Genomic DNA, 40866 nt, shown 5'->3' with positions numbered 1-40866 from the left:
TCGCGTTCTTGATGCTCTGGCTCCGCCACGCGGAATTGTCAGACACGGCCTAGGGCACGTCCACGTATTATCTGACGCTCGACGACGAGGGGTACGCCCGCGTCCAGGTTGAGGCCTACGCCGACGGAACGGTGACTGCTTACGACACCGAGCACGCGGAGGACTCTTACGGCGGCCTGACCTACGCTCAGCTCGATCTCGACGAGTTCGCTCCGTACGAGATCGGTGAGCGGGAGTTCCACGAAGAACTGAGCCGTCTGCGCCCGATGAACCTGAGGGCCGACCAGAGGTGGCCACCCAGCCGATGAGGCGGTATCCAGCCGCTGCTCTGGGAGAGCGTCGAGATCGGTAAGCCGCGAGGCGGAGTGACGGCGGTTGTAGCCCTCTTCGGTCTCGTGATCGGCTTGCTCTCGCGGACGGCCGGAACCGATGCCGGAGACCAACCAGGTCTACGAGGGCAGGGCACAACGAGGGCACAGGAGGGCGTGAGACGGCCGGAAACATCGAGAACCGGCAAGAGGCTGACCCACTGGTCAGACGCCACCTCGTGACGCTGGCCCAGGTCTCAGCCGCCGCCCTTGCTGAAGTGCTGGTAGTCCTTGGTCCCGGACCAGTAGCCGCCCCACTCCCAGCCGAGCCGTTCGAAGGCCTTGACCACCTTGTCACCGGGGTTGATCACTCCGGGGGCGTCCAGCGGGCGCTTGACGAACCTGCGGGCGTTCTTGTGGGCGAACGAGCCGTTCGCGTAGACGTAGGGGTTCTCCCGGGGGTTGATGTCGATGGCCTTGCCGTAGGCGTGCCGGGACCAGCTGGTCGAGTCGGTCGCCGGGCGGCAGTTGAAGGCCGAGGTGTTGTCGGCCTCGATCGAGTCGAAGTCGTCGCCCTTGTAGACGTCGACGAGCTCCATCCGGTAGATCGGCCAGCGCCAGCCGTACAGGCGCTTGAAGACCGAGACGATGTCGCCGGCGACGTCCTCGTGCACGACCAGCTCGCCGGTGTGCGCCCGGTCGTCGAAGCCCCAGTAGGTCAGGGTGATCAGCCGCAGGTCCTTGACCGGGACGGGGCAGCCCTTGCGCCAGGAGTACGGCAGGAGCTCGCGCGAGACCCGGGAGACCCTCGCGGCGAACGGCGGGGGACCGGCCGGGGTCCTCGCCCGGGTGGGCGCGGGCGAGACCGGACCGGAGACCGGACCGGAGGGCGGGGCGGCCGGGGAGGGGGACCCGTCCGGAGGCGCGGATCCGTCCGGGGAGGGGGACGGCGACGCCTCCGGGGACGGGGAGGTCGGCGTGGCCGTGGGACGGGGGGCGGGCTCCGCGGGCGTCGTCGTCGCGGGCGCCGTGACGGGATCGCCGCCGCAGGCGCTCAGCGCCAGGCAGGCCGCGGTCGCCGCGACGGCCGCCTGGACGCGGGCCGCGGACGGTGTCACGAACGGAAAGCCTCTCACCTGCTGCACCCCACACCGGATGGAAACGACCGGTCCTCAGCGTATGCGACCGGTCACCTCAGGTGAGAAAACCGCGCCGTCCGCCCGTCCGCCGCGCCCGGCCCGCATCGGGGAGCGGGGGGAGAGGCGGCGCGGGCGCGGTGCCCGCGGGCGCCGCCGGATGCCCGGGCCGGAGACGATCTTTGGCCGGGCTTTTCCCGGAAGACTCGTCACTGTGTTCGACGCCGCGCTACAGTCTGGGGCACCGGATCGAACATCGGTTCGGTCGCCGTTCGCGGTGCTTCCCGGGACGCCGTCCCGGAGCGCCGTCCGCCCGGGCAGGAGGTGTGCGCCATGGCGATGCCGGTGACGTCCGCCGCGCCGCAGGCGGTGCGGGTTCCCGCCCCCAGGGCCGCCGACCGGCCGCGGGCGAAACGCCGTAGCACTTTCTACCGAACTCTAGGACGGCCCCTATATCCCGTCATAGAGTCCGAGACCGTGGACCCCGTGCGCAATCCCTACGCCCCCGGTGCCGGGCAGCGCCCTCCGGAGCTCGCCGGGCGCGACCGCGAACTGCAGCAGTTCGAGATCGTGCTGGAGCGGGTGGCCCGAGGCCGTCCCGAGCGCAGCATGGTCGTCACCGGGCTGCGCGGCGTCGGTAAGACCGTCCTGCTCAACACCTTCAAGTCGATGGCCATGCAGCGGCTCTGGGGCACCGGGAAGATCGAGGCCCGGCCCGACCGGTCGATCCGCCGCCCGGTGGCCGCCGCCCTGCACATGGCCGTGCGCGAGCTGGCCCCCCGGCACCGCGCGCCCGAGCGCATCGAGGAGTTCCTCGGAGTGCTCAAGGCCTTCGCCATGCGCGACACGTCCGCGGCCAAGGGGACCTCGCACTGGTCGCCCGCGATCGACGTGCCCGCCGCGCGCGGCCGGGCCGACTCCGGCGACCTGGAGATCGACCTCACCGAGCTGTTCGTCGACGCGGCCGCGGTCGCGACGGACCTGGGCGTCGGCATCGCCCTGTTCATCGACGAGATGCAGGACGTGCAGGCCGCCGACATCTCGGCGCTCTGCGCGGCCTGCCACGAGCTCTCCCAGAGCGGCGGCCCGCTGATCGTGGTCGGCGCGGGGCTGCCGCACCTGCCCGGCGTGCTGTCGGCCAGCAAGAGCTACTCCGAGCGGCTCTTCCGCTACGCCAGGATCGACCGGCTCGACCGGGAGGCGGCCGACCTGGCGCTGATCGTCCCGGCGCGGAGCGAGGGGGTGGAGTTCACCCGGGAGGCCCTGGACGCGCTCTACGAGGCGGCCGACGGCTACCCGTACTTCGTGCAGGCCTACGGGAAGGTCGCCTGGGACCTGGCGCTGCGCAGCCCGATCACCGCCGAGGACGTCCGGGTCTCGGCGCCGGAGGCCGAGGAGGAGCTGGCGGTCGGCTTCTTCGGCAGCCGTTACGAGCGGGCCACGCCGGCCGAGCGCGACTACATGCACGCCATCGCCTCGATCGGGGACGAGCCGGTGGCCACCGCCGAGGTGGCGGAGCTGCTCGGCCGCAAGCCGTCCAGTCTCTCCCCGGCGCGGGACAGCCTCATCAAGAAGGGGCTGATCTACAGCGCCGAGCGCGGCCTGATCGCGTTCACCGTCCCGCACTTCGGCAAGTTCCTGCGCTCCCAGCCGGTCTGATCCCGGTACGGCCGCTAGATTCCTATACGGCCGTCTAGCCAGGAGGCTAGATAGCCGTATAGACGTCAATGCTCATGGGTCGCGAGGACCTGGAAGCCACCGCTGTCCCCGGAGGAGGAGTCGGCCGCGCGGACCGGCTCCGCTCCGGTCACCGCGCCGTCCGGACCGACCAGCGCCACCCGGACGGCGGGCTTGCGGCCGGCCAGATAGACCGCGAAGACCACGTCGACCGGCTCACCCGCCGGGCTCCGGCCGGGATAGACGAAGAACCGCCAGCACAGCTCCCGCCAGCTGTCGACCGGCTCCGCCGCCGACAGCCACTCCCGGTGCGAGCGCCAGACCGCACTGGCGCGGAGCCGGGCGGCGGCCGTCGCGGCGTCCAGGGGGCGCTCCTCGCACGGCGCGCGGTGCCGGAGCCGGGCGGCGGTCTCCTCGATCTCCGGTGAGAGCGCGGCGATCAGCAGCAGGCCGGCGGCCGCCGCCAGGCCCTCGGTCCAGGACGGCCCGGACAGCACCGACCATCCGGACGCGGGGACGGTCCACGCCGCGCCGGCGGCCATGGCCGTCAGCACCACCGTGCGGGCGAACGAGCGCGCGCCCACCGGGGCCGAGCTGACCTCGCCGAAGCAGCCGCAGCCCACGTCGGGACGGCGGCGGCGCAGCTCCCACAGCACGTAGGTGGAGACCGAGAAGAACATGACCGTGCCCCACCGGAAGACCGGAAGGCCGGTGACGGCCAGCCCGCCCGCCAGCACCGCCTCCCCCGCCGCGCAGCAGAGCATCACCGGGGCGCGCCACCGCTCGGGCACCAGCACCGCCGGGCCCATCCCGCTCATCCCGCCCGGCTCCGCGCCGGTCCGGGCGATCCTGATCTTGGCCGCCGTGCCGAGGGCGAGCAGCGCGATCAGCACCGGGATCTGGGCCGCGGCGATCGTCTGCGCCATCTGCGTCGTCTCCGTGCTCACCTGCGTCACCCCAACGTGATCCGGACGTTGAAACAGCCCTTGGTCAGCTCCCCGCCGAGCTCCACGAAGGAGGCCGGGGACAGCTCCGCGATCCGGCCGCGCGGCGAGGTGCCGCACTCCAGGCACCGGTCGCAGAAGCGGCCGGCCAGACAGCCGCACGCCGCGATCGGCACGACCGACGAGCGCCCGGCGCACACGTTGCGCACGTCGAGCGCCGAGCCCATCGCCAGGTACGGCAGGCGCGCGCACGACCTCCCCACCTCGTCGCAGTCCGCGTCGGAGGACTCCAGCATCGGATAGGCGGCCCCCCGCTCGCCGAAGCCGAAGCCGTCGGACCAGACCGCGGTGCCCGAGACGTGCGCCTGGGCGCCGCCGTAGGCCAGGGGCGGCTCGGGCACGGCCGTCCACCGGTAGGGCGGCTGAGAGGTCGCGGGCAGCCGGGCGTGGGCCACGCCGTCCTCGACGACGCCGATGGCGTCGAACAGGTAGCCGGGTTCGAGCTTCGGATGCCGGACCTGGAGCCGTCCCGAGACGGCGTAGGGGATGACGACGGTCCGCGGGCCCCGGTGCGGCCCGCAGTAGAGCCGGAGCGTGCGGTCCCGCCTGCCGCCTCCCAGCTCCTGAACGACCCCGGTGATCCGGGTCGCGTCCGCCCAGATCCGGTCGGCGACCTTGCCCGACTTCAGCGTCCTGACGAGCACGTTGGCGCCCTTCGGCAGATCGGCCGGGGCGACGGCGTCACCGCGCCAGGCGGTCGCCCAGGGGGCGATGACGAGCCGTTCCTCCTGGCCCTCCGGGGTCTCGATGATGATCAGGTGAGGGCTGACGTCCAGGACCGTCCCGGCGACGGCGCGCAGGGGCTCGCCCTCGCCGGGGACGGGGCCGGGGGCGCGGAGGGGGCGGCCGAGCGCGGCCGCGGCCAGCATGCGGCGGCGATCGGCGCTCCGCTGGGGCATCGTGCTTCTCCTGTTCTCGGCGGGACGCCTCCCAGCGTCACATGCCGGCGGGCCGTCCCGCCGGTCGCTCCCCCGATAATCCCGTCAGCTATCCGACCAGGTATCAGAATTCCCATCCCTGGTGGAACGCCTGTCACCCATCTGTGGGCAAACCGGTGCGTAGTGCGCCCCCAGTGACTGGTGGGGAAGTTGGTGCGATCTTTGCGGGCGACAGGAGGAAACCTGGATTCCGGTTCAGCCGGATCATGGGCTCCGGCTGCGATTCTGACCACGGAAGGCCCTTGACCACAGGCGGGTGATCGCGGTGACCGGCGGGACCCACGACGAGTTCCGGGAGTATGTCGTTTCCCGCGGAGCGGCGCTGCTGCGCGCCGCCCGCCAGGTCACCGGCGACCCGAACGACGCCGAGGACCTGCTGCAGACCGCGCTGGCCAAGACGTACCTCGCCTGGGAGCGCATCGAGGACCGGGCGGCCCTGGACGGCTACGTGCGGCGGGCGATGGTCAACATCAACATCTCCTGGTGGCGCAGGCGCAGGCTGGAGGAGTACCCCTCCGGGGAACTTCCCGAGCCGGTCGCCCAGCACGCCCACCGGCACCTGCCCGAGCAGGTGGAGCGGGCCCTGGACGGACTGCCCGCCAGGATGCGGGCCGCGATCGTGCTGCGCTACTACGAGGACATGACCGAGCAGGAGGTCGCCAACGCCCTGGGCGTCAGCGTCGGCACGGTCAAGAGCACGGTGTCACGCGGGATGGCCAAGCTCCGCGGGGCGCTCGCCGTACCGGACCGGCGGCTCGAACCGCAGGCGTGAACGGGCGGGGAGCGCTGGGGCGTCCCGGAGCGGGGCTCTGGAGCGTCCCGAAGCGAGGGGCTGGAGCGTTCCGAAGGGAGACCTGAGAGCGACGGGGCTATCCGTCGGAGGTCTTCCCGGAGTGCGGCTCCGCCGGCGCCCGCTCGCAGTCCCGCTCGGCGGCCCCGGGCCGGACGCCCGCGGTGGCGCACGGCCGTACGGCGTCGCGGACGATCCGCAGGGCGTCGAGGAGGGCCGCGAGCCCGTCGGGGCTGAGCAGCCCGGTGAACCAGGTCTCGATGTCCGTCAGGTGCTGCGGGAGCACGGCGCCGAGCCGGTCGAGACCCGTCTCGGTGATCACCGCGTACGAGGTCCGGCGGTCGGTGGCGCACGCCTGCCGTACGACCAGGCCCTCGCGCTCCAGCCGGTCCACGACTCTCGTCACGCCGCTGGTGGACAGGGAGGTCTGCGCGGCCAGGTCGCTCATGCGCAGGCGCCGCCCCGGTGAGCGGGCCAGCCGGATCAGGGTCTCGAAGTCGATCTCCGAGAGTCCCGCCGCGGTGAGCGTGGGGAGCGTCTTGGCCGACAGGCCGGTGGAGACCTCGGCGAGGAGGCCCATCGCGGTCAGCCGGGGGTCGTCGAACGGGAGCACGTGCACACTGTATCCGACGATAGTTGACGCGAGGAATATTCCTCGTGTAGGAATATGTTCACGCAAATGTCCGTGCAGCAAGCATCCCCTCGGGAGAACACGATGGCCACTCGCAGCTGGGACAACCTCCAGATCCCCGCCCCCGGCACCTACACCCTCGACACCGCCCACACGCACATCGGCTTCGTCGTCAAGCACATGATGGTGAGCAAGGTCCGCGGCAGCTTCGGGGAGTTCTCCGGCTCCGTGACGATCGCCGAGAACCCGCTGGAGTCCTCCGCCGAGCTCACGATCAAGACCCAGAGCATCGACACCGGCGTGGCGGACCGCGACGGCCACCTGCGCAGCGACGACTTCCTCGCCGTCGAGAAGTTCCCGGAGCTGACCTTCCGCAGCACCCGCGTCGCCGGCCACTCCGGTGACGAGTTCACCCTGGTCGGCGACCTCACCATCCGCGACGTCACCAGGCCGGTCGAGCTCACCGTCGAGTACGGCGGCGCCGGCACCAACCCGTGGGGCCAGGAGGTGTGGGGCTTCACCATCACCGCCGAGATCGACCGTGAGGAGTTCGGTCTCACCTGGAACCAGGCCCTGGAGACCGGCGGCGTGCTCGTCGGCAAGAAGGTGAAGATCGAGATCGAGGGCGAGGCCAACCCCGCCGCTTGATCCAGGTGGCCGCGGGCGATCTCCGCGTGCATGGAGGGCTCCTCTCCCGGGTAAGGGAGGGGAGCCCTTCTCTCTGTTTCCCTCTCCGGCGAGTCCGATGGATGAGACGATGCGTCTCATCAGAAGAGAATCCACAAGGGTCCCCCTCTCCTCACCTGGTTTTCCACGACTCTGTCCACAGGTGTGGATGAAGTTATCCACAGACGGTGGACAACATGGCCGAGGGCGCCGGATGCCGTGCGCGGGGAGAAAGCGGGCCGGTGGGGACGGCGAGGGTGCCGCGGGACTACGGGGCGGCGGATCCGGCGGGCGGCGGGCCGACGCGGTGCGGGCATGGTGCGAGAAGACCCGCCCGGCCGGGCGGGCGACGCGCAGAACAATCGCTTTGCCGCCTTGCCCGATCGCCGGTACTCTGTGCTGAGCCACACGGCTACCAGGAGGCTTCGCCTAGTCAGGTCTATGGCGCCGCACTGCTAATGCGGTTTGGGTTTACCGCCCATCCGGGGTTCAAATCCCCGAGCCTCCGCAGGTCAGAGGCCCTCTTCCCCGGTCGGGGAGGAGGGCCTTTTTGATCTCTGCAGGGCTCCGGGTCGCAACCGGGGTATGGCGGGGCTCAGGGCTCATCCCGCTGCGTCATGGTCTTCGCGCGGCCTTGAACGAGGAGACGACGCCCGTCGACCGGGAAGACCGGAGGCCTTGACGCCACATCGAACGAGTCGGCTTACGCGGCGACCAGCGCGTCGGCCCTCAAAGCCGAGCGGATTCCCTGATCCGGCCGATGCCGATCTCTGGGAAAGCCTCAACGACCTGCGGTGATCCTTTCCCGGACCTGTTCCAGTTCGCGGGATGACGCCCGCGGAGAACTCCACGTCGAACGCAGGCGTCGTCGTGCCGGCGCGGGATCACATGCACGTGGAAGTGGAAGACGTCCTGACCGGCGGCCTCGCCCCCGTCGACCCCGGGCGGATCCGCCGTGTGCCGGCACACCTGGCCCTCCCCGGTCGGCCGGTCGTGCGTGTCCTGGCACGGTCGCACCGCCGCAGGCTCCACCGGCGCCCTGCCCGTATCGGTCACCACCGGCGACGGCATCGCTCACACGACGGGGTGCCGTAGCACTACACCGCGGCGCGCATCACCGCCATCGCCTCCGTCAGGCGCTCCAGCTCCTCCAGCATGCCCTCGGCGGAGGAGCGCAGGCGCTCGTCGGCGGACAGCCGCCCGTCGGCGGTCATCGACTGGCGGTGGAAGACGGTCACCGCGTTGCCCGCGGGGACCATGCGCAGCTTGACCAGCACCGGCTTGAGCATCTCGACGGCGCGCAGGCCGCCGGACAGGCCGCCGTAGCTGACCAGCCCGACCGGCTTGTACGCCCACTCCCGGTGCAGGAAGTCCAGGGCGTTCTTCAGCGGGGCGTTGAAGCCGTGGTTGTACTCCGGCATCACGAACACCAGGGCATCGGCGGCGTCGATGGTGGCGCTCCAGTCCTTGGTGTGCTGGTGGACGTAGCGGCCGGTGGTGGCGTCCTCGGGCTCGTCGAGGAACGGCAGGCCCACCTCGGCCAGGTCGACCAGCTCCACGTGGAAGCGGCCGTGTTCGACGGCGCGTGCGGCCACCCAGTCGCCGATCACCCGGCCGATGCGGGTGGGGCGGGTGCTGGCAACGATGATCTTCAGGGCGGGCACGGGATCTCCTCCGCAACAGGTTTACGTGTAAACGAGAAGATGTCACGCCTTCGTTTACATGTCAACCAGTGCTAGCCTGTGCGGTATGCCCGATCCGAGATGGCTCGACGAGCGAGAGTTCCGGGCCTGGCTCGGCTACCGCCGGATGCGCCTGCTCCTCGACGCCCAGATCGCCCGTGACCTGCAGAGCGACTCCGGGCTGTCGGAGGCCGACTACGACGTCCTGTCCGCGCTGTCCTCGCGGGAGAGCCGACGCTGGCGGCTGCAGGAGCTGGCGGACCGCATGTTGTGGTCGAAGAGCCGGTTGTCGCGCCACGTGAGCCGCATGGAGGAACGCGGCCTCGTGGCTAAAGAGGAATGCGCCGACGACGGACGCGGCGCCGTCATCGCGCTGACCGACGGCGGCATGAACGCGATCGTCGAGGCGGCCCCCGGCCACGTCGAGTCCGTACGGTCCCACCTGATCGACCTGCTGACCGAGGAGCAGATCGAGGTGCTGGGCGACATCGCCGAGACGGTCCTGGCGCACCTGGGAGCCGAGATCCGGTGAGCGCTGCGCGGCCGCGTCACGGTGCCGCCGGAGTGCGGGCTGATGGCCCGCTGCGCGGCTGTGTCACGGTGCCGCCGGAGCTCGCGCTGACGACCCGCCGCGCCGGGTCACCGGCCTGCCGCACCCCGGCGCCCGCTTCACCGTGATCCTGCCCACCGGGCCGGGAGCGGGGACGACCGTTCAGCCGACCACCGGCCGACCGGCGAGGTAGACGGCGACGGGCGCCCCTAGCACGGTGATGTCGCGGGTCGGATCGCCGCCGACCGCCAGCAGGTCCGCGTCGTAGCCGGGTCGTATGCGGCCCTTGCGGTCCCCCGCGCCGCAGGCGTCGGCGGCGGCCGAGGTCGCCGCGGCCAGAGCGGACGTCGCCGGCAGGCCGGATCTGACGTACTCGTCAAGGGTGGCGGGCAGCAGTCCGTGCGGCTTGGCGGGGCCGATGCCGCCGTCCGAACCGGCGACCAGGCGCACCCCGCCCCGGTGAAGGCGGGCGACGACCTCCTGCAGGACGGCCTCGGTGATGCCGGCGCGCTCGGCCATCGCCACGACCTGCGGCGGCACCACGACACCCGGGTCGGACCCCAGGGTCGGGCAGACCGCGATCCCGGACCCGGCCAGCTCGGCGAGCAGCGTGTCGTCGAGCCGCACGCCGTCGGGAGTGAGACACGTGCAGTGCTCGATGCCGTCGACGCCCGCGTCCAGCGCCTGCCGTACCGCCGCGAGCGCATGGGCGTGCGCGGTGATCCGCAGGCCGAGGGCGTGCGCCTCGGCGACCGCCGCTCTCAGCTCGTCATCGGTGAACTGCGGGCTCATCGTGTCGGTGCCGGGCGTCAGCACGCCGCCACTCGCCATGATCTTCACGATGTCGGCGCCCCGGTCGGCCCGCTGCCGTACGGCGTCGCGCAGCCCGCTCGCGCCTCGGGCCTCGCCCCCCAGCGACCAGCAGTGCCCGCCCACACTGGTGATCGGCGCACCCGCCGCCACGACGGTCGGCAGGCCGGGCCTGCCCCTCGACCGCCAGGCCAGCACGGCGCCGTGGTGGTCGCCCAGGTCGCGTACGGTGGTGACGCCCGCGGCCAGGTGGGTCTCCAGCGACGCCTCGATGGCGCCCTCCAGCTGTTCTTCCGCGCACCCGGTGAGCCGGTCGAGCGCGCCCGGGCCGGCGTCGGCGCACAGGTGCACGTGCGTGTCGATCAGGCCGGGCAGCAACGTGCCGTCCGACAGGTCCCGCGTCGGCCATCCGTCGGGTACGGCCGCGCCCGCCTGCACGCCGACGATGCGGCCGTCCTCCACCAGCACCACGGTGGTCCCGTCGAGCAGCCGCTCTCCGTCGAACACCCGTGCCGCTCGAATCGCGAGAGAAGTCATCGAATCACCATAGGTAGGGATTAAAGGCGATCCAAGGATTCACCCCTACAGGATCAGGGGCGCGCCGGTAATTCGATTCAGCGGATTCGGTGGATTTGTTACGGTGCCTGGATGCCCTCTCAGCGCACTCTGCTGCCGCGGTCGGCACCGGCCGCCTCGGGGATGTCGTCCCGTTCGATCGCCGCGCTGCTGGACCGGCTCGAAGCGCGGTCCATCGAGTGCCACTCGATCATGGTCGTACACCGCGGTCACGTCGTCGCCGAAGGCTGGTGGGCGCCGTACTCGGCCGAACGCCCGCACCTGCTCTACTCGCTGACCAAGTCGTTCACCTCGGTCGCCGTGGGGCTCGCGATCGCCGACGGGCTGCTCTCGCTGGACGACCGGGTGGTGGACGTGCTGCCCGACCACGTTCCGGCCGACGTCTCGGAGCAGGGACGCCGCCTCACCGTCCACCACCTGCTGTCCATGACGACGGGACACCGCACGGACAGCCTCGACGAGGCCTGGCGCCTGGAACCGGGAGACCTGGTGAAGGGTTTCCTGCGCGTGCCGTTCCCCGAGCCGGAGGGGACCCGGCACGCCTACGACAATCCGACCACCTTCGTCCTGGCCCGGATGGTGGAACGGGTCACGGGCCGCGGCCTGCCGGAACTGCTCGACGAGCGCCTCTTCGCGCCGATGGGCGTCGACCACGCCGAATGGGACCGGGTGGCGAGCGGTGCCGCCTTCGCGTTCCACGGGCTGCACCTGACGACCGAGGCCGTCGCCGCCTTCGGCGAACTGCTGCTGCGCGGAGGACTGTGGGGCGGGCGGCGGCTCGTCCCGCGCGAATGGGTGGAGCTCGCGACCCGGCGGCACATCGACACCCTGCCGTTCGAGGACGGATCGGAGAACGCCGACTACCTTCGCGGGTACGGCTACCAGTTCTGGATGTCGCGTCACGGTTACCACGGTGACGGCTCCTTCGGCCAGCTGTGCGTGGTCGTCCCGTCGCACGATCTCGTGGTCGCCCTGACCGGCGCCCATACGCAGGCGCAGGAGGTGCTCGACGCGATATGGGAGTGCCTGCTGCCCGGCACGGACCACGCGGGAAGCACCCGGGACGACGAGATCCTCGCCGAGCGGCTGCGGCGGCTGGCGTTCGCGCCGGTGCCGGGTTCGGCCGCCCCGGGCCGTTCCGTCCGGGTGCGGCTCGACGCCTCCGCCGAGGGCTCGGCCCTGCCGGACGGGACCACGGTGACCGTCGATCCGGTGGACGGCGGATGGATCCTGCGGTTCGGGTCGTTCCTCGACGTCGAGGCCGGCCACGGCGAATGGCGGGAGGGTTCGCCGCTCGGCCGCCCCGTCGTCGCGGCTGGCGCCTGGCAGGGCGACACGTTCGTCGCCGAGCTCTACGTCATCACCACCCCGCACCGGGTCCGGCTGGTGGTCGACGCCGGAGCGGGGACGGCGGTGGCGGTGTGGAACCTCGTGCCCCGGACCGGTCCCGATCTGGTGGTGCATCTGCGGTCGCCGCTGATGACACGGCCCGACGTCGCGTAGGTGGTGCCGGCCTCCGTCCCGGCCTCACGGCGCCTGCGGCCGCGAGAAGGTGTTCCGGGGACCCACCGATCCGGGATTCGCCGGTCGTGGAGGCACCGGTCTGGGAGGCGCCGGTCAGGGTGTAGGTGTGACCGCGGGTGACCGCGATGAGGCCGCCGTCCTCCCTGGTGGCGGCGACCAGGCCGGGAGGTCTGGGGGTGAAGCCCGGCACCGCGCTCAGCCCGTCGGTCTCGGCGATGGCGATGAGGCGGATCCGGCACGCGCACGGTGAGCTGCACCCCCCGGTCGGGGATGCCGCGGAAGCGGATCTCCGAGGGCCAGGTGCCGGTTCGCGTGCCGGTGACGGGCACGCTCACCGGCCCGGATCGGCCGGCCGACGCGGTGACGCGGACCATCGGCCGGTCGAGCCTGAGCGTCACCGAGCGCGCGCCCTTCCCGGCGGTCACGTGCAGTCTCAGGGTGTCCTCGTCGCGGGCCAGGAGGGCGACGCGCGGACCGTCGGCGTCGATCGCCGGTGCGGGACCGGTCCGCAGCGTGCCCCGGGCGTACCCGGCGGGCAGCGCGGAGGCGTCGTGGCCGGACACGTACCGTCCGGTCCACGGCGCCGGGTCCGGGTCGGCGCTGACCCAGTGGGCGGTGCGGGTGTCGGCGTCCATGACGTACGCCAGATGCGTGCGCCTCGGCCGGTCGGCGTCGAAGTCGTCCACCACGAGACCGGTGGCGACCAGCGCCGCCGCCAGGAGGACGGCGGTCGCGGGTACGGCGAGCGCCGCGGGCACCGCGAGCACGGCGGACCGCCTCGGCCGGGTGGCGGGATCGGGCAGGGGACGGGCGAGGGCAGGCAGGGGACGGGCGGGATCGGGCAGGAACGATTCCGCCATCGGCACCACGGTCAGCCCGAACAGGGCCAGCACCAGCGCGCCCGCCCCGCCGAGCGCCAGCCCCATCCCGTCGAAGACGTCCCCGGCCAGGGACGGCAGCAGCATGGCGCCGGTGAGCGGCCCCAGCATCGCCACGACCGTCCGCGCCCAGGCGGGCGTACGGAGCAGGGCCGCGGCCGACCAGCCCAGCGCACCCGCCAGCGCCGGCAGCGCGAACAGGAAGGACGCGCCGGGGGCGACCTGGGCGCACAGCACGCTCAGCCCGGCGAGCCAGGTCAGCGCCCCGACCGCCGGCGCCGCCGGGCCGAGCCCGCGCCGCAGCACCAGGTACCAGCCGAGGACCGCCGCCGCGCACAGGACCGCGATCGCCGCCTGGTACGGCCCCGGGCGGTGCAGCAGCCCGCCCATCGAGTCGTAGGCGGGCCGCCAGGCCACCAGCAGTTCCCACAGTCCCTGCGCCGAGGCGGCCGACAGCACCAGCGGAACCGCGGCCGAGGCCGCCGCCGCGAGCAGCCCGGGCAGGCTCAGCAGCCGCCTGACGCGGGCCAGCACCGCCAGGCCCGCCACCGCGACGACGGCCAGCAGCGCCAGCGGCCACACGAGCCGGTCCGAATACACGATCATGGTGCCGAGCGCCCGGAAGTAGACGGCGTCATGGTCGGAGGCGGTCGTCCGCAGGTCCGCGTCCCCGAGGGCGCGCGCCAGCGCCAGCATGTTGGTGCCGTGGTGCTGCAGGCTGCCCCGGTCGAGGTTGGCGATGGAGTCGCTCGCGGTGTGGTACAGCGAGGAACGCTCGATGTAGGCGAAGTTCATGCCGGTGAAGCCGGCCCTGGTCAGCGGGGTGAAGTCGGTGTTGTTGGGCAGCAGCCGGTACAGCTCGACCATGGCGGAGTGCCCTCGCGGAGCGGGGACGGCGCCGGCGAAGGTCTCGACCAGGCGGGCGTTGCCCGCGGAGGTCTCGAACAGCAGCGAGGGGCCGCTGACCCCGCGGGCCTCCCAGTTCAGCAGCACGCCCCCGGCCCTGCCCAGCGGGTGGCCGCGGACGAAGGCCTCGGCGCCGAGCACGCCGTCCTCCTCGCCGTCCGACATGAGCAGCACGATGTCGTTGCGGAGGCGGGGACCGGCGCGCAGCGCCCGGACGGTCTCGATCATCGCGGCGACCGCGGCGCCGTCGTCGGAGGCACCCGGTCCCATGGCGGCGGAGTCGTAGTGCGCGGCGATGAGCACGGTGCCGGTCGAGGCCGTGCCCGGCAACCGGCCCACGATGTTGTCGACCCGGCCGAACGTCGCCAGTCCCGCCGCGGACCGGGCGCCGACGGAGCGCTGGATCTCGACCTGGAGCCCGGCCGCGCGCAACCGCCCGGCCAGGTAGTCCCTGGCGCGGCGGCTCGCGGGGCTGCCGACGGGCCGCGGTTCGGTGGCGAAGCGCTCCAGGTGGACCAGCGCGCGCCCGGCGCTGAACCGCTCGGCGGGAGCGGCGGCCGGCAGCGGTTGCATGGTGCTGTCGGCCATGGCGGACGACATGATCACAGCGGCCAGCGCGAGCAGGGCCGCCAGCCCGGCCGGCAGCCGCCGCGGGACGTCGAACAACTTTCCGATCATGACCAGGGACGGTAGGCGGGGCCGCTCGCCCGGCGGAATGAGGCGCCTGCCCGCCCGCCGCTGTGGTTTTCCGCAGCCCGGAACGGCCACGCTCCTCATTCCGGGCATACCATGATCGTCCATAGCCTTCGGGGCATGACGGATTGGCTGATCGAACTGATGGAGATGCTCGGAGCGCCGGGTGCGGGGCTGGCGATCGCACTGGAGAACCTCTTCCCGCCCCTCCCGAGCGAGGTGATCCTCCCCCTGGCCGGCTTCACCTCCGCCAAGGGCGAGATGAACCTGCTGGGCGTGCTGGCCTGGACCACGGCGGGCTCCGTCGTGGGCGCGCTGGCGCTGTACCGGGCGGGAGCCCTGCTCGGCCGCGAGCGCACGCTGGCCCTGGCCGCCAGGATCCCGCTGCTGAAGGTCTCCGACATCACCAGGACCGAGGCGTGGTTCCTCAAGCACGGCCGCAAGACCGTGTTCTTCGGACGCATGACCCCGATCTTCCGCAGCCTCATCTCGGTCCCGGCCGGAGTGGAGCGCATGCCGCTGGGCGTCTTCACGCTGCTGACCACGGCCGGCAGCCTCATCTGGAACACGGTCTTCGTGCTGGCGGGTTACGTCCTGGCCGAGAACTGGTCGCTGGTCGAGACCTACGTGGGGATGGGCACCAACACGGTGATCGGCCTGGTGCTGCTGGCCGTGCTCGTCTTCGTGGGCGCCAGGCTGGGGGAACGGCACAAGGGGCGGCATGCGCTCCGCGGCTAGCACCGCAACCGGCTCCGCGGCTGACCCCCCGGCTGACCCCCTGGCCGACTCCGCGACCGGTTCCGCGACCGGTTCCGTGGCCAAAGGGCTGCACCTGCTGGGGGCGGTGACCCTCGGGACCGCCACTGCCCTGCTCGACCTGGTCTTCCTCCTGCCGGCGCTGCCGTTCACCCGCCGCGGCGCCGTCCGGGAGGCGGCCCGGCGGCTGGCCGTACTGGAGGCCCGCCGCCTGCGGCTCGACCCGGCCGTCCTGGGACTCGACGCGGTCCGCGCCGACGGGCGGGAGCTGTGCTACCTGGCGGCCAGGGCGCCGGTGGGCCTCCTCGGCGGCCTGGTCACCGCCTTGCTGGGCGTCGGCGGCGGGGTGGCCGGAGCCCTGGCCTGGTCGTGGGGAAGGGGGCGGCCGTTCGACGGCATGCTGCCGACCGCGCCGCTGCTGGCCTACGCCGCCCTGGGAGGGACGGTGCTGCTGTTCTTGAACCTGTCGGGCCTGGTGGGCGTGCACGCGCTGGAGCGGCGGCTGGCGCAGCGCATGCTCGGTCCCGACCCCACCGAGGCGCTGCGGCGCCGCATCACCGAGCTGGCCGAGAGCCGCGCGGGGGTGCTGCTGGCCGTCGACGCCGAACGGCGCCGGATCGAACGGGACCTGCACGACGGGCTGCAGCAGCGGCTGGTGGCGCTGTCCATGCTGGCCGGGCGGGCCCGCCGGGGGCGGCCCGAACTGCTCACCCAGATACACGAGCAGGCGCAGCAGGCGCTGGGCGAACTGCGCGAGGTGGCCTGGCGGGTCTACCCGTCGGGGCTGGACGCGCTCGGGCTCGCCGACGCGCTGGCCGGTGTGGCCGAGCGTGCCGACATCCCGGTCAAGGTCGTGTGCGAGCTGCCCGCGCGCCCGCCGGCGGCGGTGGAGACGGTGTCGTACTTCGTGGTCAGCGAGGCGGTGACCAACGCGGTCAAGCACGCCCGCGCGACCGCTGTCACCGTCGAGGTCCGCGAGCATGGCAGCATGGTCGTCGTGCGCGTGCGGGACGACGGTGCGGGCGGAGCGGATCCGGCGGGCGGCGGCCTGTCCGGGCTGGCGCGGCGGGTGGCCGCGCTGGACGGCCGCTTCACCGTGGACAGTCCCGCCGGCGGACCCACCACGATCACGGCGGAGCTGCCGTGCGCGTGATCCTGGCCGAGGACTCCACCCTGCTCCGCGAGGGCCTCGTGCGGCTGCTGGAGGAGGAGGGCCACGAGGTGCTCGCCGCCGTCGGCGACGGTCAGGCGCTGCTCGGGGCGGTCGCGGCGCAGGAGCCCGACGCGGTCGTCGTGGACGTGCGGATGCCGCCCACGCACACCGACGAGGGACTGCGCGCCGCCCTGGAGATCAGACGCCTGCGGCCGCACGTGAAGGTGCTGGTGCTGTCGCAGTACGTGGAGAAGAAGTACGCCACCGAGCTGATGAGCGGGGACATCGACGGCGTCGGCTACCTGCTCAAGGACCGGGTGGCGCAGGTCGGCGACTTCCTGGACGCGCTGGAGCGGGTGGGCGCCGGGGGCACGGCCTTCGACCCGGAGGTGGTGCGGCAGCTCCTGGCCCGCACCAGCCACGCCGACCCCCTGGCCCGGCTGACCGCCCGGGAGCGCGAGGTGCTGGAGCTGATGGCGCAGGGCCTGACCAACGCCTCGATCGCCCAGACGTTGCACGTGTCGCAGAGTGCGGTGGAAAAGCACGTCAACGCGCTGTTCGACAAGCTGTCGCTGTCCCACACCGCCGGCTACAGCCGCAGGGTGCTGGCCGTCCTGCGCTACCTCGGCTCCTGAGGCCGTACGGCTCCCGCGCGGTCCGCGGAGGCGCCGCCCGCCCGGCGCGCCGGACCGCGTGGCCGGCGGATCGCGATGCCGGTGAAGGACGGGTGGGCGCGGGTGCCTCGCGCGCCCTGCCCGGGACGGGAGGGCCGCTGCGCGACCGGCCCCGTCAGGCGCCGCTCCGCGGGACGGCTCCCTCCTGTGCGGTGGTCCCCTCCTGCGCGGCGGGCCGCTTCCGCCGGCGGGACAGCCACTTCCGCTCGACCTCCGCCTCCAGGTCCACCCCGTGGTGGCGGGCCAGCAGCAGGACGTGCGAGAGGACGTCGGCGAGTTCGGCGCGGAAGCACGCCTCCAGTTCGTCCGGCGAGTGCCCCTTGTCCCGGGCCTGCCCGGCGCGCATGAGGAACGCCTGGGTCAGTTCGCCGGCCTCCTCCTGGAGCTTCAGGAGGAACCAGGTGCCGTCCCGGGTGATGCCGTGCCTGCGGGCATAGGCGTCCGACACGGCCTCGACCTCGTCCATGAGCCACCGCACGTCCATGGCCGGGAGTGTAGGCGGGCGCGGCGGCCGCGTCCGGCAGTCGCGCCGCTCGCCCCGTCCGCCCGGCCGTACGGAGCGCTCAGCCGTGCAGGGCGGAGCGGCGCACCCGGCTCATGCCGGGGACCGGGAGCATGCCGAAGCGCTCGTAGTACGGCTGGAGCGGCGCCTCGCAGAGCAGGTCGACCGAGTAGAGGTGGTCGGTTCCCTCCAGGATCCGCCGCATCAGCTCGCTGCCGATGCCCCGGCCCTGGTATTCGGGCAGGACCTCCAGCCAGGGGATGTAGGCGGTCAGGACCCCGTCACTGATCATGTTGACGAAGCCGACGACGCGGTCCGTCCCGTCGTCGATCGCGACGACCGCGCGGTGGCTGCCGCGCAGGACCGCCAGGTGCTGCTCGGGGGAGGCCGGGCGGGGCCAGCCGACGAAGAAGCCCCGCAACCGGTCCGCGCTGAGTGTGCCGACGGCGTCGGTGTAGTGGATCACACCTGCATTCTGGCAATGCCCGGGGCGTTCCGGAGCGTCCGGAGGCTCCACGAGCGTCCCCGGGCGCTCCGGAGCGTCCCAGTGCGCCCGGAGGTTCCACGAGCGTCCCCGCGAGCCCGGCGGAAGGCGCCCACGGAGTCCGCGGTGCACGCCGTAGCCGCCGTACGGCGCGCACCGGCGCGGCTCACGCGCCGCCGAGGTCCTTGAAGGTCTCGGTGACCTGGCGGAGCAGCGGGCCGTGCTGGTCGCCCCGGGTCTCCAGGGTCCAGGTGAGGATCTGGTGGAAGTCCTGCGCGCCCTCCACGAACGTCACCCAGTAGACGATCTTGACGCCCTGGGTGGAGGCGTGCAGCTCGTACTGGCGGGCCGGGGCGCCGTTGACGAACAGCGACTGGGGCCGGCCGAGGACGGGGTTGTCCAGCTTCGTCTGCATCTGCTCGGTGATGAGCTTGGCGTAACCGTCGAGGTCGAAGTCGAAGTTCGCCTGGGCCTCGCTGATCACCATCAGGTACTGCTCGTTCCTCGTGTTGCCCTGCTGGACCGTGGCGCCGTCCAGCAGCTGCAGCCTGGTCCAGTCACGCGGAACGGTGATCTCGCTCTTGCCGTCGGTGGCCTTGACGAGCCGGCCGTCGGTGAGCGGAGCGGATGACTCCTGCGGGGCCGAGGTCTCCGCGGGCGCCGACGAGGTCTCCGTGGGCTCCGACGAGGGCTCGGTGGAGGCCGGGGCCGAGGAAGCGCCGGACGTCCGGTCCGAGGAGGCGGTCTTGCTGCCGGAGGAGTCGCCGATCAGGGCGAGCACCGCCACGAGGGCGACGACGACCACGGTGGCCGCCCCCGCGATCCACGGCCAGACGGGCTTGCGCTTGGGCGGCCCGGCCGGCGGGGGGTACCAGCCGCCGGGAGCCGTCTGCTGGCCCTGCGGGTTGTACGGCTGGCCGTACGGCGGCTGCTGGCCGTACGGCGGCTGGGGCTGGCCGTAGGGCGGCTGCTGCCCCTGACCGGCTCCGTAGGGCGGCTGCTGCTGGCCCTGGCCTCCTCCGTAGGGCGGCTGCTGGGGCTGGCCCTGCGCGCCGTACGAGGGCTGCTGCCAGGAACCGGCGGGGGGCTGCCCGGGCCCGGCGGGGGGCTGCTGGCCTTGGGGATCTTGGGGAGATGGTGGAGGCCACATGAGCGTCAGCGTTCCCTTTGTCAGTTTCTGGAGCTTCCTTTGAGGATAAGCGCCCGCTGGCATCGGGATGGTCGCGATAACGGCACAACCGGCCCGCCACCGCGGGCCGGGCCCGCCGGCGGCTCCGGGGAACCGCCGGCGGCGGCGTCTCAGCGGTACACGCGCGGGTCGGCCTGGAGCGGGCGCGCCAGCCGCACGGTGATGAACTCGTTGTCGTCGGGCCTGCCCGGGTTGCGGCCGGAGGAGAACGGGAAGTTGTTGTCGTCCAGGACGCCCAGGGTCCGGTCGTCGAGGATCACGACGTCCTCGATCGTCTGGAACGGGAACCGGAAGGTCTCCCCGAACCCGCCCAGGCGGCGCGGGTTCGCCAGGTCGAGCAGGTCGGCGACCAGGGTCTTGCCGAGGTCCTTCCTCCGCAGGTCGATCAGGTAGATCTTCTTGGTCTTCGCCGCGTCGCCCTGGAGGTTGTCGCGCTCGATGACCAGGAACCGGTTCCGGTCCACCGCGATCATGTCGCCGATCGCGTTGTCGGCGCCGTCCAGCGTGTAGGTCCAGCGCTTGCCGGTGTAGACCCGCCGGCGCAGGTCGAACTCGTTGATCCGCAGGGTCCCGGCCGGGTCGCCGGAGACGGTGCCCTCCAGCATCGGGTAGAGCCGGCGGCCGTCGACCGAGCGGGCCATGCCCTCGAAGCCCTTGCTCCGGCCGAGGGTGGGCTCGGCGCCCTCCAGGAACGGGTTCTCCGGCGCCTTCACGTCCGGCAGCGGGACCGGTGCCTCCAGCAGCCTGCCGGAGGGCGAGACGTGCAGCAGGAACGGGCCGAACTCGTCGCCGATCCAGTAGGTGCCGTCAAAGGCCCGCACGATCGACTCCACGTCGAAGTCGGCGCCCGTCAGCTTCCGGTCCGCGCGGGTCAGCGGCCAGGTCACGTGGCCGTCCGGGTCGCTCAGGTCGAACCCGCCCAGCACCCGGACCGTGCCCCGGCGGAAGTCCGGCTTGATCCGGTGCACGCGGAGCAGGAAGTCGGCGCTGTTGGCCTTGCCGCCGTAGCCGTTGTCGGACAGCACGTCGAAGGTGCCGTCGCCCCGGCGCACGATGCCGCTGAACCCCTGCACGGGCTGCCCGGCGAACGGCGGGGTGACGCCGTTGACCGGCTCCGTGCCGAGCTGGGAGCCGGACGGCTCGCTGCCCGGCACGAACGTCAGCGCGGGCAGTGAGGCGAAGCCGGTCAGCGTGGCCCGGCCGAAGTCCCCGTGACCCCCGTGACCGCCGTGACCGCGGGCCGCGGCGTCGGTGCCGGGGTCGGCCGTGGCCGGGGTGGTGAGGGCGAGGGAGAGCACGGCTGCGCCGACCGCGGTGGCAAGACGTCGTTTCATGGCGGGAACGCTAGGAGCCGGGGATGAAGCGCCGGACAACGCCGGATGTCCGTTCGCAAGCCGTACCCGAATGTCGTGCAACAGAACGGGACCCCGGTACGTCCCTGGTTCTGTGGAGTTCGCAGATTTCGTCGCCGCGCGGGGACGCGCGTTGTACCGGTACGGCTACGTCCTCACCGGCAACGCCGAGGACGCGGCCGACCTGACGCAGGAGGCGCTGATGCGTCTGGGGAAGGCGTGGTCCCGGGTTCGCAGGCGGGACGACCCGGAGGGGTACGTGCGCACGACGATGGCGCGCCTGCACATCAGCACCTGGCGGAGGCTGCGCCGGGAGCGTCTGGTCGCGCAGGTGCCCGAGACGGCCTACACCGACGGCGGTCTCGACGGCGACGAGGGCCTGTGGCACGAGGTGGGGGCTCTGCCGCCCAAGCAGCGGGCGGTCCTGGTCCTGCGCTACTACGAGGGCCTCCCGGACGAGGAGATCGCCGATCTGCTCGGCATCTCGCGGGGCACGGTGCGCAGCCAGGCCGCCCGCGCGCTCGACAAGCTCAGGGTGCGCAGGGCGGATCCGGGCGCGGCGCGGTCCCGGGCGGAGGATGCGGCCCAGGGCGCGGCCGGGGTGGATTCGGTGAACGGCATGGGGACGGGGCGGGTGCGATGAACGACAGGAACGAGGCGGACCTCGTCCGGGTTCTGGCCAGGGCGGCGGAGACGGCGCCCGAACCGGCGGCGGACCTGCTGGAGACGGTCCGGAGGCGCCGTGCGCGGCGCGTGCGCAGGAGCGTCCGGTCGGCTCTGGCGGTCGCCGCGGTGATCGCGGTCACCGCGGGCGGCGCGGCGGTGATGAGGGGGGCCCTCTCCGGCGGGGGCGGAGAGGGCCCGGTCCTCGGCGACGCCCCGGTGACGGCCGTTCCGGAGAGGACGGAGCGCTCCAGCCGCGCCCCCGAACCCGTCCGGGTGGGGATACGGCCGGCCGCGGAGGTCTGGCCGCAGGCGGTGTCGACGATCCCGGCCAAGGCGCCGGACGGCTGGAGCTACCGCCCGGTCACCGCGCTGAGCGCCACGGAGCTGCTGCTGACGGCCCTGCCGTCCTTCGAGAAAGCGGGCCGGCTGGAGGTCTACGACACCGCGAGCGGGAGTCGTACGGTGCTGACCGACATGCCCGGCCCGCCCGGGGTGAAGGGCTACTTCCCGCAGAGCGTGGAGGTCGGGGCCGAGAACATCGTGTGGTACGGCATGAGCCCCAACGACGGCGCCGGCTGGGCCGACTTCTGGGTCGTGCCCCGGTCGGGCGGTACGGCACGGCGGATCGGCGAGGTCACCGGCGCCCCGGCCGAGGTGGACGCCATCGGGGTCACCGCCGACTCCGTCGTCTGGTCGGTGCGCGCGGGCGGGGTCTACCGCATGCCGCTGGGCGGCGGGACCCCGGAGCGGATCGAGGGCACCGACGGGCTGCACCTGCTGTCCTGGCCGTGGGCCGCCGACGTCGGCGAACGGGACTTCCAGAAGACGCAGGGCAGGCTGGTCAACCTGGAGACGGGTCAGGTCACCGAGGTGAGGGCCCCGGAGGGGGCGACCACGTTCCGGTGCGGCCCGCAATGGTGCTTCGGCGGAGGGGACAGCGAGGCCGACAGGGCCGTCGTGGAGCGGGTGGACGGCTCGCGGCGCGGCGTCCTGCCCGGTCTGCACGCCCGGGGCGGGCACCTCCTGCTCGCCCGGGACGTCGGGCTCTTCGCCGTCTCCGGCGTGGTGGGCCGGGACGAGCGGGGGGAGGAGGTCGAGGACCCGGCCGCTCCGGTGGCCGCGCTGTACGACCCGGCCACCGGGGCCCTGGCCGGGATCGGGAATCGCGACGGGCGAGGGAACGGCGGCTACGGGCTGGGGGTCTCCTCCTCGCCCAGCGCGGTCGTCTACTGGGACGCGGGCATCAGGACCGTGGAGAGGTGCGAGACGGGGAGCGGCAAGGCGGTCCCGCGGCCCTCGGGCACGGCGGGGCGGACCGACGAGAGCGTCCTGTGCGGGGCGGTCGAACAGGGCGGAGGGAAGGAACTCACAGTCGTGAACCTTCTCGCGATCCCCGGAACCGAATAAAGTTCCAGACATGAGGATCTTCTCGAACATCCAGGAACTCAAGGCCGCCGTCGGCGAGCACCTCGGCCACACCGGGTGGCGGACCGTGACCCAGGAGCAGGTGGACCTGTTCGCCGACGCCACCGGTGACCACCAGTGGATCCACGTCGACACCGAGGCCGCGGCCAAGGGCCCGTTCGGCGGGACCATCGCCCACGGCTACCTGAGCCTGTCGCTGCTGCCGTCGTTCATGATGGAGCTGTTCCGGGTGGAGGGCCTGGCCATGGGCATCAACTACGGGCTCGACAAGGTCCGCTTCCCCACTCCGGTCCCGGTCGGCGCGCGGGTGCGGGGCGGGGCCGAGCTCGTCGACCTCAAGGGCACGCCCTCGGGCTACCTGTCGAAGATGAAGATGACGGTCGAGGTCGAGGGGCAGGCGAAGCCCGCCTGCGTCGCCGAGACGCTCTCCCTGTACGTGCCGGCGGGGAACGCCTGAGACTCCTCCCGGCGACCGGCGACCGGCGACCGGCGACCGGCGACCGGCGACCGGCGACCGGCGGTGGGCGGCGGTGGGCGGCCGGTGATCCGGCGGCCCGTCGGCGCAGGGGACGACGGTCCGTTTCAGGACTCCTCGGCGAGCTCCTGGGCGAGGATCGCGGCCTGGACGCGGCTGCGGAGACCCAGCTTGTTCAGCACCCGGCTGACGTGGGTCTTCGTGGTCGCCTCCGCCATGTCCAGCTCGCGGGCGATCTCCGCGTTCGACATCCCCCGCCCGATGCACGCCAGGACCTCCCGCTCGCGCGGCGTCAGGCCCGCCACCTCCCGGGCGTCGCGCCGCGGCACGGACGACCGGAACGCCGAGATCAGCCGCCGGGTGACCGCGGGCGAGATGAGGCCCTCGCCCCGGGCCACCACCCGGACGGCCTCGACCAGCGCGTCGGCGTCGGTGTTCTTCAGCAGGAACCCGGCCGCTCCGGCGCGCAGCGCCCCGAAGACGTACTCGTCCACGTCGAAGGTGGTCAGGATCAGCACGTCGGTGATCCCGCTCAGCTCGCGGGTGGCCGAGATCCCGTCCAGCCTCGGCATCCGGATGTCCATCAGCACCACGTCCGGCCGGGCCGCCAGCGCCATGGCCACCGCCTCTTCGCCGTCCGAGGCTTCGCCGACGACCTCGATGTCGTCGTGGCCGCCGAGGATCAGGGCGATCCCGGCGCGCACCGCCGCATGGTCGTCGGCGATCAGGACGCGGATGGTCACGACTCCTCCTCGGTGGGGAGCACGGCGGGATGCCGCACGGACGAGGTACCCGGCTCCTCGGTGGGCAGTACGGCGTGCACCCGCCAACCGGCGCCGGCGTGCGGCCCGGCGTCCACCCGGCCGCCGACGAGCGCGGCACGCTCCCCCATGCCGATGAGGCCCGCCCCCGCCCCGGGCAGGCCGGGCGCGGTCCCGTCGGCCGGGTTGTCCACGGTGAGCACGACCTCGCCGGGCCGGTAGGAGATCACGGCCTCGGCCGTCCTGCCGCCGTGCTTGAGGGCGTTGGTCAGAGCCTCCTGGAGGATCCGGTAACCGGCGAGGTCCACCGGGGCGGGCAGCTCCCGGGGTGCGCCGTCGACGCGGAGCCGTACCTCCAGGCCCGACTCGCGGGCCCGCTCCACCAGCCGGTCGGCCTCGGCCAGCCGGAGCCGGGTCGCCTCGACCTCCTCGCCCTCCTGCCGGAGCAGCCCGATCATGGAGCGCATCTCGGCCATCCCCTGGACGCTGTTCTCCCGGACGGACTCCAGCACCTGCCGCACGACCCGCCCCTCCAGGTCCTTGCGGGAGAGCACGGCCGTGGACTGGATGGCGATCGCGCTGAAGTGGTTGGCGATCACGTCGTGCAACTCCCGGGCCATCCGGGCCCGCTCGGCCTGCACGGCCGTCTTCCGGTCCAGTTCCGCCAGCCGCGCGACCTGCTCGGCCCGGAGCCGCTCGGCCGCCGCCTGGTCCTCGTGCTGCCTGATGATCATCGCGGTGCTGACGGGGGTGAACCCGACGAGACCGATCTGGATGAGCGCGACGGCGAAGAGCGCCAGATCCCGGGCGATGAACCCGGCCGCCGCCCCGCCGACGACGGCGATGACCGAGGTGATGACGAGCATCGGCCGGCCCAGCCGGCGCGGGCCGTACCGGACCGCCGCGTAGAGGTTGTCGGTGACGATCAGCACGGTACCCAGGGACGGGCCCACGGCCAGGTCCGCGGCGAACGCCGCCACCCCGAGCCCGAGCGCGAGCAGCGGGCGGATCCGCCGTACGGCGACGCCCGCGCAGGCGAGCAGGAGCGGCCCGGCGAGCAGGTGCGCGGGAACCCCGCGCTGCACGTAGGATCCGGCGGCGAGCAGGACCGCACCGACGGCGAAGCACAGCACGGCCGCCAGCGCGTCATCCCGTCTCATGGATCCCATCCCACCACCTCCGGGACGGTCGCTCCGCCGCCCCCCGGTACGGCCTGGCCGTACATCCAAGGATGTACGCGGGTTCGTCAGCGGTGACGATGCCGGGCACGGACCGGCCGGGTGATCCTGGAACCATGGTTCTGGCAGTGATCGTCGCCTGTGAGATCGGTTTCTGGGTCCTCCTCGCCCTCGGGCTGGCCGTGCGCTACCTGTGGGGCGGGAAGCGGCTGAGCACCGTCCTGCTCCTGGGCGTGCCGCTGCTCGACGTGGTCCTGCTGGTCACCGCCGTGATCGACATGCGGGGCGGGGCGCAGGCGAGCTGGCAGCACGGCCTGGCCGCCGCCTACCTCGCTTACTCCGTCGTCTTCGGCCACCGGACCCTGAAGTGGGCCGACGCGAAGTTCGCCCACAGGTTCGCCGGAGGTCCGCAGCCGTGGCGCCCCCCGGCGGGCGGCATGGCCCGGGCCCGCTACGAGTGGGGCCTGTGGATCAGGATCGTCCTCGCCTACGGCATCGCGTGCGCCGTGCTGTACGGCCTGATCCTGATGGTGGACGACCCCTCCCGGACGGCGGCCCTGACCGAGTTCATGGCCGGGGCGTCGAAGATCCCGCTCATCGCCCTGATCTGGCCGCTGAGCTACACGCTGTTCCCGAAGAAGGCCGGGCCCGAGGACTCCGCCCGCTCCGGCCGCTCCGGCCGGGAGCTCCGGGACGCCGACTCCCGGGTGTGACGCCGGGACCTCCCGGGTGCGATCCCCGGAGGACTCCGGATGTGATCCCAGGCCCGGAGTGTGATCTCAGGGGCCGTCGGATGTGATCGCAGAACGCCGGGCCCGCACGCGCTGCGGGTCCGGCGTCCTGTCCTTCTCTCCGTTCTCCTCCGGTCTCCACCGTGTGCGCGGCCTCCCGGTCCTCGTCGCCGCTCCGGTACGGGTGTCCACGGCTCAGTTCCCCCGGGCGTACGCCAGGATCGCGAAGACCAGACCGGCCAGGGAGATCAGCGCGGCGAGCGAGGGGAGCGGCCAGCGGCCCCTCTCCAGCGCCCGGATGCGCCCCTCGTGGTCGCTGACGTCCTCGATGACGGAAGCCACTTTCGCGTCGACGTGCTCGATCTTGGCCGTCTGCCGGTGGACCTTGCCGCCCACGGACTTGAGCTCGTCGTAGAGCTCGCGGACTCCGATCATCATCGGACCAAGGGGATCGGTTCGCATCGGGACTCCTTGGGGCAGGTTGGGACAGTTACAATGGATTATCTGTCGTTAGTTGTCTTGTGTTACCGGTTTTCTCTGTATTGTTTCCTTTGACCTGCCATTACCTGTCCTGTATGAAGAAGGTGTGTCATCCATGAGTGAGCGTGAGACGCCACGCGGGCGTCTGACGCGTCTGATGACCGAGCGGCGGGACGAGCTCGGGCTGTACTGGAACGACGTGGCCGAGCGGGCAGGGCTCACGAAGGAAGGGCTGCGGACGGTCAGGGCCGGGGTCGGCACGATGCGGCCGCCGACCAAGCGCGGCATCGAGACGGCGCTCCAGTGGGTGCGGGGCAGCGTGGACCGGGTCCTCGACGGCGGAGACCCCGTCCCCCTGGAGTCCGCGGGCACGGCTCCGTCTCCGGCCGGTCCGTCCGCGCTGGGATCCGCCGCGGCCGCTCCGGCCTCCGCGGCCGCCGGCACGGTGCGCGAGGCCGCCGGTGCGGGCGTCGACGCCGAGGCGCTCCGCGCGTACCTCGACATCTTCCGCGAGACCGGCCGCCGGACCGGGCGGACCCTCGGGGACATGCTCGTCGCGGGCGGATACGCCTCTCCTCAGGACCTCGCGCTCACCCTCCGCCGCCCCGACCCCGTGGTCGAGGAGCTCGAAGGCGACCCCGGACTGCCCGACGAGGTCAAGCAGCGGATCCTGGAGGGCTACCGCGCGCTGCGCCGGGAGATCGCCGAATCCCTGCGCAGACCGGACTGACCCGCTCGGCCGTGCGGATACGCCGTCCGGAGCGCGGTCGTGCTCCCGTCGCCTCGTGCGGAGCGGTGATCAATTATTGGCTCAAGCACCCTCATGGGGTCTGGTAGAGTTCTCTCTGTCGCCGGTCACCTCGGTGAGCGGGACGGCAAGCGGCCGTAGCTCAATGGATAGAGCATCTGACTACGGATCAGAAGGTTAGGGGTTCGAGTCCTCTCGGCCGCGCCACATGAAGGCCCAGATCATCAGCTGATGACCTGGGCTTTCTTGCGTTCCGGATCAGTCGCCGGTGTCCGGCTGTGTCCGGTCGTCGTCCGTTGACTCTGGTTGATCGTGCCGAATGCGTGCCGAAGTCCGGCGATGGTGAGGCTGTCTCTGGATCGATGATCATGATTCCGCCTCGCCCGAAGCTGCGGTTTGCGCAGCGAGTCGGCCGACTGAAGATCGGGGTTACCTGACGGCTGACATGCCCGTTTAGGCTGACCTCCGCTTCGCTTTCCCTGCGGGTGCGCTCTAGACCAGGGATGCGTTAAGATTACTTGGAAGCATGTGTAGGCGTCGCTGGTAGAGAGCTGACATCTCTCCACCAAACAACGCCTGCACAACAGACTCGGCCTACGATGGGGCCGATCCCGACTCTTTAAGCACCCCTACATTATCACATCCATTTAGCGCATGTACTTAGCGCCGAAGGATGGCGTTAGGGCAGCTCGTCAAGGGCTTCGGCTCGGGATCTGCTCCATCAGGGCCTGACCCAATGATGGAGGTAACCACCATGTTCGATCACCTAGCAGACGGCTCGGAGGTGCTGAGGGCGCTGCTTCTCACGATGCTCTCCTCCGATCAGCACCCCGTAGTCCCGATCGTGCTGTCCCTGGCACTCCTGTGGGCCGCGCTCCGCGCACTCCGCCTCCTGATCGCTCGCATCCGGCGGTACATCAGTACCCTTCGACCCGAGCAGAGCCGGATCGAACTCCAGTGGCGGCGCCTGGGGATCAACTTCGGGACCCCGCCCGTGTAATCCCTGCGGAGAAACAGCGAGCTGGCAGCGCCCCGTCTCGGCGGGACGCTGCCAACGCGGATCAAGAGAACGGGCCAGGGAGCAGAAAAGCCACAGGGCACTCGCCTAGGGGACTTCGGTGTTGCCCCTTGGCCCTCTCTTGCTTCCTGGTCCGAGTACCTCACTGATCCGGCGCATGGAGACCTCGTCCTGACCGACGAGACACTTGGCGTAGGTGCGCAAGAGCACTTCCACGCTGTTGCCCGCCCACTCGGCCACCTGCTTCGGTGAGACGCCCGCGTTGAGCCAGGTGGACAAGCACGCGTGCCGGAGGTCGTAGACACGCTTGGCCAGTGGTGAGGTGTACTCCTCCGGGCTGAAGGCGGTGCGGCGTGCCTTGTCCCAGACGCGTCGGATGGTGCTGGTGGCCAGCACGCCACCGTGCGCGCCGTAGAAGATCCGTCCGTTCGGACCGGCGCCGAAGGTCTTGAGGTGCTCGCCCAGGATGGTCACGAGTTCGGGAGCGCACGGGACCGGGCGGCTCTCACCCTCGGGACGATGCTTCAGGCCGCGGTCGTCGCGCTGCTCGCCGGTGTCGGTCCACTCCCTGCCCGCGTCCGGGGTGGCTCTGCTGAAGTACAGCTCACCCCAGACGCCCGGAGCGTCCGGCAGGGTCAGGTTCTTCTCACGGAGGTTGACGGCCTCCTCGGGACGCAGGCCGGCGAAGTAGATAACGGCGAAGAACGGCATGAGCAGGGGGCCGCTCGGCTTCTGCTCTTGTACGGCTTGCAGCAGGGCGCGAGCCTGGTCCGGGTTGACGACGGATCGCCGGTCCACTTGTGAGGTGGTCTTGGCCGCCTTCCACTTCAGGTCGGGGATGGGATTCCTGCTCAGGAGCTTCATCTCCACGGCGTAGGCCATGGCATTGGACAGGATGGTCCGGTGCTTGCGGGAGGTGCTCGCGGCGGCCCGCTTGCCGTCGAGCCGGGACGTGGCAGCGTTGAGCAGCGCTCGCGCGGTGGCGGGCGTCATGAGCGCGGAAACCGGCAGGCTGTTGCGCATCACCCACGCCAGGACATCGGCCGTCCGCTCTGGGCAGTCCTTGCGTTCCTTGGTGTTGAACCCCCACCGGCGGAGCGCGGTCCGGATCTCCTTGGCGCTGTAGGGACCTGCCGTGTCGTTCAACATCGCGGGCGTGGCCAGGGCCAGCGCGTAGGCGATGCCGGCACGGTGCTTGGCGGAGGCGTCCTTCCACTTCATGTCCACATATGCACAGGCGAAGTCGTACCAGTTCATTTCCTGGCGGTCCGCGCGGCTCCACGAGACCGGCTCTCCAGTGAGTAGGCTGAACGCCTCGCCCTTTCGGGTAGCGGTCTGAATCTCGCTGCGGAAGGCGTCCGCCTGGGCGGCCTTTCGGAACGGCCTTTTCCAGGGCTTGTCCCCGGTCTTCCACCTCACGGTGTAGGTGGTGACCCGCGCACCCTTGTAGATCTCCGTCTTGTAGACGCGCACGTTGTAGGTGATGTCCTTCATCAGGCGGCGTCCTCCAGGCTGGTCAGCCAGCGGTCGTAGTCGGTGCGGCGGATGCGCAGGTCACCGTTGGGCAGCTTCAGGCAGCGCGGGGCGCGGCCCTTGGCGCGCCAGTCGTAGAAGGTGGATCGGGAGATGCCGAGTTCGGCGCAGAACTCGGCGACGGTCAGGGGCTTTCCGGCGGCGGTGGCCATGGGTGGGCGTGTCCTTCCGGGTTCCGTGATCGGTGGCAGAACGGCTCCGGCGGCGGGGCGTGAAGACGTGGGTTTCGAGCGCGTGGGGCCGATTTCGAGGGGGGTAGCCGTCCCAGCCGTCCCAGGCTCGTTTCCGCAGGTCAAGCCCGGGACGGCTTTTTCGGTGGGACGGCTCAAGCCGTCCCAGGGATCGGAGCCGTCCCGCTCTGACCTGCACTGATGACGCTGGGACGGTTGGGACGGCTACCCCTGGCGAACGGCAGCACGTCACCCTCCGGAGGGGGCTCGACGGTCGGGCAGTAGCGCGCCCAGGCGTCGAGGAAATCGGCCCGCTGGTAGCCCTTGGCCTGGGTGCCGTCGGGGAAGCGGATGTTGGCCGATCGGATCTCGTACTCGCGCAGGATCGCGCCCAGCTTCATCGCGGTCAGGCCGGCCGGTCCGTAGCTCGCCCAGGGCGCTTCCGGATCGGCCTTGAGCCGCTCCAGCAGGACGGCGGTGGGAAGGGCGGTGTCGGGGCCGAAGGCGGTGCGGCAGTCGGCCAGCAGCCGCACGCGGGTGGAGGTCTCGCCGTTGTCGTCGGCTTCGGCGGTCAGAGCCAGGACGGCGGCGCGGGCGCGGTCGGGCCAGTGCCCGCCGGCGTGGTCGGCGACCGCCACGAGGGGTTCCCAGGTGTCGGCGGCACGATCTTCCACCGGCATGGCGGGTTCGGCCTGCTCCAGGGTGGCCAGGTCGGCGCGCAGCCACGCGGCGAGGTCGTCGGCGAGCCGGCGCAGCGGCGGCCGGTCGCGGCGGTGCCGGTAGGGGGCGACGCTCTCACCGGGGCCGCGGCGGCGCATCCGGACGACCACGGCGCGGTCTTCGATGGTGTCGGGCATGGCGCCGATCCCGGCGAGCGCGGCCATGGCGAAGGTGGGGATGGACTCCACGCGGTTGGCGTTGGCGTCGTAGCGCTTGGCGGGCCGGTTGCGCTGGTGGCCGGCGTTGAGCAGTCCGCGCAGGTCCTCGTTGCCGTCGGCCTTGGGGCCGAAGATGGTGTCGGCCTCGTCCACGAGCATGGTCGGCGGGTCCTCGGTGATGGAGCGGTAGACCGCGGCCGGGGTGGAGTTGACGGTGATGAACGGGTTGTGACAGCACGCCTCCACCACATCGAGCAGGCGGGACTTGCCGCAGCGCTTCTCGGGGGCGCGGATCACCAGCCGGGGGGCGTGCGCCCAGGCGGGTTGGGCGTGGGTGGCGGCGATCCACAGCGTGACGGCCCAGGCGGCTTCGGGGGTCGGCAGGATCACGTACCGGGTGAGGGCGGCCAGCAGGGCGTCCAGCAGGGCCGCGCCGCGTCCGGCGGACGTGGTGGGCGGGTTCATGGCATCGGCTCCCATGGGGGTGGTTGAGGCGGTCATGCGGCGACCGTCCGGGGACGGCGGGCGCCGTTCTTGAGCCCGGAGGCGATGGTGAGGCGGGTCTCGGCGGGGCTCAGCCCGATGGCGACCCCTCCCTGTCCAAGCAAGGTGGTGACCTCGCTCTCATCGAGCGCGCCACCGGCGACGAGTTGGCCCAGGGCGGTGGCGGCCAGGTACAGGGTGCGGTTGCGCTCCCCGACCGGTGCGGCGGTCAGGCGCTCCAGTTCGCCGGTGATCGCGGCCCGCAGGAACGCGCCGCGCCGGTCAGAGGGCAGGGCCAGGCGCACCGGCTGGGGCGCCGGTCGGGGCGGGGGGACAAGCAGCTTGGACAGGAAGGGGGGCAGCGGGGCGGGGGTGGGCGCGTGGATCACCTCGTAGGTTCCGGTGCCGTCCGGGCGGTCCACGAAGCTGCCCGGACCGAGCACGTAGCCGCCGTGCGCGCGGGTGTCGATCAGCCAGCCCAGCCCGTTGCCCTTGTCGCTTTCGGTGTTGCGCAGTTCCACCCCGTCCGGCGCGGCGAAGTACAGATGCAGGCCGCCCCGGCGGGTCCGCACGGTGAACGTCTCGAAGGGGAAGGGCTGGCTGGCGCGTTCGCAGATGACGGCCAGCACGTCCGCGCCGTCGTTGACGCCCGGCAGGTCCCAGGAGGGCGGTGGGCGAAGCCCTTCCTTCTCGTCGTGCTTGGGGGTGTCGAGGTCGATCACGACCAGGTTGGACGGGCCGCAGGCGATGCCGATGTTGTACGGCACCCGCGCCCACCACGCGCGGATGGTGGCGGGGTCGGTGGTGGCGTTGGCCTCCCAGTCGGTGAAGCCGCGGGCGGGGGGCTTGTCGGCGACGGCGACGGGGAAGACGTGCCAGCCGCGGGCGGCGGCGGCCAGCGCGTAGCGCAGCTGGTCAGGAGCATTCATGTGGGCTCTCCTTTCAGAACAGGGCCTCGGGGACGGGCACCACACGGGCGCGGGCCCGGCGGCGGGCGGTCAGCAGGCCGGCGTGGCAGGCGTCGCACAGAGTCGTGAAGTCCTCCGCTGGGAGGGTGGCGGCCCGTTCGGGTCGGGTGTCGGTGCGCGGCACGATGTGCAGGGGCCGCTGCAGGGTGTGGGCGACGATGCAGGTGCCGCCGGTGGAGGCGTGGGGGCGCTCGCAGGCGACGGCGGTGCCGGTGCGGCACTGGCAGACGCCGGCCGCGCGAGCGATGAGGTCGGCGTGGCGGTCGCCGGTCATGCCGCCCGCCTTGCCTCGGAGGTGAGGGCGACGGCGACGGCGTGGCCGATGTGCAGGGTGTAGGCGGGCGGGATCGCCTCGGCCAGCTCGCGTCGGTCGTCGGTCCAGTCGATGCCCATCGCGGCCTGCCACTCGGCGACCGAGCCTTTGCCGCCGCCGTCGCCGTAGACGGCGACCATGTCGCCGTCGTGGAAGCGGCCGTGGCGCCAGCCGCGGACCCGGTGCCCGGCATGGCTCGGGTGGGCAGGTTGGGGGACGCTCAGACCGTGCAGCTCGAACTGCCGGTGGCGGAACACGCGCAGGGGCGGGAACATGAGCCCGCACAGCAGCAGGTCGCGGCGCATGCGGGCGCGTCCAATCGGGTTTTCGATGATCCAGGGGCGGCCGGTGGACAGCAGGGCCGCGCGGGTGGCGGCCAGCAGGCTGCGATGGTCAGCCCGGCCCTGGTTGGTGCCGGCGGTCAGAGTGCAGTCGGCCTGACAGGGCGGGCAGGCGCCGATGACGTCGAAGGCGCGGCCGTGCTCGCGCACGAAGGCCAGCGCGTCGCCCTGGTGGAAGGTGAACGGGTAGTTGGGTTGGGGGGCGATGTCGACGCCGGTGACCTCGAACCCGGCCAGGTGGTAGCCCATGGCGGCGCCGCCGGCGCAGCAGAACAGGTCCAGCAGACGCAGGCCGTTGGGCTCACGCTCGGGGAGGAATGGGCGGGCGGTGGAGGGGGTGTTCATGCGGCGTCCCTTTCGGTCTCGGCGAGGAAGGCGGCGGCCAGGGCGGTCTCCAGGCACGCCTTGTGGGTGGGGCGACCCTCGTCGGTGTGGAAGTGCGCGGTCTTCCCGCACGACCAGCACGGGTCCGGGCGCGGCCCGGTGTAGGCCAGGCAGTTGGTGCAGGTGCTCGGGTGCCGGGGCGGGGAGCCGGGGCCGGTGGTGACGCGGATCGTGCAGCACAGCACGCAGCCGGTGCGGTGGTGCAGGACGGGCCGCTTGGTCCAGTCCAGGGCGATGCGGCCGTTGATGAGCCGGTAGCGCTTGCCCTGGTAGGTGACGACCGGCTCGCCGGCGGGCGGGGTCACCGGGTGCCGTCCCGGTGGATGCGGCGGAAGTGGGTGTAGAGCTGCCAGCCGATGCGGGGGCGCATCCCAGTGCCGGAGCAGGCGCGGCAGGTGCGGTTCTTGCCGCCCGGGGCGCATCGGCGGCAGGTGCCCCACGGGGAGATCAGGCACCGGAACAGGTAGCAGAGGGTGACGATCGGTAGGCAGAGTCCTAGCAGGGCGATGGCGGATGCCATGAGGGCCTCCAGGGCCGTTTTCGGGGTTTTCGCAGGTGGCGCTCTAGGCGCTAGGTCGCTGGTAGATCAGCGAATGGGGGTCTAGGCGGGCCTCTAGGTCTAGAGGGGTGAGCCTCTAGACCTAGAGGCGGAACCGGGGTCAGGAACCGGTGCCGGACCTCTTCTTGTCGTTACGCTCGGTGATGGCGTTCAAGATGTCGTCGCGGACGATGCCGATCCGGTTGGCGCCCTTACCGCCGCCGGGCGGGGTGCCCCACACCTGTCCCGTGCGGATGCCGTACGGCTTGAGGGCGTTGGTGAGTTGAGCCGTCTTGGCCGGTCCCTCCTGCTCCGCCCACGGCCCGTAGACGTCGGGCCGCAGTTCGGCAAGCCGGTCCACGACGATCTCGTTCCACACCTTGGCCTCACCCGCGACCAGCACCGCGGCGACGTCGGCCAGCAGGTCATACGCCGGGCCGGTGGCCTCAGGCTGGGCTCCGGCGGCGTGGCCGGACAGCCTGCCCGCCGCGGTGCGCAGGGCATGCGCCCGGTCGGCGATGAGCTGCGTCTGCGGGGTGTCGAGGTAGGCGGCCTTGACCACCTTGGGCATCGGGGTCGCGCCGACCAGATAGCCGGTCCCGGCGTCCCCGCCCTTGCTCGGCGGACCAGGCACGAACAGCGTGGCGCGGATGCCGTTCTGGTAGGCCGACGTGCCCAGGATCATGTCGTTCTCGACCTGGCCGGCCACCCGCAGGCAGAACCGGATGGACACGTTCGCGCTGACGCCGGTGGGCAGGCTCTTCTTGTCCGGCCGCTGGGTGGCCAGGATCAGCACCACGCCCAGGGCACGGCCCAGCTTGATGACGAACTCGGCGTCCTCCCCGGCCTTGGCGCCGTACTCCTCATGCGCGAACAGGTTCTGACACTCGTCGATGATGCACACCAGCGGGTGCAGTCCCAGCGAGCGCCGGTCGGCGATGGCGCGGGTCACCTTGCGGTCCGGGCACAGGTCCGGCGGCAGGCTCTTGAGCACCCCGGCGCGGCGCATGACCTCCGTGCGCAGCAGCGCCAGGGAGGTGGCGGCATAACCGATGGCCTCGTCTTCGATGCCGGAGACGTAGCGGTGGCAGACCTTCTCGTACGGGTCCAGGTCGCCGCTGCCCTTCAGCTCGTGGAACCACGGCTCGGTCGTGACGTCGAGCACCACGCCGGCGGCCAGCTCCCGCACGGAGGCGGTCTTGCCCTGGCCGGGCTGGGAGCCGATCAGCACGTTGTTCTCGATGAGCGGCACCGTGATCAGGCGGCCCCGCGGGTCGTTGCCGAACGGGATGCCCTTGAACACGTCGTGCCCGCCGGCCTTGAGCAGGGGTGATTTGACGATGGTCTTGGACAGGTCCTTGTCGCCCACCCACAGGATCAGGCGCCCCTCGTGGACGGAGGAGTCCCCTTCGGGCCAGATGCAGCCCAGCGGGCGGCGCAGCGCTCCGGACAGTTCCTTGCGCTTGTCCATGACGTCGGTGACGGTCACGCCGTAGGGCAGGTCCACGTCCGCGCGCCAGCCGGGACCCTCGCGGGTGATGGGGGCGACGAAGTTGATGTCGGCCTTGGCGTTGAGCCCGGACACCCCGAGCACGGTCAGCGCGCGCACCACGATGTCGCTGGTGAGCTTCTCCACGCGGGTCGGCAGCACCGCGCGGTCGATCAGCGGCCGGTCCGCCGGGCGCCCGATGACCCCCAGGACGGCCACCGCGACGGCCAGGGCCGACCATTGGGCGGCGGTGGGTGCGGAGGCGACGATGAGGGCGGCGATCAGCAGCGTGACCAGCGCGGCCCCCGACACCCACACCCGCAGCCGCACCCGCGAATCGCGCTGCCGTGACAGCTTCAGGTACGCCTCCGGGTCGGCCTTCTGCACGGCGCTCAGCCGTACCGGCTCGCCCTCCAGGTCGAACGTCCACTTGACCATGCCGGCGATGAGCCGGGCCAGACCGCGCGGGGCGCGCATGCCCAGCCGGGTGGCGTACAGCGGGGTGCGGGCGAGCTGGTAGCCGGTCACGTAGGCGGCGTACTTGCCCGCCCACTTCAGGGTCTCGATCGCCTCGGTGCGCGAGCGCAGCCACAGCGGGACGATCGGGCGGCGGGTGCGGTTCTTCTCCTCCAGTTCGGCGCGCCAATCGCGGTCGGCGTCGCCGGGCTGGTCGACTCGGAGGACCTCGCCCTCCAGGACCGGCCCGTCCGCCGGAGCGGTCGAACCGGCGTACGGCGTGAACGGGGCGGAGACGGTGGGGTCGCGGTTGATGTCGAGGGGGTAGCGCTCACCGTCGGGCAGGTCCAGGGTCGGGCCGGTCGGGCGGCGGTCGCGGGCGGTGGTGATGGGCACCACGTCGGCGCCGGGGCCGTCGTCTTGCGGTCCGACCGGCGGGCGGACGGGCAGAACGGTCAGGTCGGCGGGCGGGATCGGGTGGTGGCCGTTGGTCTCGGTCGGGCGGTCGGTCATGATGAGGTCACCTCGTGTGCGTTGCAGCGGGCGGGGTTGCGGGGCGCGGCCACTGTTCTTGGCGGAGTGGGGGCCGCGTCCCGTACGGGACGGATCGGGGACGGGGAGCGGTGGTCGGGAGCGGGCATCACGCCTGCCCTTCGGCCAGGGCGTCGCGCACGGCGCGGGCGCTGTCCATGCCGCAGCGCAAGGCCCGCTGGATCTGGGTCGCGGACGGGTTGGCCGGCAGGTCTCCGGAGGCGATCAGTCTGCGTACCTGACCCACCCGCACGGCGATGCCGAGCGCCCTGCCGACGCCACCGGACTCGACCTCCGCCGGGTCCGGCCGGGCGGTGTTTTCCCTATACGTAGGGCCAGTAGGGGCACCGGTAGGGGAAGGCGCCGGAAGCGCTCCGAGGATCGCCCACAGGGTCGGCAGAAGCCAGATCGCGGTCACCGCGCCGAGCGGCCCGAGCGAGTGGACGATCAGCGGCAGCAGGTCGAACCCGCTCCACTGGAGCGCGGGCCAGCAGTTGAGCACGAGCGTGAGCCCGAGCAGCAGCGCTTCGGCCTTGAGGAGCTTGCGGCCTTCCGGACTCTTGCGATCGACCGGCCGGCCGCGCATCGCGGCGTACGCCTGCACGGCCACGGCCGCCAGGAGCGGCAGCGACAGGATCGGCTCCACACCGAACGCGGCCCACCAGCCGAAGGCGTCCGCCTCCTTGTCGAGGTCGAGGCCCTTGACGACGGACGCCTGGACGCCGATCGAGGACACGCCCAGGGCGATGACGGCCGCGGACATCGCCATGACCGTGGTGATCCGGCGCACCCGGGCGTCGGTCCACGCCAGCGCGGTCGGGTCCTGGCTCAGGGCGTACAGCCGGGCGGCCTCGGCGACCCGGGCGCGGCGCTTGCGGACCTTGGGGGTGTCCACCATCAGCGGCGCGTCGTCGGTCTGGAGTTCGACCAGGCGGTGGGCTTCGGCGACCCGGGCGCGCAGCTCGCGGACCCGCCGGGTCTCGCCCTCCTCCTCCGCCGGCGCGCCGGTCTCGGGGAGAACGGGCGCGGGGACGGGGCTGGTGGGGGCGGCGGCGCTCAGGTGCGCCTCCAGCGCGGCCAGGCCACGCGCGACGTCGTCCGGGGTCGGTTCGGGGGTGGGGGTGGTCAGGCTCATCGGGCACCTCCGGTTCGAGGGATGGAAGCGATGCGGCGGATGCGGGCGGGGGTGGTCGGGTGGCTGCCGATCAGCCAGCCGCCGCGGCCGTACCAGCGGGGCTCACCGGGCAGGTCGGCGGTGAGCATGACCGCGACGATCGGCCGGCCGGGCAGTCCGGCGGCGTCCAGCAGCCGGGCGGCGTGGGCGTCGGCGGCGTACTCGGCGCGGCGCTGCCACCAGGCCGAGGTCAGGCGGAGCACGGCGGCGACGGCGGCCAGGATCACCACCAGGGCCAGCGGCAGGCGCGCCGGCCAGGCCAGCACGGCGGCGACGGCCGCCGCGGTGGTCAGCCGGTCCAGCACGGGCACAACCGGGTCGGTGGTGTGGCCGAGCGCGTGATGGGCGATCTCGTGGGCGAGGGCACCCTGAAGCGCGGCGGCGCGGGCGTCGAACAGGGCGGCGCCGATGCCGACCACCGGGGCCGGTGCGCACTGCATCCCGGCGCAGGCGTTGTCACCCAGCTCGGGGCTGATGTAGACGAGCATGCCGGGCAGGCGGGCGGCGGTGCGCATCGTGTCGGCGAGCGTGGCCAGACCGGCCAGGGCGATGGGGGGCACGGGGGTCATGCGGCCCTCCTCACGGGGGCGGTGGTCTCGGTGGGCAGGTCGGCGGCGTAGACGGCGCGCCCGCACGGGGTGCAGTGGAACAGCACCGGTCCGCCGTCCAGGCGGGTGCGGCAGCGCGGGCACGCCGTGGCGGGGCCGCAGTGATCGCGGACGGGCGTCGCGCGCTTCACAGCGAGATCCGGTTGGTCCGGCCGCACCGGCGGCAGTCGGCGAGGGTGTCGTCCTGGGACGGCGACAGGGGGTCGGTGCTGGTCTGCTGGCAGTAGCCGCACACCCACTCGCCCAGGTCGCCGACCTTGCGCCAGGAGCTGGCGCAGTAGATGTCGTAGCCCTCGATGGCGGACTTCCAGGACTTGCGGTGGGCGGGGACGTCGTCGTTGTCGCGGCGCTTGAAGAAGCTCATGTCGGGGGTCTCCTCGGGTCGGTCAGGCGGTGATGATGAGGGCGGAGGCGAACAGGAACAGGTGGTGGAAGGACTGGTCGAGGGCGTAGGCGCCGGTGCCCAGGTGCGGGGCGTCGTCGTGGCCGGGGCGCGGGCTGCCCAGGCGGTAGAAGTCGCCCTTGCCGATTCGCTCGGCCAGCGCGGCGAGGGTGGTCCGCCGGTCGGCCCAGTAGTGCGAGAGCGCGTCCACCGCGAGCCCGAAGGCCAGCGGCAGCGCAGAGAAGGTCAGGCCGGTGGCCAGGGCGAGGGCGGCCAGCGCGGCGGCCTTGGTGGCGGTCAGGGTGGCCACATGCCGCAGGCAGGCCAACCGCCCGGCGGCGGTGGGGGCGCCCTTGGCGCACGCCTGGTGGTGGGTCTGCACCCAGTGGTCGCCCACGGAGTGGGCGGCGAACAGGGCCGCGAAGGTCGCGGCGAAGGCGGCCAGGTCGGCGGTCGGGGTCATGGGGATCACCTCGGGATCAGCAGGAGACGGAGCGGGCCAGGCGGCGGCAGGTCCGGCAGGCGCGGACACAGCGGGCGCCGTGGACGGGGCAGCTTTGGAAGGTGCGGCCGGCGGTGGTGCCGCAGCGGCGGCAGCCGAGGGCGTTGCACGAGCGGGAGCCGCAGTCGAAGCAGCGGAAGCGGGCCATCAGCGGCCACCTCCGCACGGGGTGCGGTCGGCCACCGTGCGGCAGGTGCCGCAGGCGGGGTCGTAGCTCGCGGAGTGGTGCGGGCAGCGCGGTAGGTCCTCGCCGCGGTGGCGGCCCTGGCAGAGCGGGCACTGGTAGCGGCTCACGCGGCGTCCTTCCCACTGCGAGCGGCGGGGCGGAGAGACAGGGCGCGGATCTCGGAGGCGGTCCGGCCGGCCCACACGCCCTCGGCGGGGCGGATGGCCAGGGCGTAGGCCAGGCACGCAGCACGCGCCGGGCACCCGGAGCAGATGGCCATGGCCTCCGCCTCCCGGGCCATCCGGTCGGGCTCGGGCTCCTCGGTGAAGGCGTCGGGACCGGTGAACAGGTCCGCGTCGGTGCTCTGGCACGCCGGGGCCGCGTCGATCAGCGCGTTGCGCAGGTCGGTGATCTCGCCCGTCCCGAGCCGGGCCAGGTGGTAGCGCTCGGGACGGACCGGGTTTCCGCTGGGGGTGGGGAGGAGAGTGACGGTCCGCAGAGGGCGGGTCATGGTGGGTGTGCTCCTTGTCGGAGTCGGGGAGCGGCCCGGGGGCCGCTCCGGTCAGGGATGGTCAGCCGAGAGCACCGGCGAAGGCGGCCAGCGCGTCGGCCACCGTCATCAGGCCGTTGAAAGCGGCCGTCGCGACGTCCGCGGCCTTGGCCGGGTCGCGGACGATGAAGAACAGCGCCACGACCGTGAGCAGGAACGGGACGAAACGGTGGGTCTTCGGGGTGGGGAGCATCGCAGTGCCCTTCCGGTCGGAACCTGCTGTACAGGTTCTAAGAGATATGGAACATGTACAGGCCACGAGGAGTCAAGGCTTGGGGCTTGGCTTCTCTGGGATTCCGCCGTGCGGGGCCTTGGTCTCTGTGACTGATTCCAGAGAACCGCAGGGCAAGGGGCTGAGGGCAGCGTGATCGCGGGGGTGCTCAGTTGCTCAGGGGGTGATTTTCGGGGGTGATTTATCCCCTGAGCTGGACGAACAAGATCTATGGATTCTGGCGAAGAACTGGTCGAGCGGCCTTGACGAGGGTCATCCTGACCTTGACCGCATGATCGGAGGTGAGGATGTCCCGGATGCCTAACCTCGTGCTGGCCGAAGCCATGCGCCGGGCTGACTGCTCGAACAAGGGGCTCGCGTCAAGGGTCCAGCTCGTTGCGCAGGAGGAGGGAGTGACCCTCCGGTGTACGCATGTGGACGTCAAACGCTGGCTTGAGGGAGTCCAGCCGCGGCCGGCGACGGCGAAGTTCATAGCGGAAGCGCTCAGCAGGAAAGCCGGTGTGAGGTTCTCCCTGGAGGACATCGGCATGGGCGGGGTACTCACACCGACGACCCTGGAGCGGGGGCTTGAGTACGCCGATGCCGTGCCCGAGGTCGGTTCCCGGCTGCTCGGGCTCACCCGCAGGGACCTGGTGGACGATCCGCTTGCCGTAGAGGCTGCCGTGGTGCCCTCTGCGTGGACACAGCCACTTCTGACGTGGCTGCTGTCGAGACCCGAACCGCTGCCGGCGGGGAACGGCATGCAGGTCAATGAGCGTTTTTCATCCTGAGTAGCGGTCCTCTTCGATGAGCTGCAGGACGACGATG

Annotated in this window: 48 protein-coding genes, 2 tRNA genes and 1 pseudogene; 18 read left to right on the top strand and 33 right to left on the bottom strand. The window is 72.1% G+C overall.

Features of this window, described 5'->3' with window-relative positions; all coding sequences use genetic code 11:
- Positions 1–131: 131 nt before the first annotated feature.
- Positions 132–308, top strand: a complete 177-nt coding sequence (locus tag ABD823_RS28190) for a hypothetical protein (RefSeq protein ID WP_344864827.1) — start codon at positions 132–134, stop codon at positions 306–308.
- A gap of 257 nt (positions 309–565) precedes the next feature.
- On the opposite strand, the gene ABD823_RS28185 is transcribed toward ABD823_RS28190, so the two are convergent.
- Positions 566–1426, bottom strand: coding sequence for a M15 family metallopeptidase (locus ABD823_RS28185; RefSeq protein WP_344864825.1), 861 nt, complete (start codon positions 1424–1426; stop codon positions 566–568).
- Between the two features lie 495 nt (positions 1427–1921).
- On the opposite strand from ABD823_RS28185, the gene ABD823_RS28180 reads away from it, so the two are divergent.
- Entirely contained in the window at positions 1922–3103 is a 1182-nt protein-coding gene (locus ABD823_RS28180; RefSeq protein ID WP_344864823.1) for an AAA family ATPase, read from the top strand.
- Between the two features lie 65 nt (positions 3104–3168).
- Here the strand turns inward: ABD823_RS28180 and ABD823_RS28175 are convergent, their stop codons facing one another.
- Positions 3169–4068 (bottom strand): MauE/DoxX family redox-associated membrane protein, encoded by a 900-nt coding sequence (locus ABD823_RS28175; RefSeq protein ID WP_344864821.1) that lies wholly within the window; start codon positions 4066–4068, stop codon positions 3169–3171.
- A 5-nt stretch (positions 4069–4073) separates the two neighbouring features.
- A complete protein-coding gene (locus tag ABD823_RS28170) occupies positions 4074–5024 on the bottom strand; it encodes a hypothetical protein (protein ID WP_344864819.1) in 951 nt (316 codons plus the stop codon).
- Positions 5025–5319: 295 nt separating this feature from the next.
- On the opposite strand from ABD823_RS28170, the gene ABD823_RS28165 reads away from it, so the two are divergent.
- Complete coding sequence (locus ABD823_RS28165) at positions 5320–5835, top strand: SigE family RNA polymerase sigma factor (RefSeq protein WP_344864817.1); 516 nt, start codon at positions 5320–5322, stop codon at positions 5833–5835.
- 97 nt (positions 5836–5932) lie between these two features.
- Here ABD823_RS28165 and ABD823_RS28160 read toward each other — a convergent pair whose 3' ends face one another.
- Positions 5933–6466, bottom strand: coding sequence for a MarR family winged helix-turn-helix transcriptional regulator (locus ABD823_RS28160; RefSeq protein ID WP_344864816.1), 534 nt, complete (start codon positions 6464–6466; stop codon positions 5933–5935).
- A gap of 102 nt (positions 6467–6568) precedes the next feature.
- Between ABD823_RS28160 and ABD823_RS28155 the strand changes: the two genes are divergently transcribed.
- Together ABD823_RS28155 and ABD823_RS28150 are read left to right on the top strand one after the other, a co-directional pair.
- Entirely contained in the window at positions 6569–7132 is a 564-nt protein-coding gene (locus tag ABD823_RS28155) for a YceI family protein (protein WP_344864815.1), read from the top strand.
- 436 nt (positions 7133–7568) lie between these two features.
- Positions 7569–7658: transfer RNA gene (locus tag ABD823_RS28150), tRNA-Ser, on the top strand.
- A gap of 221 nt (positions 7659–7879) precedes the next feature.
- Here the strand turns inward: ABD823_RS28150 and ABD823_RS34710 are convergent.
- Both ABD823_RS34710 and ABD823_RS28145 read right to left on the bottom strand, forming a co-directional pair.
- The gene (locus tag ABD823_RS34710) at positions 7880–8221 is read right to left on the bottom strand and encodes an HIT domain-containing protein (protein ID WP_425566672.1); all 342 of its coding nucleotides are present in this window, start codon (positions 8219–8221) and stop codon (positions 7880–7882) included.
- Between the two features lie 26 nt (positions 8222–8247).
- Positions 8248–8814 carry an NADPH-dependent FMN reductase gene (locus ABD823_RS28145; RefSeq protein ID WP_344864813.1) on the bottom strand — a complete coding sequence of 189 codons (567 nt, stop codon included), beginning with the start codon at positions 8812–8814 and terminating at the stop codon, positions 8248–8250.
- A gap of 85 nt (positions 8815–8899) precedes the next feature.
- Between ABD823_RS28145 and ABD823_RS28140 the strand changes: the two genes are divergently transcribed.
- Positions 8900–9364: a MarR family winged helix-turn-helix transcriptional regulator gene (locus ABD823_RS28140; protein ID WP_344864811.1), complete on the top strand. Its 465-nt coding sequence runs from the start codon at positions 8900–8902 to the stop codon at positions 9362–9364.
- 180 nt (positions 9365–9544) lie between these two features.
- On the opposite strand, the gene ABD823_RS28135 is transcribed toward ABD823_RS28140, so the two are convergent.
- Complete coding sequence (locus tag ABD823_RS28135) at positions 9545–10729, bottom strand: metal-dependent hydrolase family protein (RefSeq protein ID WP_344864809.1); 1185 nt, start codon at positions 10727–10729, stop codon at positions 9545–9547.
- Between the two features lie 111 nt (positions 10730–10840).
- Here ABD823_RS28135 and ABD823_RS28130 point away from each other — a divergent pair, with 111 nt between their 5' ends.
- Positions 10841–12271: a serine hydrolase domain-containing protein gene (locus ABD823_RS28130; RefSeq protein ID WP_344864807.1), complete on the top strand. Its 1431-nt coding sequence runs from the start codon at positions 10841–10843 to the stop codon at positions 12269–12271.
- Positions 12272–13914: 1643 nt separating this feature from the next.
- Here the strand turns inward: ABD823_RS28130 and ABD823_RS28125 are convergent.
- Positions 13915–14649, bottom strand: a pseudogene (locus ABD823_RS28125) (M20/M25/M40 family metallo-hydrolase); the annotation flags it as partial.
- Between the two features lie 240 nt (positions 14650–14889).
- On the opposite strand from ABD823_RS28125, the gene ABD823_RS28120 reads away from it, so the two are divergent.
- From ABD823_RS28120 to ABD823_RS28110, 3 genes are all read left to right on the top strand, one after another.
- Complete coding sequence (locus tag ABD823_RS28120; protein ID WP_344864805.1) at positions 14890–15507, top strand: DedA family protein; 618 nt, start codon at positions 14890–14892, stop codon at positions 15505–15507.
- Positions 15508–15583: 76 nt separating this feature from the next.
- On the top strand, positions 15584–16678 hold the full coding sequence (locus ABD823_RS28115) for a sensor histidine kinase (protein ID WP_344864803.1): 1095 nt from the start codon (positions 15584–15586) through the stop codon (positions 16676–16678).
- Positions 16669–17313 carry a response regulator transcription factor gene (locus ABD823_RS28110; RefSeq protein ID WP_344864801.1) on the top strand — a complete coding sequence of 215 codons (645 nt, stop codon included), beginning with the start codon at positions 16669–16671 and terminating at the stop codon, positions 17311–17313. Before ABD823_RS28115 ends, ABD823_RS28110 begins: the two co-directional genes overlap by 10 nt.
- A gap of 154 nt (positions 17314–17467) precedes the next feature.
- On the opposite strand, the gene ABD823_RS28105 is transcribed toward ABD823_RS28110, so the two are convergent.
- The 4 genes from ABD823_RS28105 to ABD823_RS28090 form a co-directional block, all read right to left on the bottom strand.
- The gene (locus tag ABD823_RS28105; RefSeq protein WP_344864799.1) at positions 17468–17836 is read right to left on the bottom strand and encodes a nucleoside triphosphate pyrophosphohydrolase family protein; all 369 of its coding nucleotides are present in this window, start codon (positions 17834–17836) and stop codon (positions 17468–17470) included.
- Between the two features lie 79 nt (positions 17837–17915).
- Positions 17916–18320 carry a GNAT family N-acetyltransferase gene (locus ABD823_RS28100; RefSeq protein WP_344864797.1) on the bottom strand — a complete coding sequence of 135 codons (405 nt, stop codon included), beginning with the start codon at positions 18318–18320 and terminating at the stop codon, positions 17916–17918.
- Positions 18321–18504: 184 nt separating this feature from the next.
- Positions 18505–19488, bottom strand: a complete 984-nt coding sequence (locus ABD823_RS28095; RefSeq protein WP_344864795.1) for a hypothetical protein — start codon at positions 19486–19488, stop codon at positions 18505–18507.
- Between the two features lie 149 nt (positions 19489–19637).
- A complete protein-coding gene (locus ABD823_RS28090) occupies positions 19638–20861 on the bottom strand; it encodes an esterase-like activity of phytase family protein (protein WP_344864793.1) in 1224 nt (407 codons plus the stop codon).
- A gap of 112 nt (positions 20862–20973) precedes the next feature.
- Between ABD823_RS28090 and ABD823_RS28085 the strand changes: the two genes are divergently transcribed.
- The 3 genes from ABD823_RS28085 to ABD823_RS28075 are packed head-to-tail and all read left to right on the top strand — an operon-like array spanning position 20974 to position 23427.
- On the top strand, positions 20974–21522 hold the full coding sequence (locus ABD823_RS28085) for a SigE family RNA polymerase sigma factor (RefSeq protein WP_344864791.1): 549 nt from the start codon (positions 20974–20976) through the stop codon (positions 21520–21522).
- A complete protein-coding gene (locus tag ABD823_RS28080; protein WP_344864789.1) occupies positions 21519–22952 on the top strand; it encodes a TolB-like translocation protein in 1434 nt (477 codons plus the stop codon). Before ABD823_RS28085 ends, ABD823_RS28080 begins: the two co-directional genes overlap by 4 nt.
- Positions 22953–22962: 10 nt before the next feature.
- A complete protein-coding gene (locus ABD823_RS28075; RefSeq protein WP_344864787.1) occupies positions 22963–23427 on the top strand; it encodes a MaoC family dehydratase in 465 nt (154 codons plus the stop codon).
- A gap of 125 nt (positions 23428–23552) precedes the next feature.
- Here ABD823_RS28075 and ABD823_RS28070 read toward each other — a convergent pair whose 3' ends face one another.
- Positions 23553–24188, bottom strand: coding sequence for a response regulator (locus tag ABD823_RS28070; RefSeq protein ID WP_344864785.1), 636 nt, complete (start codon positions 24186–24188; stop codon positions 23553–23555).
- Positions 24185–25366, bottom strand: a complete 1182-nt coding sequence (locus tag ABD823_RS28065; RefSeq protein WP_344864783.1) for a sensor histidine kinase — start codon at positions 25364–25366, stop codon at positions 24185–24187. The genes ABD823_RS28070 and ABD823_RS28065 overlap by 4 nt, the downstream gene beginning before the upstream one ends.
- A gap of 134 nt (positions 25367–25500) precedes the next feature.
- Between ABD823_RS28065 and ABD823_RS28060 the strand changes: the two genes are divergently transcribed.
- A complete protein-coding gene (locus ABD823_RS28060; RefSeq protein WP_344864781.1) occupies positions 25501–26097 on the top strand; it encodes a hypothetical protein in 597 nt (198 codons plus the stop codon).
- Positions 26098–26310: 213 nt separating this feature from the next.
- Here ABD823_RS28060 and ABD823_RS28055 read toward each other — a convergent pair whose 3' ends face one another.
- A complete protein-coding gene (locus tag ABD823_RS28055) occupies positions 26311–26577 on the bottom strand; it encodes a hypothetical protein (protein WP_344864779.1) in 267 nt (88 codons plus the stop codon).
- A 133-nt stretch (positions 26578–26710) separates the two neighbouring features.
- Here ABD823_RS28055 and ABD823_RS28050 point away from each other — a divergent pair, with 133 nt between their 5' ends.
- From ABD823_RS28050 to ABD823_RS28040, 3 genes are all read left to right on the top strand, one after another.
- On the top strand, positions 26711–27325 hold the full coding sequence (locus ABD823_RS28050) for a hypothetical protein (protein ID WP_344864777.1): 615 nt from the start codon (positions 26711–26713) through the stop codon (positions 27323–27325).
- Between the two features lie 149 nt (positions 27326–27474).
- Positions 27475–27550: transfer RNA gene (locus ABD823_RS28045), tRNA-Arg, on the top strand.
- Positions 27551–28097: 547 nt separating this feature from the next.
- A complete protein-coding gene (locus ABD823_RS28040) occupies positions 28098–28343 on the top strand; it encodes a hypothetical protein (RefSeq protein ID WP_344864775.1) in 246 nt (81 codons plus the stop codon).
- Between the two features lie 105 nt (positions 28344–28448).
- Here ABD823_RS28040 and ABD823_RS28035 read toward each other — a convergent pair whose 3' ends face one another.
- The 18 genes from ABD823_RS28035 to ABD823_RS27950 all read right to left on the bottom strand — a co-directional run bounded on the left by ABD823_RS28035 (position 28449) and on the right by ABD823_RS27950 (position 40020).
- Positions 28449–29855 carry a tyrosine-type recombinase/integrase gene (locus tag ABD823_RS28035; RefSeq protein ID WP_344864774.1) on the bottom strand — a complete coding sequence of 469 codons (1407 nt, stop codon included), beginning with the start codon at positions 29853–29855 and terminating at the stop codon, positions 28449–28451.
- On the bottom strand, positions 29855–30046 hold the full coding sequence (locus ABD823_RS28030) for a helix-turn-helix transcriptional regulator (RefSeq protein WP_344864773.1): 192 nt from the start codon (positions 30044–30046) through the stop codon (positions 29855–29857). The genes ABD823_RS28035 and ABD823_RS28030 overlap by 1 nt, the downstream gene beginning before the upstream one ends.
- A gap of 173 nt (positions 30047–30219) precedes the next feature.
- Positions 30220–31443, bottom strand: a complete 1224-nt coding sequence (locus ABD823_RS28025) for a DUF3631 domain-containing protein (RefSeq protein ID WP_344864772.1) — start codon at positions 31441–31443, stop codon at positions 30220–30222.
- Positions 31440–32354, bottom strand: coding sequence for a bifunctional DNA primase/polymerase (locus tag ABD823_RS28020; protein WP_344864771.1), 915 nt, complete (start codon positions 32352–32354; stop codon positions 31440–31442). Before ABD823_RS28020 ends, ABD823_RS28025 begins: the two co-directional genes overlap by 4 nt.
- A gap of 13 nt (positions 32355–32367) precedes the next feature.
- Entirely contained in the window at positions 32368–32667 is a 300-nt protein-coding gene (locus ABD823_RS28015; RefSeq protein WP_344864770.1) for a hypothetical protein, read from the bottom strand.
- A complete protein-coding gene (locus ABD823_RS28010; RefSeq protein ID WP_344864769.1) occupies positions 32664–33392 on the bottom strand; it encodes a DNA cytosine methyltransferase in 729 nt (242 codons plus the stop codon). Before ABD823_RS28010 ends, ABD823_RS28015 begins: the two co-directional genes overlap by 4 nt.
- Positions 33389–33736: a hypothetical protein gene (locus tag ABD823_RS28005; protein ID WP_344864768.1), complete on the bottom strand. Its 348-nt coding sequence runs from the start codon at positions 33734–33736 to the stop codon at positions 33389–33391. Before ABD823_RS28005 ends, ABD823_RS28010 begins: the two co-directional genes overlap by 4 nt.
- Positions 33733–33951, bottom strand: a complete 219-nt coding sequence (locus ABD823_RS28000) for a hypothetical protein (RefSeq protein WP_344864766.1) — start codon at positions 33949–33951, stop codon at positions 33733–33735. Before ABD823_RS28000 ends, ABD823_RS28005 begins: the two co-directional genes overlap by 4 nt.
- A gap of 139 nt (positions 33952–34090) precedes the next feature.
- Entirely contained in the window at positions 34091–36427 is a 2337-nt protein-coding gene (locus ABD823_RS27995) for a cell division protein FtsK (RefSeq protein WP_344864764.1), read from the bottom strand.
- A 127-nt stretch (positions 36428–36554) separates the two neighbouring features.
- Complete coding sequence (locus tag ABD823_RS27990; protein ID WP_344864762.1) at positions 36555–37580, bottom strand: hypothetical protein; 1026 nt, start codon at positions 37578–37580, stop codon at positions 36555–36557.
- Positions 37577–38188, bottom strand: coding sequence for a M48 family metalloprotease (locus tag ABD823_RS27985; protein ID WP_344864760.1), 612 nt, complete (start codon positions 38186–38188; stop codon positions 37577–37579). The genes ABD823_RS27990 and ABD823_RS27985 overlap by 4 nt, the downstream gene beginning before the upstream one ends.
- Positions 38185–38358 (bottom strand): hypothetical protein, encoded by a 174-nt coding sequence (locus ABD823_RS27980; protein ID WP_344864758.1) that lies wholly within the window; start codon positions 38356–38358, stop codon positions 38185–38187. The genes ABD823_RS27985 and ABD823_RS27980 overlap by 4 nt, the downstream gene beginning before the upstream one ends.
- Entirely contained in the window at positions 38355–38591 is a 237-nt protein-coding gene (locus tag ABD823_RS27975) for a hypothetical protein (RefSeq protein WP_344864756.1), read from the bottom strand. Before ABD823_RS27975 ends, ABD823_RS27980 begins: the two co-directional genes overlap by 4 nt.
- Positions 38592–38613: 22 nt before the next feature.
- Positions 38614–39072, bottom strand: a complete 459-nt coding sequence (locus ABD823_RS27970; RefSeq protein ID WP_344864754.1) for a transcriptional regulator — start codon at positions 39070–39072, stop codon at positions 38614–38616.
- 16 nt (positions 39073–39088) lie between these two features.
- A complete protein-coding gene (locus ABD823_RS27965; protein ID WP_344864752.1) occupies positions 39089–39259 on the bottom strand; it encodes a hypothetical protein in 171 nt (56 codons plus the stop codon).
- Positions 39259–39405 (bottom strand): hypothetical protein, encoded by a 147-nt coding sequence (locus ABD823_RS27960; RefSeq protein ID WP_344864750.1) that lies wholly within the window; start codon positions 39403–39405, stop codon positions 39259–39261. The genes ABD823_RS27965 and ABD823_RS27960 overlap by 1 nt, the downstream gene beginning before the upstream one ends.
- Positions 39402–39788 carry a WhiB family transcriptional regulator gene (locus ABD823_RS27955; protein WP_344864748.1) on the bottom strand — a complete coding sequence of 129 codons (387 nt, stop codon included), beginning with the start codon at positions 39786–39788 and terminating at the stop codon, positions 39402–39404. The genes ABD823_RS27960 and ABD823_RS27955 overlap by 4 nt, the downstream gene beginning before the upstream one ends.
- Before the next feature lie 61 nt (positions 39789–39849).
- On the bottom strand, positions 39850–40020 hold the full coding sequence (locus ABD823_RS27950; RefSeq protein ID WP_344864746.1) for a hypothetical protein: 171 nt from the start codon (positions 40018–40020) through the stop codon (positions 39850–39852).
- A 335-nt stretch (positions 40021–40355) separates the two neighbouring features.
- On the opposite strand from ABD823_RS27950, the gene ABD823_RS27945 reads away from it, so the two are divergent.
- On the top strand, positions 40356–40829 hold the full coding sequence (locus tag ABD823_RS27945) for a hypothetical protein (protein WP_344864744.1): 474 nt from the start codon (positions 40356–40358) through the stop codon (positions 40827–40829).
- Positions 40830–40866: the final 37 nt, after the last annotated feature.

It is taken from the genome of Planomonospora alba (assembly GCF_039534085.1).
Classification (GTDB): domain Bacteria; phylum Actinomycetota; class Actinomycetes; order Streptosporangiales; family Streptosporangiaceae; genus Planomonospora_B; species Planomonospora_B alba.
This window is presented reverse-complemented; position numbering and strand designations above follow the sequence as displayed.

Coding starts and splice junctions, on each gene's coding strand:
- ABD823_RS28140 (WP_344864811.1), top strand. CDS start 8,900: ATGCCCGATCCGAGATGGCTCGACGAGCGAGAGTTCCGGGCCTGGCTC.
- ABD823_RS28020 (WP_344864771.1), bottom strand. CDS start 32,354: ATGAATGCTCCTGACCAGCTGCGCTACGCGCTGGCCGCCGCCGCCCGC.
- ABD823_RS27970 (WP_344864754.1), bottom strand. CDS start 39,072: ATGACCCCGACCGCCGACCTGGCCGCCTTCGCCGCGACCTTCGCGGCC.
- ABD823_RS28055 (WP_344864779.1), bottom strand. CDS start 26,577: ATGCGAACCGATCCCCTTGGTCCGATGATGATCGGAGTCCGCGAGCTC.
- ABD823_RS27985 (WP_344864760.1), bottom strand. CDS start 38,188: ATGACCCCCGTGCCCCCCATCGCCCTGGCCGGTCTGGCCACGCTCGCC.
- ABD823_RS27950 (WP_344864746.1), bottom strand. CDS start 40,020: ATGCTCCCCACCCCGAAGACCCACCGTTTCGTCCCGTTCCTGCTCACG.
- ABD823_RS28030 (WP_344864773.1), bottom strand. CDS start 30,046: ATGGCCACCGCCGCCGGAAAGCCCCTGACCGTCGCCGAGTTCTGCGCC.
- ABD823_RS28015 (WP_344864770.1), bottom strand. CDS start 32,667: ATGACCGGCGACCGCCACGCCGACCTCATCGCTCGCGCGGCCGGCGTC.
- ABD823_RS28155 (WP_344864815.1), top strand. CDS start 6,569: ATGGCCACTCGCAGCTGGGACAACCTCCAGATCCCCGCCCCCGGCACC.
- ABD823_RS27945 (WP_344864744.1), top strand. CDS start 40,356: ATGCCTAACCTCGTGCTGGCCGAAGCCATGCGCCGGGCTGACTGCTCG.
- ABD823_RS28050 (WP_344864777.1), top strand. CDS start 26,711: ATGAGTGAGCGTGAGACGCCACGCGGGCGTCTGACGCGTCTGATGACC.
- ABD823_RS28035 (WP_344864774.1), bottom strand. CDS start 29,855: ATGAAGGACATCACCTACAACGTGCGCGTCTACAAGACGGAGATCTAC.
- ABD823_RS28105 (WP_344864799.1), bottom strand. CDS start 17,836: ATGGACGTGCGGTGGCTCATGGACGAGGTCGAGGCCGTGTCGGACGCC.
- ABD823_RS28065 (WP_344864783.1), bottom strand. CDS start 25,366: ATGAGACGGGATGACGCGCTGGCGGCCGTGCTGTGCTTCGCCGTCGGT.
- ABD823_RS28000 (WP_344864766.1), bottom strand. CDS start 33,951: ATGGCATCCGCCATCGCCCTGCTAGGACTCTGCCTACCGATCGTCACC.
- ABD823_RS28060 (WP_344864781.1), top strand. CDS start 25,501: ATGGTTCTGGCAGTGATCGTCGCCTGTGAGATCGGTTTCTGGGTCCTC.
- ABD823_RS28080 (WP_344864789.1), top strand. CDS start 21,519: ATGAACGACAGGAACGAGGCGGACCTCGTCCGGGTTCTGGCCAGGGCG.
- ABD823_RS28010 (WP_344864769.1), bottom strand. CDS start 33,392: ATGAACACCCCCTCCACCGCCCGCCCATTCCTCCCCGAGCGTGAGCCC.
- ABD823_RS28130 (WP_344864807.1), top strand. CDS start 10,841: ATGCCCTCTCAGCGCACTCTGCTGCCGCGGTCGGCACCGGCCGCCTCG.
- ABD823_RS27995 (WP_344864764.1), bottom strand. CDS start 36,427: ATGACCGACCGCCCGACCGAGACCAACGGCCACCACCCGATCCCGCCC.
- ABD823_RS28120 (WP_344864805.1), top strand. CDS start 14,890: ATGACGGATTGGCTGATCGAACTGATGGAGATGCTCGGAGCGCCGGGT.
- ABD823_RS27955 (WP_344864748.1), bottom strand. CDS start 39,788: ATGACCCGCCCTCTGCGGACCGTCACTCTCCTCCCCACCCCCAGCGGA.
- ABD823_RS27965 (WP_344864752.1), bottom strand. CDS start 39,259: ATGGCCCGCTTCCGCTGCTTCGACTGCGGCTCCCGCTCGTGCAACGCC.
- ABD823_RS28025 (WP_344864772.1), bottom strand. CDS start 31,443: ATGACCGCCTCAACCACCCCCATGGGAGCCGATGCCATGAACCCGCCC.
- ABD823_RS28040 (WP_344864775.1), top strand. CDS start 28,098: ATGTTCGATCACCTAGCAGACGGCTCGGAGGTGCTGAGGGCGCTGCTT.
- ABD823_RS27990 (WP_344864762.1), bottom strand. CDS start 37,580: ATGAGCCTGACCACCCCCACCCCCGAACCGACCCCGGACGACGTCGCG.
- ABD823_RS34710 (WP_425566672.1), bottom strand. CDS start 8,221: ATGCCGTCGCCGGTGGTGACCGATACGGGCAGGGCGCCGGTGGAGCCT.
- ABD823_RS27975 (WP_344864756.1), bottom strand. CDS start 38,591: ATGAGCTTCTTCAAGCGCCGCGACAACGACGACGTCCCCGCCCACCGC.
- ABD823_RS28135 (WP_344864809.1), bottom strand. CDS start 10,729: ATGACTTCTCTCGCGATTCGAGCGGCACGGGTGTTCGACGGAGAGCGG.
- ABD823_RS28075 (WP_344864787.1), top strand. CDS start 22,963: ATGAGGATCTTCTCGAACATCCAGGAACTCAAGGCCGCCGTCGGCGAG.
- ABD823_RS28170 (WP_344864819.1), bottom strand. CDS start 5,024: ATGCCCCAGCGGAGCGCCGATCGCCGCCGCATGCTGGCCGCGGCCGCG.
- ABD823_RS28095 (WP_344864795.1), bottom strand. CDS start 19,488: ATGTGGCCTCCACCATCTCCCCAAGATCCCCAAGGCCAGCAGCCCCCC.
- ABD823_RS28090 (WP_344864793.1), bottom strand. CDS start 20,861: ATGAAACGACGTCTTGCCACCGCGGTCGGCGCAGCCGTGCTCTCCCTC.